This window comes from Streptomyces sp. CB02923, from assembly GCF_001905005.1.
In the GTDB taxonomy this organism is placed as follows: Bacteria; Actinomycetota; Actinomycetes; order Streptomycetales; family Streptomycetaceae; genus Streptomyces.
On sequence record NZ_LWKZ01000026.1, the window covers coordinates 701,734 to 758,449 of the forward strand.

Annotated in this window: 51 protein-coding genes (2 of these 51 running past the window's edge); 28 read left to right on the forward strand and 23 right to left on the reverse strand. The window is 72.5% G+C overall.

All coding sequences use genetic code 11. From position 1 onward, the window contains the following. Together A6A06_RS34560 and A6A06_RS34565 are read right to left on the reverse strand one after the other, a co-directional pair. Window positions 1-1,370: the 5' portion of a restriction endonuclease gene (locus tag A6A06_RS34560; RefSeq protein ID WP_073766999.1), read on the reverse strand. 763 nt of this gene lie to the left of the window's left edge; 1,370 of the gene's 2,133 nt are visible here — the first part of the coding sequence; the start codon lies at window positions 1,368-1,370; its stop codon lies beyond the left edge, outside the window. A gap of 140 nt (window positions 1,371-1,510) precedes the next feature. Then, on the reverse strand, window positions 1,511-1,939 hold the full coding sequence (locus A6A06_RS34565) for a MarR family winged helix-turn-helix transcriptional regulator (RefSeq protein WP_073767001.1): 429 nt from the start codon (window positions 1,937-1,939) through the stop codon (window positions 1,511-1,513). Between the two features lie 136 nt (window positions 1,940-2,075). On the opposite strand from A6A06_RS34565, the gene A6A06_RS34570 reads away from it, so the two are divergent. The 4 genes from A6A06_RS34570 (at window position 2,076) to A6A06_RS34585 (ending at window position 5,886) form a co-directional block, all read left to right on the forward strand. Next, window positions 2,076-3,395 (forward strand): aldehyde dehydrogenase family protein, encoded by a 1,320-nt coding sequence (locus A6A06_RS34570; RefSeq protein WP_073767003.1) that lies wholly within the window; start codon window positions 2,076-2,078, stop codon window positions 3,393-3,395. 115 nt (window positions 3,396-3,510) lie between these two features. Next, window positions 3,511-4,350, forward strand: coding sequence for a triose-phosphate isomerase family protein (locus A6A06_RS34575; protein WP_242441101.1), 840 nt, complete (start codon window positions 3,511-3,513; stop codon window positions 4,348-4,350). A 10-nt stretch (window positions 4,351-4,360) separates the two neighbouring features. After that, entirely contained in the window at window positions 4,361-4,837 is a 477-nt protein-coding gene (locus tag A6A06_RS34580) for an RpiB/LacA/LacB family sugar-phosphate isomerase (RefSeq protein ID WP_073767005.1), read from the forward strand. 47 nt (window positions 4,838-4,884) lie between these two features. Beyond that, entirely contained in the window at window positions 4,885-5,886 is a 1,002-nt protein-coding gene (locus tag A6A06_RS34585) for a zinc-dependent alcohol dehydrogenase family protein (RefSeq protein WP_073767007.1), read from the forward strand. Between the two features lie 60 nt (window positions 5,887-5,946). Here A6A06_RS34585 and A6A06_RS34590 read toward each other — a convergent pair whose 3' ends face one another. Continuing rightward, window positions 5,947-6,873, reverse strand: coding sequence for an SDR family oxidoreductase (locus A6A06_RS34590; protein WP_073767009.1), 927 nt, complete (start codon window positions 6,871-6,873; stop codon window positions 5,947-5,949). Window positions 6,874-7,075: 202 nt separating this feature from the next. Between A6A06_RS34590 and A6A06_RS34595 the strand changes: the two genes are divergently transcribed. Next, window positions 7,076-7,984, forward strand: a complete 909-nt coding sequence (locus A6A06_RS34595; protein WP_073767011.1) for a LysR family transcriptional regulator — start codon at window positions 7,076-7,078, stop codon at window positions 7,982-7,984. 69 nt (window positions 7,985-8,053) lie between these two features. On the opposite strand, the gene A6A06_RS34600 is transcribed toward A6A06_RS34595, so the two are convergent. Both A6A06_RS34600 and A6A06_RS34605 read right to left on the reverse strand, forming a co-directional pair. Continuing rightward, window positions 8,054-9,961 carry a protein-arginine deiminase domain-containing protein gene (locus tag A6A06_RS34600; RefSeq protein ID WP_073767013.1) on the reverse strand — a complete coding sequence of 636 codons (1,908 nt, stop codon included), beginning with the start codon at window positions 9,959-9,961 and terminating at the stop codon, window positions 8,054-8,056. Window positions 9,962-10,053: 92 nt separating this feature from the next. Then, a complete protein-coding gene (locus A6A06_RS34605; RefSeq protein ID WP_073767015.1) occupies window positions 10,054-11,604 on the reverse strand; it encodes an AMP-binding protein in 1,551 nt (516 codons plus the stop codon). A gap of 242 nt (window positions 11,605-11,846) precedes the next feature. On the opposite strand from A6A06_RS34605, the gene A6A06_RS34610 reads away from it, so the two are divergent. Further along, window positions 11,847-12,467, forward strand: a complete 621-nt coding sequence (locus A6A06_RS34610; RefSeq protein WP_079194558.1) for a TIGR03086 family metal-binding protein — start codon at window positions 11,847-11,849, stop codon at window positions 12,465-12,467. A gap of 78 nt (window positions 12,468-12,545) precedes the next feature. On the opposite strand, the gene A6A06_RS34615 is transcribed toward A6A06_RS34610, so the two are convergent. Both A6A06_RS34615 and A6A06_RS34620 read right to left on the reverse strand, forming a co-directional pair. Beyond that, window positions 12,546-12,716 carry a hypothetical protein gene (locus tag A6A06_RS34615; protein ID WP_199931375.1) on the reverse strand — a complete coding sequence of 57 codons (171 nt, stop codon included), beginning with the start codon at window positions 12,714-12,716 and terminating at the stop codon, window positions 12,546-12,548. Window positions 12,717-13,068: 352 nt separating this feature from the next. Beyond that, entirely contained in the window at window positions 13,069-13,944 is an 876-nt protein-coding gene (locus A6A06_RS34620) for an Fpg/Nei family DNA glycosylase (protein WP_073767021.1), read from the reverse strand. Between the two features lie 96 nt (window positions 13,945-14,040). On the opposite strand from A6A06_RS34620, the gene A6A06_RS34625 reads away from it, so the two are divergent. Beyond that, window positions 14,041-15,468: a lipase maturation factor family protein gene (locus A6A06_RS34625; protein WP_073767023.1), complete on the forward strand. Its 1,428-nt coding sequence runs from the start codon at window positions 14,041-14,043 to the stop codon at window positions 15,466-15,468. Here the strand turns inward: A6A06_RS34625 and A6A06_RS34630 are convergent. Next, on the reverse strand, window positions 15,365-16,450 hold the full coding sequence (locus A6A06_RS34630; RefSeq protein WP_073767250.1) for a tetratricopeptide repeat protein: 1,086 nt from the start codon (window positions 16,448-16,450) through the stop codon (window positions 15,365-15,367). The two genes, A6A06_RS34625 and A6A06_RS34630, sit on opposite strands and share 104 nt — an antisense overlap. A gap of 304 nt (window positions 16,451-16,754) precedes the next feature. Between A6A06_RS34630 and A6A06_RS34635 the strand changes: the two genes are divergently transcribed. After that, window positions 16,755-18,158, forward strand: coding sequence for an amino acid permease (locus A6A06_RS34635; protein ID WP_073767025.1), 1,404 nt, complete (start codon window positions 16,755-16,757; stop codon window positions 18,156-18,158). 189 nt (window positions 18,159-18,347) lie between these two features. Here A6A06_RS34635 and A6A06_RS34640 read toward each other — a convergent pair whose 3' ends face one another. The 4 genes from A6A06_RS34640 to A6A06_RS34655 all read right to left on the reverse strand — a co-directional run bounded on the left by A6A06_RS34640 (window position 18,348) and on the right by A6A06_RS34655 (window position 22,977). Further along, window positions 18,348-19,088, reverse strand: a complete 741-nt coding sequence (locus A6A06_RS34640; RefSeq protein ID WP_073767252.1) for a LysM peptidoglycan-binding domain-containing protein — start codon at window positions 19,086-19,088, stop codon at window positions 18,348-18,350. Between the two features lie 604 nt (window positions 19,089-19,692). Next, entirely contained in the window at window positions 19,693-21,759 is a 2,067-nt protein-coding gene (locus A6A06_RS34645) for an ABC transporter permease (protein ID WP_073767027.1), read from the reverse strand. Further along, window positions 21,756-22,544 carry a molybdate ABC transporter substrate-binding protein gene (gene modA, locus A6A06_RS34650; RefSeq protein WP_073767029.1) on the reverse strand — a complete coding sequence of 263 codons (789 nt, stop codon included), beginning with the start codon at window positions 22,542-22,544 and terminating at the stop codon, window positions 21,756-21,758. The genes A6A06_RS34645 and modA overlap by 4 nt, the downstream gene beginning before the upstream one ends. Window positions 22,545-22,581: 37 nt before the next feature. Then, the gene (locus tag A6A06_RS34655; protein ID WP_073767031.1) at window positions 22,582-22,977 is read right to left on the reverse strand and encodes a TOBE domain-containing protein; all 396 of its coding nucleotides are present in this window, start codon (window positions 22,975-22,977) and stop codon (window positions 22,582-22,584) included. A gap of 256 nt (window positions 22,978-23,233) precedes the next feature. Here A6A06_RS34655 and A6A06_RS34660 point away from each other — a divergent pair, with 256 nt between their 5' ends. After that, window positions 23,234-24,154: a triphosphoribosyl-dephospho-CoA synthase gene (locus tag A6A06_RS34660; RefSeq protein WP_079194559.1), complete on the forward strand. Its 921-nt coding sequence runs from the start codon at window positions 23,234-23,236 to the stop codon at window positions 24,152-24,154. Window positions 24,155-24,234: 80 nt separating this feature from the next. Here the strand turns inward: A6A06_RS34660 and A6A06_RS34665 are convergent, their stop codons facing one another. Continuing rightward, window positions 24,235-25,005 carry a PaaX family transcriptional regulator C-terminal domain-containing protein gene (locus tag A6A06_RS34665; RefSeq protein ID WP_073767035.1) on the reverse strand — a complete coding sequence of 257 codons (771 nt, stop codon included), beginning with the start codon at window positions 25,003-25,005 and terminating at the stop codon, window positions 24,235-24,237. 11 nt (window positions 25,006-25,016) lie between these two features. Beyond that, window positions 25,017-25,631 (reverse strand): signal peptidase II, encoded by a 615-nt coding sequence (gene lspA, locus A6A06_RS34670; protein ID WP_073767037.1) that lies wholly within the window; start codon window positions 25,629-25,631, stop codon window positions 25,017-25,019. 146 nt (window positions 25,632-25,777) lie between these two features. Here lspA and A6A06_RS34675 point away from each other — a divergent pair, with 146 nt between their 5' ends. From A6A06_RS34675 to A6A06_RS34700, 6 genes are all read left to right on the forward strand, one after another. Further along, entirely contained in the window at window positions 25,778-27,436 is a 1,659-nt protein-coding gene (locus A6A06_RS34675; RefSeq protein WP_073767039.1) for an acyl-CoA dehydrogenase family protein, read from the forward strand. Next, a complete protein-coding gene (locus A6A06_RS34680) occupies window positions 27,433-28,227 on the forward strand; it encodes a crotonase/enoyl-CoA hydratase family protein (protein WP_073767041.1) in 795 nt (264 codons plus the stop codon). The genes A6A06_RS34675 and A6A06_RS34680 overlap by 4 nt, the downstream gene beginning before the upstream one ends. Before the next feature lie 177 nt (window positions 28,228-28,404). Next, window positions 28,405-29,319, forward strand: a complete 915-nt coding sequence (locus A6A06_RS34685) for a YndJ family protein (protein WP_079194561.1) — start codon at window positions 28,405-28,407, stop codon at window positions 29,317-29,319. Then, window positions 29,316-29,843 carry a DUF1990 family protein gene (locus tag A6A06_RS34690; RefSeq protein WP_073767043.1) on the forward strand — a complete coding sequence of 176 codons (528 nt, stop codon included), beginning with the start codon at window positions 29,316-29,318 and terminating at the stop codon, window positions 29,841-29,843. Before A6A06_RS34685 ends, A6A06_RS34690 begins: the two co-directional genes overlap by 4 nt. Window positions 29,844-29,941: 98 nt before the next feature. Further along, a complete protein-coding gene (locus A6A06_RS34695; protein ID WP_073767045.1) occupies window positions 29,942-31,222 on the forward strand; it encodes a metallophosphoesterase in 1,281 nt (426 codons plus the stop codon). Window positions 31,223-31,328: 106 nt separating this feature from the next. Further along, window positions 31,329-31,868 carry a hypothetical protein gene (locus tag A6A06_RS34700; RefSeq protein WP_073767047.1) on the forward strand — a complete coding sequence of 180 codons (540 nt, stop codon included), beginning with the start codon at window positions 31,329-31,331 and terminating at the stop codon, window positions 31,866-31,868. Window positions 31,869-31,926: 58 nt separating this feature from the next. Here the strand turns inward: A6A06_RS34700 and A6A06_RS34705 are convergent, their stop codons facing one another. Both A6A06_RS34705 and A6A06_RS34710 read right to left on the reverse strand, forming a co-directional pair. Beyond that, window positions 31,927-33,735: a coagulation factor 5/8 type domain-containing protein gene (locus A6A06_RS34705; RefSeq protein ID WP_242441102.1), complete on the reverse strand. Its 1,809-nt coding sequence runs from the start codon at window positions 33,733-33,735 to the stop codon at window positions 31,927-31,929. A gap of 279 nt (window positions 33,736-34,014) precedes the next feature. Further along, the gene (locus A6A06_RS34710) at window positions 34,015-34,734 is read right to left on the reverse strand and encodes a TetR/AcrR family transcriptional regulator (protein ID WP_073767256.1); all 720 of its coding nucleotides are present in this window, start codon (window positions 34,732-34,734) and stop codon (window positions 34,015-34,017) included. A gap of 58 nt (window positions 34,735-34,792) precedes the next feature. On the opposite strand from A6A06_RS34710, the gene A6A06_RS34715 reads away from it, so the two are divergent. After that, window positions 34,793-35,656, forward strand: coding sequence for an SDR family NAD(P)-dependent oxidoreductase (locus A6A06_RS34715; protein WP_073767049.1), 864 nt, complete (start codon window positions 34,793-34,795; stop codon window positions 35,654-35,656). Window positions 35,657-35,674: 18 nt separating this feature from the next. Here A6A06_RS34715 and A6A06_RS34720 read toward each other — a convergent pair whose 3' ends face one another. Further along, entirely contained in the window at window positions 35,675-36,289 is a 615-nt protein-coding gene (locus A6A06_RS34720) for a TetR/AcrR family transcriptional regulator (protein WP_073767051.1), read from the reverse strand. A 65-nt stretch (window positions 36,290-36,354) separates the two neighbouring features. Further along, on the reverse strand, window positions 36,355-37,227 hold the full coding sequence (locus tag A6A06_RS34725) for a 3-hydroxyacyl-CoA dehydrogenase family protein (protein WP_073767053.1): 873 nt from the start codon (window positions 37,225-37,227) through the stop codon (window positions 36,355-36,357). A 163-nt stretch (window positions 37,228-37,390) separates the two neighbouring features. Here A6A06_RS34725 and A6A06_RS34730 point away from each other — a divergent pair, with 163 nt between their 5' ends. Next, window positions 37,391-38,128, forward strand: coding sequence for an acetoacetate decarboxylase (locus A6A06_RS34730; protein ID WP_073767055.1), 738 nt, complete (start codon window positions 37,391-37,393; stop codon window positions 38,126-38,128). Window positions 38,129-38,218: 90 nt separating this feature from the next. Here A6A06_RS34730 and A6A06_RS34735 read toward each other — a convergent pair whose 3' ends face one another. Further along, entirely contained in the window at window positions 38,219-38,863 is a 645-nt protein-coding gene (locus tag A6A06_RS34735) for a DUF6461 domain-containing protein (protein WP_073767057.1), read from the reverse strand. A 602-nt stretch (window positions 38,864-39,465) separates the two neighbouring features. Here A6A06_RS34735 and A6A06_RS34740 point away from each other — a divergent pair. The 3 genes from A6A06_RS34740 (at window position 39,466) to A6A06_RS34750 (ending at window position 42,991) form a co-directional block, all read left to right on the forward strand. Then, the gene (locus tag A6A06_RS34740; RefSeq protein ID WP_073767059.1) at window positions 39,466-39,807 is read left to right on the forward strand and encodes a hypothetical protein; all 342 of its coding nucleotides are present in this window, start codon (window positions 39,466-39,468) and stop codon (window positions 39,805-39,807) included. A 204-nt stretch (window positions 39,808-40,011) separates the two neighbouring features. After that, window positions 40,012-42,285, forward strand: coding sequence for a hypothetical protein (locus A6A06_RS34745; protein ID WP_199931359.1), 2,274 nt, complete (start codon window positions 40,012-40,014; stop codon window positions 42,283-42,285). A gap of 187 nt (window positions 42,286-42,472) precedes the next feature. Then, window positions 42,473-42,991, forward strand: a complete 519-nt coding sequence (locus A6A06_RS34750; RefSeq protein WP_073767064.1) for a lytic polysaccharide monooxygenase auxiliary activity family 9 protein — start codon at window positions 42,473-42,475, stop codon at window positions 42,989-42,991. Between the two features lie 51 nt (window positions 42,992-43,042). Here A6A06_RS34750 and A6A06_RS34755 read toward each other — a convergent pair whose 3' ends face one another. Next, a complete protein-coding gene (locus A6A06_RS34755; protein WP_073767066.1) occupies window positions 43,043-43,666 on the reverse strand; it encodes a TetR/AcrR family transcriptional regulator in 624 nt (207 codons plus the stop codon). 96 nt (window positions 43,667-43,762) lie between these two features. On the opposite strand from A6A06_RS34755, the gene A6A06_RS34760 reads away from it, so the two are divergent. Continuing rightward, window positions 43,763-45,025: an NADH:flavin oxidoreductase/NADH oxidase family protein gene (locus A6A06_RS34760; RefSeq protein WP_073767068.1), complete on the forward strand. Its 1,263-nt coding sequence runs from the start codon at window positions 43,763-43,765 to the stop codon at window positions 45,023-45,025. Between the two features lie 420 nt (window positions 45,026-45,445). On the opposite strand, the gene A6A06_RS34765 is transcribed toward A6A06_RS34760, so the two are convergent. Further along, window positions 45,446-46,270, reverse strand: coding sequence for a DUF4232 domain-containing protein (locus A6A06_RS34765; protein ID WP_073767070.1), 825 nt, complete (start codon window positions 46,268-46,270; stop codon window positions 45,446-45,448). A gap of 359 nt (window positions 46,271-46,629) precedes the next feature. On the opposite strand from A6A06_RS34765, the gene A6A06_RS34770 reads away from it, so the two are divergent. Further along, window positions 46,630-47,523: an SDR family NAD(P)-dependent oxidoreductase gene (locus tag A6A06_RS34770; protein WP_073767072.1), complete on the forward strand. Its 894-nt coding sequence runs from the start codon at window positions 46,630-46,632 to the stop codon at window positions 47,521-47,523. Between the two features lie 3 nt (window positions 47,524-47,526). Here the strand turns inward: A6A06_RS34770 and A6A06_RS34775 are convergent, their stop codons facing one another. Next, window positions 47,527-48,432, reverse strand: a complete 906-nt coding sequence (locus A6A06_RS34775; RefSeq protein ID WP_073767074.1) for an AurF N-oxygenase family protein — start codon at window positions 48,430-48,432, stop codon at window positions 47,527-47,529. Then, window positions 48,432-50,582, reverse strand: a complete 2,151-nt coding sequence (locus A6A06_RS34780) for an MMPL family transporter (protein WP_073767076.1) — start codon at window positions 50,580-50,582, stop codon at window positions 48,432-48,434. Before A6A06_RS34780 ends, A6A06_RS34775 begins: the two co-directional genes overlap by 1 nt. Window positions 50,583-50,950: 368 nt before the next feature. On the opposite strand from A6A06_RS34780, the gene A6A06_RS34785 reads away from it, so the two are divergent. The 6 genes from A6A06_RS34785 to A6A06_RS34810 form a co-directional block, all read left to right on the forward strand. Next, the gene (locus A6A06_RS34785) at window positions 50,951-51,994 is read left to right on the forward strand and encodes a 3-oxoacyl-ACP synthase III family protein (RefSeq protein WP_073767078.1); all 1,044 of its coding nucleotides are present in this window, start codon (window positions 50,951-50,953) and stop codon (window positions 51,992-51,994) included. 39 nt (window positions 51,995-52,033) lie between these two features. Beyond that, window positions 52,034-52,300 carry an acyl carrier protein gene (locus tag A6A06_RS34790; protein WP_073767080.1) on the forward strand — a complete coding sequence of 89 codons (267 nt, stop codon included), beginning with the start codon at window positions 52,034-52,036 and terminating at the stop codon, window positions 52,298-52,300. Further along, entirely contained in the window at window positions 52,297-53,520 is a 1,224-nt protein-coding gene (locus A6A06_RS34795) for a beta-ketoacyl-[acyl-carrier-protein] synthase family protein (RefSeq protein ID WP_073767082.1), read from the forward strand. Before A6A06_RS34790 ends, A6A06_RS34795 begins: the two co-directional genes overlap by 4 nt. Before the next feature lie 229 nt (window positions 53,521-53,749). Next, window positions 53,750-54,736, forward strand: coding sequence for an AraC family transcriptional regulator (locus A6A06_RS34800; protein ID WP_199931360.1), 987 nt, complete (start codon window positions 53,750-53,752; stop codon window positions 54,734-54,736). Between the two features lie 291 nt (window positions 54,737-55,027). Next, a complete protein-coding gene (locus A6A06_RS34805) occupies window positions 55,028-56,218 on the forward strand; it encodes an AAA family ATPase (RefSeq protein ID WP_073767084.1) in 1,191 nt (396 codons plus the stop codon). Between the two features lie 19 nt (window positions 56,219-56,237). Next, window positions 56,238-56,716, forward strand: partial view of a VWA domain-containing protein gene (locus A6A06_RS34810; RefSeq protein WP_073767086.1) — the start only. Its footprint extends 1,138 nt past the window's final position; 479 of the gene's 1,617 nt are visible here — the first part of the coding sequence; its start codon is at window positions 56,238-56,240; its stop codon lies off the right edge, out of view.

Consider the following 56,716-nt stretch of genomic DNA (forward strand, 5'->3'; position numbering starts at 1 on the left):
GGCACGGTGTTGCGGTAGCGCTTCACCTGCACGATGATCTTGCCGCCCCGGATGGGGTCGGAGTCCAGCGCGTCCACGTCCACACCGCCGTCCCCGGACCGCTGTGTCGTCACGGCCTGCATCCCCATCGCGCGGAACAGCTCGGCGACCAGCCCCTCGAAGGCGATCGGGTCCATGGTGAACAGGTCCGGCTCCTCCGCCCCGCCGTGCGTCACCACACCACCGCCGACGTCGCCCGGCCGGCGCGCCGGCCGGACCGCGGTCCGCTGCTCGGGTCGCGCGGACAGCCGGCCGCCCAGCGCGTCGGTCAGGCAGTCCACGGCGCTGACCTGTGCCAGGTGCAGCTCCTCGAAGGCTTCCCTGGAAGCCGTGACGGTGGCCAGGCACACCTGCGCGGGGCGGCCGGTGGCCGGGTCCACGTCGTCCACGAAACCGTTGACCACCACCGATCCGAGCGTGCGGGACGGGTCCGCCGCGAACAGGTCGTGCACCACCAGCAGGACGGACTGGGCCAGTACGTCGCGGTAGGCGGACCTTCGCTGGGTCACGGGCCGGGCGACGTCCTTGTCCTGGTCGGCCGCGTACATGTACCGCACCGACCTGACCGCGGGCACGATGTCGTAGCCGGGCAGTTCCCAGTCCAGTACGAGCTGGCGGGCCGCCGGGTCGTAGGCGGCGCGGACCCGCCGCGGGAAGCCTTCCGGCCTGCCGGTGGCGGCGTACAGCGCGGCGGAGAAGTACGCGACCACCGCGTCGGGGTCGCCGTCGCGCAGGCCCGTCAGCAGTTCCCCGACCGCGGCGTTGTGGCTTCTGACGTCCGCCAGCTGCCCTGCGGCCCACTGGTCGTACTGCCGCCGGTAGTCCTCCAGTTGGCGCCGGCGCTGCGCCTCCGCGGCCTGCGCGGCGTGCCAGTCGTACTCGTAGCGGGTCCGGGCCTCTTCCTGCGCCTGCGCGCGGCGGGCGCCGCCGAGGCCCCAGCCGGTGGCCTGCGGCTGGTAGGCGGCCGGATCGGGCATCGGTACGGGTACGGCGAGCCGGCCGGGCGCGAACGCCTCGACCTGCTCGGGGCGGCGCAACGCGGCGGCGGTGAAGGCCGGCGCCCGGCAGCCGTCGGCCAGCAGGCCGGACAACTCGGCCATGCGCGCTTCCAGTTCGTCGGTACGGCGGCGGGCGTCGGCCTCGCGCTGCTGCCGGTAGGCGTCCCGGCGTTCGCGCTGCATACGGGCCATGGCCCGCTCGGTGTCGCGCTGTTGCCGCTCCTGGTCACGGCGGGCCTGCCCGTCGGCCCGCCGCTGGGCCTCCTGCCGGCGCTGCTGCTGACGCTGCGCTTCGGCCCAGACGGCCACTAATCCGTTGGAGCGGCGACTCATGTGGATCTACGTCCTCCCCTGGGGCAGCCCACCCCGAACACCCCGCACAGGCCCATCCACCAGCGGGTATTCATCCGACTTTAGCGGGATCCCAACGGGCCGTTCCCCGCCGGGGCCAGGGAGTCCGCCGCGGGCGGGTCTCAGCGCCCCAACAGTGCGCCCAGGCGCTCCAGCAGGGGCAGCAGGGCGGTGCGTTCCTCGGGCGTGAGCGCTTCGAGCGCGCCGCGCACGGCGTGCATGTCGGCGCGCACCCGGAGGGCGAGCGCCCGGCCCTCCTCGGTGGCGGTGACCACCTTGCTCCGGCGGTCCCGGGGTGCGGCTTCCCGCCGTACGAGACCGCGCTCCTGCATGCGGGCGATGAGCCGGGTCGCGTTCGAGGCGTCGCAGACGAGGTGGCCGGCGAGGGCGCTCATCGAGAGCGGCTCCTCCAGGGCGATGAGCGCGCGGGCCTGCGCGGTGCTGAGGCCGTGCCGCAGCGCGGCGGCGGCGAGGTCGTCGTAGTAGCCGCGGACCGTGCGGGCGAACGGCTGGACGAGGTCGTCGGGGGTGGGCCGGAGGGTGTCGGACACGCGGCCAGGATAGCCAGTTACTTGACTTCAGCAATCGTTGGTATTTACATGGAACAAGTGCTTGACCTTGTCAAGCGACCCTCCGGGTGACGGGCCCCGCGCCCGGCTCCCCCGCCCCGCACCCCTCGGAGATCTCATGACCAGCAGCACCCCCGAGCAGCCGGACGCCGTGGTCGCGCGGCTGCGCGCCACCTTCCGCACCGGCCGCACCGCCCCCCTGGAGTGGCGCACCGACCAGTTGCAGCGACTGCGCGCCATGCTCACCGAGCACGGCAAGGACTTCGCCGCGGCGCTGTACGAGGACCTGGGCAAGGGCGAGAAGGAGGCGTACCGCACCGAGATCGACTTCACGCTGCGCGAGATCGACCACACCCTCGACCATCTGGAGGAGTGGCTGCGGCCCGCGCCCGCACCGGTTCCGCCGCACCTCGACGGCGCGGACGCCTGGACGGTGTTCGACCCGCTGGGCGTCGTCCTGGTCATCGCCCCCTGGAACTATCCGCTGCAACTGCTGCTCGCCCCGATGGTCGGCGCCCTGGCGTCCGGCAACTGCGTGGTCGCCAAGCCCAGCGAGATGGCGCCCGCCACGTCCGCGGCCATCGCCCGCCACCTGCCCCGCTTCCTGGACGCGGACGCGGTCGCGGTGGTCGAGGGCGCCGTACCGGAGACGACGGCCCTGCTGGAGCAGCACTTCGACCACATCTTCTACACGGGCAACGGCGCTGTCGGCCGCATCGTGATGACCGCGGCGGCCAAGCATCTGACCCCGGTCACCCTGGAGCTGGGCGGCAAGTCGCCGGCCTTCGTGGACCGCGACACGGACGCCGACGCGGTCGCCGCGCGGTTGGTGGCCGGCAAGTTCCTCAACGCGGGCCAGACCTGCGTGGCACCGGACTACGTCCTGACCGACCCGGAGACGGCGGCCCGCCTGGAGCCCGCCCTCGCCCGCGCGGTCGCCGCCCACTTCGGAGAAGATCCGGCCGCCGCGCCGAACTACAGCCGCATCGTCAACGAACGGCACTTCGACCGGCTGACCGGACTGCTCGACTCGGGGCGCACCGTCGTGGGCGGCACGCACGACCGGGACCGCAGGTACATCGCGCCGACCGTGCTCGCCGGTGTGGCGCCCGACGCCCCGGTGATGCAGGAGGAGATCTTCGGCCCGATCCTGCCCGTCGTCGAGGTCGAGGACCTGGACGCGGCCATCGGCTTCGTCAACGACCGGGACAAGCCGCTGGCGCTGTACGCCTTCACGGAGTCCGCGGAGACCCGGCGGCGGCTGACCGGGGAGACCTCGTCGGGCGGCCTCGGCTTCGGCCTGCCGGTCGCCCACCTGACCGTGTCCGACCTGCCGTTCGGCGGTGTCGGCGAGAGCGGGATGGGCCGCTACCACGGCCGGTACTCGATCGAGACGTTCAGCCACCGCAAGGCCGTCCTCGCCAAGCCGCTGACCTGACGGGCACCTCGCACCGCCCACCGCATCACCCCACGGCAATCTCACAGAACTGGGAAACATAACGTCTTGATCTGAGAACTTCACATGTGCTTTTGTTTGAAGCATCATGAACGACGTGATCCCTGAGAACTCGACGTCGGCGGCGGCCCGGTCCTCCGGGGCCTTCGGGCCCTCCGGAGCGGGCCGCCGCCCGGTCGTCGGCGTATCGCTGAAGCTCTACTTCGGCCTGGCCGCGACCAGGAAGTGGCTCGCGGACGTGGCCGCGCTCCAGGGCGCCCTGGCCGGGCTCCCCCGGCCCGTCGACCTGTTCGTCCTGCCGGCCTTCCCCGCCCTGGCCGACGCCCGGGAACTGCTGGCCGGTACCGGCGTCGCGTACGGCGCCCAGGACGTGCACTGGGCCGAGACCGGCGCATGGACCGGCGAGGTCTCCGCGGGCATGCTCGCCGAGACGGGCGCGCGGTACGTCGAGGTCGGGCACGCGGAGCGCCGCCGCCACTTCGGTGAGACGGACGCGACCGTGGCCGCCAAGACCGGCGCCGCCACCCGGGCCGGTCTGGTGCCCGTCATCTGCGCGGGCGAGCGGCACGACGACGGCCTCGCGCGGGCCGTCGAGGAGACGCTGATCCAGGTACGGGCCGCCCTCGGCGGCGCGGAACCCGGCAGCGAGGTGATCATCGCCTATGAGCCGGTCTGGGCGATCGGCGCCCGCGAACCGGCCCCCGCGCAGCACGTACGGGCGGTGGCCTCGGCCATCGGCACCTGCCTGCGCGACCACGACGTACGCGGCCGGGTCATCTACGGCGGCACCGCCGGACCCGGCACGTTCGCCCGCCTGTCCGGCAGCGTCGACGGACTGTTCCTCGGCCGGCTCGCGCACGACACCGCACAGCTGCGCCAGGTCCTCGACGAAGTCGCCGCGGCCACCACCCCCGCCCCGCTTCCCCTTCGCCCCTAGGGAGTCCACCGTGCAGGACACGTACCGCATCGCCCTCGGCGCCGACGACGCCGCGACCGCCATGAAGGACGCGATGGCCGCGTACCTCACCGAACGCGGGCACCAGGTCACCGACCTGAGCGCCGGGGAGGGCGAGGACTACCCGGACGTCGCGGAGCGGGTGGCGCGCGGCGTCGCGCGCGGCGAGCACGAGCGCGCCGTCCTGGTCTGCGGCACCGGCATCGGCATGGCCATCGCCGCCAACAAGGTGCCCGGCATCCGGGCCGCCCAGATCCCGGACAGCTACAGTGCGGAGCGCGCCCGCAAGTCCAACGACGCGCAGATCGCCTGCTTCGGCAGCCGCACCATGGGCGTCGAGGCCGCCCTGGTGTGCCTGGAGCACTGGCTGGTCTCCGACTTCGCCGGGGGCGGCTCCGCGCCCAAGGTGGAGAAGATCAAGCAGGTCGAGTCGCGCAACCTGATGTCCCCCGGCGTGCCCGCGGCCTGAACCCCGTCCCCCGCTTCCCCCCTCCCCTCCGAAAGGCGGTCACGACCATGCGCGCAGTTGTCATCGAGGAGCCGAACAAGCTGTCCGTCAGCCAGGTGCCGGACCCGGTGCCCGGCCCGGACGACGTGGTCGTCAAGGTCACCGCCGCCGGGCTGTGCGGCACGGATGTGCACATGCTGGCGGGCGAGTTCGGGCCGACCCGGTACCCGGTCATCCCCGGGCACGAGTTCTCCGGCGAGGTCGTGGCGGTGGGCTCCGCGGTGACCGGCTTCGCCGAGGGCGACGCCGTCGCCGCGGACCCGGCCATCTACTGCGGTACGTGCCACTTCTGTGCCATCGGCCACGGCAACCTCTGCGAGAAGTGGGGCACCATCGGCATCACGGTGGACGGCGCCGCCGCCGAGTACGTCAAGGTCCCGGCCGGCAACTGCTACCGCCTCCCGGAGACCGTGGCGCTCCAGCACGCCCCGCTGATCGAGCCGCTGTCCACCATCCTGCGCGGCTTCGACATCGTCGGCCCCAAGCTGGGCGACCACTTCCTGATCTACGGCGCGGGCACCATGGGCCTGCTCTACCTCCAGGTCGCGCAGCGGGCCGGTGCCGCCTCGGTCTCGGTGGTCGACATCAACGAGGACCGGCTGGCAGTCGCCCGCCAGTTGGGCGCCGACGCCGTCGCCACCAGCGCGGACGCCCTGGCCGCCGACCATCCCCTCGGCTGGCAGGTGGTCACCGACTGCACCGGCAACGTACGGGCCATCGAGGACGGTCTGAACCGGCCGATCCGCGGCGGCACGTTCCAGCAGTTCGGCTGCGCGCCCGACCAGGAGATGGCGCGGTTCTCGCCGTTCCGGATCTACAACGACGAGATCCGCGTCGTCGGCAGCATGGCGATCCTGCACACGTACGGCCGCGCGGTCGAGATGCTCGGCAAGGGCGTGATCGACTGCGAAACCATGATCACGCACCGCTTCGGGCTGGACCAGTACGCCGAAGCGCTCAAGACCTTCGAACTGGGCACCGGCCGCAAGCTCCAGATCGTCCCGGACTGACCGGTGGGCCGCAGGCGGCGGGCGGTGGTACCGCCCGGCCCGCCCCGGCCGCCCCGGTCCTCAGAAGATGCTCGTCCGCCCCGTGAAATAGTGCCCCGCTTCGAGGTCCTGGAGAAGCGACGGGCGCGCGGGGTCCCAGCCCAGCAGCTTGCGGGTCAGGGTGCTCGACACGGGGTTGTCGATCGACACCATGCCCGCGAGGACGCCGAAGTGCGCCCCCGCCTCCGCCGCGGGAATACCGGCGGTCGGCACGCCCAGGTGGCGGCCGATGGCCTCGGCGATGTCACGGAACGGTACGGCCTCCTCGGCGACGCCGTGCAGGACCGAGCCGGCCGGGGCGGCTTCCAGCGCCAGCCGGAACAGCCGGGCCGCGTCCAGCCGGTGCACGGCCGGCCAGCGGTTGGAGCCGTCGCCGACGTAGGCCGAGACGCCCTTCGCGCGGGCGGAGTCGATCAGCAGCGGGACGAAGCCCCGGTCGCCGTCGCCGTGCACGGACGGTGCGAGCCGTACGGCCGAGGCGCGCACGCCGCGCCCGGCCAGTGCCATGGCCGCGTTCTCCGACACGAGCCGGGGGCTGTCCGTCCCGGGCTCGGGCTTGATCTCCTCGGTTACGGTGCGGCCCGGCGCCAGCGCGGCGGCCGGCAGGGTTCCCAAGGTGACGACGAGGGGTTTGCCGGTGCCCTCCAGCGCCTTTCCGAGTGTCTCGACGGCACGCAGGTCCAGCCGGGCGGCTTCCGCGAAGGCCGCGCGGTCCGAGAAGTCGTGGCGATAGGCGAGGTGAATGACGCCGTCCGCCGCGGCGGCCCCGTCGTGCAGGCTGCCGGGATCGTCCAGGGAGCCCCGGTGCGCTTCGGCTCCGGCCGCCGTCAGCGTCGCGGCGGCCGTGTCCGAGCGGGCCAGGCCGACGACCGTGTGTCCCGCTTCGAGGAGGTCCTGGACGACCGCGGTCCCGATGAATCCGGTCGCTCCGGTGACGAATACGCGCATGGGTGAGTTCCTTTGGTGAAAAGGTGTGCGAGCCCGGCCGGTGAATGGGCGACGGAGCGCCCGGCCGGTGCTCTCATCGTCCGGGTACAGGCCGTACCGAGTCCAAGGCCCGTTACGCATGCCGACATGCGTTTCAGGCATGGCTCCTGTTCAGGACGGGTTCGCAGGACGGAATGCGGCCCGGACGGAATACGCTTGAGGTATGCCCGATACAGCTCCCGCACCGGACCTCGATCTGCGGCTCGTACGCTATTTCACGGTCGTCGCCGAGCACCGGCACTTCGGCCGCGCCGCCGAGGCCCTCCGCGTCACCCAGCCGTCCCTGAGCCGTCAGGTCCGCCGCCTCGAACAGCAGCTGGGCGCCCGTCTCCTGGACCGCACTCCGCAGGGCAGTCGCCTCACCGAGGCCGGAGAGGTCTTCCTGCCCCGCGCCAAGGCCCTGCTGCGCTCCGCCGCGCAGGCCGCGGCCCGTACCCGTGCCGCCGCCGACCCGGCCCGTATCACCATCGGGTACACCACCGGCATCATCGTCACCCCTGCGGTGCGCGACCTGCGCCGACGGCATCCGGACGCCGAGGTGCACAGCCAGTACGTGGACTGCACCACGGCGCACACGGCGCTGCTCGACCACCAGGTGGACGCGCTGGTGACCCGGCTGCCGTTCCCCACCGGCGGGTTGCGTGTGACGGTCCTGTACGACGAGCCCCGGGTGCTGCTGGTACCGCTCGACCACCGTCTCGCGGGCAAGGAGTCCGTCACCCTCGACGACATCGCCGACGAACCCCTCCCCCGCCTGCGGCAGGCCGACCCGGCCTGGAACGCCTACTGGCGCGTCGACCCCCGGCCCGACGGGCGTCCGGCGCCCGATGGCCCCTCCATCGAGGCGCTGGAGGACAAGTTCGAAGTCATCGCCGCCGGTCAGGCCGTCGCCATCGCGGCCGGCCCGCGCGCCGTCAGCCAGCGCCCCGACATCATCGGGATCCCCCTGCACGGCGTCGAGCCGAGCCATGTCGTCCTGGCGACCCGCGCCGACGACCGCGGCCTGCTGGTGACGGCGTTCCGCCGGTCGGCACACGCCCGCCTCACCGGCCCCGGCGCCGTACCGGCCTGACGCTGTGACAGCGCACGCGGCGGCGGACCCCGGCCCGAGAGCCGAACGCCGGGGCCCGCCACCGCCTTCTCAGGTGCCCGGCGGCGTCCACCAGGGGCGGGAGGTGTCGCGCAACGTGTTGGTCCCGCAGTGCACTTCACCGGCGCCGATGTGGTACGTGTGGTAATCGTCGATGTAGGAGATCCGCAGTCCGGCCCGCCGGTAGGCGCTGGTCACCGCTTCGGCGAAGACGTCCCGGCCGTTGATGACCGGTCCCCACTGCCGGGGCGCCAGGTAGCGGTCCGGGCCGAGCAGGACGCCGTTGACGGCGCCGGGGACGTACGCGCCGGTCTCGACGGTGTTCCGTACCGCGGACGAAAGGCCCTTGCGCTGGCCGTGTTCGGCAGCCGCCGGCGGCGCGTCCCGCCCGCCCATCCGCTGGAGCCGCGGAACCCGCACACCGTCCTGACCGGTCGCGCTGCCGCGGGTGTACAGGGCCGGGACGCGGACCACTTCCGCGTCGGTCACCCCGGTGGCGCGCCGGAGCACCTCCAGGTTGGCTTTGATGCGCCGCGCGGCCAGGGCGTTGTCGGCGCGCAGTGCCGGGGACGCGAGCGCCTGCGCGATGGTTTCCTTCGGCGCGGGTGACTGCGGCGCGTCGGGGACGGAGAACACCTTCTTCGCGCCGTGGCCCGCGGCTGCCGCGTCGCGCAGGATCTTCATGCCCGCCTCGGGGTCGGCGATGCCGATCTTCCAGCCGCGCCCGGTGGCGGCGGGCAGGAACTGGACGAACTCGTCGACGTGGCCCACGGCCAGCCACGAGGTGTCCAGCAGCAGCGGGCTCTGGGCGCCCTGCGCCTCCAGCAGCTTGCGCACCGCCGCGGCCGGCTTGGCCCCGCTGTCCTTGCGCTCGCCCATGATGACGCGCCCGGCGGGGAAGGACCGGCCCTGGTGTGTGTAGGGAGGGATGGTTTCCAGGTTGCCCATGGAGTCCAGCGAGGGGTCTTCGGACGGCTTGGCGCCCCACAGCTGCACGACGCCCACGCCGGGACCGCGCAGCTTCTCGAACAGTTGCCGGCCCGATGTACGGAGGTCCTGGGCCGAGCGCAGCATGATGCGCAGGGACCGCGGCTTCCCGCCGGGGCCCGGCATACTCGCGTACGCGGGCTCGACGAAGTCCTGGGCCCAGACGTCACGGTGCTGCGTGAACTTCACCGACGGCTCGGTGATGCCCGCCCGTTCGGCCTCCGCGTCCAGTTGCCGGACGAACTTGCGCTGCGCGGTCGCGTAGGCGTCGCTGCCCGGCAGCTGTGTCACCAGCAGCTGTTCGGCCCGCTGTAGGTGATGGTGCGTCAGCAGTGGTGCGACGCGCAGCACCACCCGGTCACTGCTGCTCGTGCCTCCGGACGTGAGGGTGAAGTCGATGTGCGCGGTGCCGTCCCACCGGGCCCGGTCCCGTACGACGTCCTTGCCTTCCAGGCCCAGTTCGACGCCTTTGCGGAGCTCCGCCGCGGACAGCCGGGTGGCGGAGGTGACCGGTTCCCAGCCTGCCGGGCGCTTGAGGAACAGGCGTACGTGGCTCGCTCCGGAAGCGATACGGAGCGTGCCCGTCGCCCCGTCGGCGGCGCGCGGCACGGGGACCGTGCGCAGCCGGGCGAGGTCCTTCTCGTCCTCCTGGCCGTTGACCTGCTCGTCGGAGGCGTCGTTGCAGCGGTCGAGCCGCGCGTCGGGCAGCGGCTTTCCGTCCGGCCCGGTGGTGCGGCACCGGGCGGCGTCGTCGTCGATGTTGGGCAGGAAGACCGCGCCGCGGTCCGGTGTCCACCGGTCCTCGCCTGCTTCGTCGGAGCGCCCGGTGACGTCCACCACGCCGTCGCGGTCGACGTCGGCCCGTACGTCCGCCCCGGTTGGCGGTGGTTGTGCCACGACGGGGGCTGCGGGCAGGAGCACCGCGGCCGTCAGTGCCGTGGCCAGGACAGTGCGTCTCGTTCTCGTACTCACCTTGCGTCCCTTCTCGGTCCGATCCGGTTGCCCGAGAAGAGGGGGCAGATGATCCGCGGGTTGCCTGTGCCGTGCCCCTGACGGTGGGCGGCTCAGATCGCGCGGTCGCGTCCGGCCCAGTACGGGTCGCGCAACCGCCGTTTGAACAGCTTGCCGGACTCGTCGCGGGGCAGGCCCTCCTCGAAGACCACGACCTTGGGCACCTTGTACGAGGCGAGCCGGTCGGCGACATGGGCCCGGACGTCCTCGGTGGTGAGTCCGGCGCCCGGTTCCGGCTCGACGTGCGCGGCGAGTGCTTCGCCGAACTCCTCGTCGGGGACGCCGAAGACGGCCACGTCGCGCAGTCCGTCGAGGGCGAGCAGGCAGCCCTCGATCTCGGCCGGGTAGATGTTGACGCCGCCGGAGATGACCATGTCGTTGCGGCGGTCGCTGAGGTGGAGGTAGCCGTCGGCGTCGAGGTGGCCGATGTCGCCGATCGTGACGTAGCCGGGCAGCCGCCCGGCCTCCATCGCCGCGCGCTTGGCGGCGTCACCGAGATAGGTGAACTGCGGCCAGGTGTCGGACGGCCTGATGTAGACCTCACCGGTCCGGCCGGTGGGCAGTTCCGCCCCGTCGGGTCCCAGCACCACCACCGAGCAGGTCCCCTCGGCCCGGCCGACGGTGCCGGGGTGGGCCAGCCACTCCTGAGTGTCGCACCAGGTCACGGCACCGGTTTCGCTGCCGCCGTAGTACTCGCGCAGCACCGGCCCCAGCCAGTCGATCATGGCGTACTTGACGTGCGGCGGGCAGGGCGCGGCGGCGTGCACGACCGAGGTGAGCGAGGACAGGTCGTAGCGCTCGCGGACCTCCTTGGGCAGCCGCAGCAGCCGTACGAACATGGTCGGCACCACCTGCACCTGCTGGATGCGGTGGTGTTCGACCAGCCGCAGGAACTCCTCCGCGTCGAAGCGCGGCATCAGGGTGATGTCCAGGCCGCCGGCCAACGCGAGGACGGCGTGCTGGCTGGGCGAGGCGTGGTAGAGCGGCGCGGGGATCAGAGTGCGGCCGCCGGGTTCCACCGCGAAGTACTCGAAGAACTTCTGCACCGCTTCGACGAGTTGCTCCTCGCCGACCGGGTCGCGCAGCACGCCTTTGGGGCGGCCGGTGGTGCCCGAGCTGTAGATGACGGTGGACGGCCGGCGGGCGGCTTCCTCAGCGAGCGGCGGGTGGCCGGACAGCCAGACGTCCAGGAGGGGGTGGTCGCCGGTGGCGGGCGGGGGCGGGAAGCCGCAGGCGGCGGCGGTGCCGGCGGGCACCGGGACCTCGATGAGGCGGGCTCGGTCCGGGAGCGCGGCGGCAACCCCCGGCAGCAGGTCGGTGTGGGCGAAGACGACCTTGCTGTTGCTGTCGCTGAGCACATACCGCAGCTCGTCGTGCCGGAAGTGCCAGTTGACGGGTACGGCCGAGGCGCCGAGCCGGGCCGCGCCCGCGGTGATCTCCAGGTGGGCGGGCTCGTTGCGCATCACGATCGCGATCCGCTCCCCCGGTTCGACGCCCAGCGCGCGCAGCCCGGACGCGATGCGGGCGGCCCGTTCATGGAACGCGGGGTAGGTGCGCTCGACCCCGGCGCAGCGGATGGCAGGGGGCGTGGCGGCGACGTCCATGCAGTCTCCAGACAGTTGCGGCTCGCGCCCATTGAACAGGCGCTTCCGCTCTCCCGCCAGGGTGCTGACACGTCGTCAGTACAGAATCGGGACACTGCGGGGGCGGCGGGGCCCGGGGCGGTACGGAAGGGGCGCCGGTGCCTGAGGAGGCGGATCGCCGCCGGACGGCCGCCCGCTGCCGGAGGACGCCACCGTGCGTCGCGCCGCGATGGCCGCCGTACTCGCTCCTATCCTCGGTGAACATGAGCCAACACGAAGAGGGCAAGAACGGTTCTGATACGGACATGGGCGACCATACCGAGATTCTGCGCCGGCACGGGGAGGCCATCGCGCTGTTCGGCAGCCGGGTCCACCGGGTGCGCGACGACCAGTGGGACGACCCGACGCCGTGCGCCGAGTGGTCGGTGCGCGACCTGGTCGGCCATCTGACCGTGGAGCAGCTGTGGGTGCCCCGGCTGGTGCGGGACGGTGCCACGGTCGAGGAGGTCGGGGACGACTACGACGGTGACCAGCTCGGTGACGATCCGGCCGGCGCCTGGGACCGGGCCGCGGTGGCCGCGGTGGCGGCGTTCTCCGGGCCCGGCGTGCTGGACCGTACGGTCCACCTGTCGTCCGGTCCCGGCACGGCCGCCGCCTACTGCTCGCAGATGACGATGGACGCGGTGGTCCACTCCTGGGACCTGTCACGGGCCATCCGCGACGACGAGCACCTGCCGCAGGACCTGGCGGCCGCCGCGCTGCGCGAGGTCGAGCCGTACGCGGACGAACTCGCCGGTACGCCGATGTTCGCCGATCCCGTGCCGCCGCCGGCCGGGGCCGACGACCTCACCCGGCTGCTGTGTCTGCTGGGCCGCCGGCCGTGACGCCGGCCCGCGCCGGCCGGCCGGAGCCCGCGGGCCGCGTGCGGCCTGCGGACCGGTCGGCCGGTACGGCGGGCCCGGTCAGTCGATGCCGCGGAAGATGTGGGGCTCGGTCGGGTCGTCGTCGCAGCCCGCGACTCTGACCGGGACGCAGCGGCCCCAGACCTCCAGATTGCGGACTTCCTTGATCCGACCCGGCCGCTCGCCCGGCTTGGGCCGCGGCTGCTTGCGTTGCGCGTTTTCCAATGCCACCACGCACTCCTTCATCGAGGGAACACTTCCGACGCGGTGGCGCCTTTGCACAAACCGGGATGTCAGCCAGGGTTTGCGGCACTTCCCGCGACGGGCCAAGGGTGTTGGCATCTCCCAGACAGGTCGTCCGTCGTTCCCCAGATTAGCGACCGCGACCGAGGCCCGCTCGACATTTACCGGATATGAAGTCAAGTAGGGGAGAATACCTAGATTCCGCCTCGGCCCGCGTATCCGGTACCGCGCCGTGCCCGGCGGGCTCCGCGGCGCCGCCCCGCCCGCGGTCCCGCGTCTTCCGGTTGTCTCCCGCCGTTCGCCCGATTGCCGTACACGGAGCCGTCCGCCCGGCCCGCCGCTACTTCAGGAGCCGGGACATCCGCCGGTCGGCCAGCAGCTTGCCGCCGGTCTGGCACGTGGGGCAGTACTGGAGCGAGGAGTCGCTGAAGGACACCTCGCGGATGGTGTCGCCGCAGACCGGACACGGCTCGCCGGTACGGCCGTGCACCCGCAGCCCGCTCTTCTTCTCCTTCTTGAGCTGCCCGGCGGCCACGCCCCTGGACCGTTCCACCGCCTCCCGGAGCGTGTCCCGCAGCACGGCGTAGAGGTGGGCCGTGTCCCCGGCGCCGAGGCGCGCGGCGGCCTTGAAGGGGGACATGCGGGCCGCGTGCAGGATCTCGTCCGAGTAGGCGTTTCCGATACCGGCCAGCACGCTCTGGTCCCGCAGTACGCCCTTGATCTGCCGCCGCTCCCCCTTGAGCAGGGCCGCCAGGGACTCCTCCGTGAAGTCCGCCGCGAGCGGGTCGGGGCCCAGCCGGGCGACGCCCGGGACCTGCGCGGGGTCGGTCACGCAGTAGACGGCCAGCCGCTTCTGCGTACCGGCCTCCGTGAGGTCGAAGCCGGGCGCCGGACCGGCCTCTTCGGTGCCGAGCCGGACGCGCAGCGCCAGCGGGCCTTTGCCGGGGCGCGGCGGGGCGTCGGGCAGGGCGTCCTGCCAGCGCAGCCAGCCGGCGCGGGCCAGGTGGACCACCAGGTGCAGACCGCCGACGGTGAGGTCCAGGAACTTCCCGTGCCGTGTCACCGCCGTGATCGTGCCGCCTTCGAGAGCGGTCAGCGGCGGATCGTAGGTCTTGAGCACGTTGACGGCGGTCGGCTGGGCGCGCTCCAGGACACGGCCGACGGCGCGGCCGTCCAGGAATTCCCGCAGGGCTTCGACTTCCGGCAGCTCGGGCATGGTCCCAGCCTGCACGGTGCGGCGGTCCGGTACATCTCGTGCGCGCCGCGTGCCGGACCGGTGGCCGGGTACTCCCGGAGTGCTAGGGATGGTCCCGTGGACTGGTTCGCGGAGAGCGGCGGATGGCTGGGGCGGCTGGTGTTCCAGCGGATGCTGGCCGTGCTGTACCTGGTGGCGTTCGTGGCGGCGGCGCGCCAGTTCCGGGCCCTGATGGGCGCGCGGGGGATGACACCGGTGCCGGACTTCCTGCGGCGGGCACCGTTCCGCAAGGCCCCCTCGGTCTTCCACTGGCGCTACTCGGACCGGTTCTTCGCCCTGTGGTCCTGGGCGGGCGCCCTGCTGGCCGCGGCGGTGGCCGCCGGGGCGGCGGACGCCGTGCCGCTGGGCGCGGCGATGGCGATGTGGGCGGTGCTGTGGGCGATGTACCTCTCGATCGTCAATGTCGGGCAGACGTGGTACGGCTTCGGCTGGGAGTCGCTGCTGCTGGAGACCGGCTTCCTGGCCGTCTTCCTCGGCAACGACGACACGGCGCCGCCGGTCCTCGTGATGTGGCTGCTGCGCTGGCTGCTGTTCCGGGTGGAATTCGGGGCCGGTCTGATCAAGATGCGGGGCGACCGCTGCTGGCGCGATCTGACCTGCCTCGACTACCACCACGAGACCCAGCCGATGCCGGGGCCGCTGAGCTGGTTCTTCCACCGGCTGCCCAAGCCGCTGCACCGCGTCGAGACCGCCGCCAACCACGTCGCGCAGCTGGCGCTGCCGGTGCTGCTCTGCACGCCGCAGCCGGTGGCCACCTGGGCGGCGCTGGGCATCGCCGGGACGCAGCTGTGGCTCGTGCTGTCCGGCAACTTCGCCTGGCTGAACTGGCTGACCATCGCCCTGGCCCTGTCCGCCGTGGACGCCTCCCGGATCGCCGGAGCGCCCGCGTACACGTCCGCCGCTCTCCCGGTCTGGTTCGCGGTGCTGACCGTGGCCGTCACCGCGTTCGTCGCCTACCGCAGCTACCGTCCGGTACGCAATCTGCTGTCCCGGCAGCAGCTGATGAACACCTCGTTCGACCCGCTGCACCTGGTCAACTCCTACGGGGCCTTCGGCAGCGTCACCCGCGTACGGCGGGAGATCGTGATCGAGGGCACGGACTCGGCGGTGGCCGCACCCGACGCGGTCTGGCGGGAGTACGGATTCCGGGGCAAGCCGGGCGGGGTGCGGCGGCTGCCGCGCCAGTTCGCGCCGTACCACCTGCGCCTCGACTGGCTGATGTGGTTCGCGGCGCTCTCCCCCGCCTACGCGCGCAGCTGGTTCGGGCCGTTCGTGGAGCGCCTGCTGGAGAACGACCCGGACACGCTGCGGCTGCTGCGCCACAATCCGTTCCCGGACGCGCCGCCGGCGCTGGTGCGGGCCCGGCTGTTCCAGTACCGCTTCACGACGTGGCGGGAACTGCGGGAGACCGGAGCGTGGTGGCACCGTACGGAGCTGCGGGACTTCCTGCCGCCGACGAAAGCAGTTCCGCGCGAAACGCGATGACCATGTCCCGGGCGTGCCGCAGCCCGATCCTCCCGAAGTCGCGCTCCAGCTCGTCCAGTTCGGTGAGCGTCCGGTCCTTCGAACCACCCATCCGGGAGCGGGACTTGACCAGCCCGAGGCGGGAGAGGGCACTGCCGCGCGGTTCGTGCATGTCGTCGAACTCGCGCAGCGCCCCGGCGTAGACCGCGGCCGCCTCGGCGTAACGCCCCGCCCGGAACAGGACGTTGCCGCGCATCTTGTGGTTGTAGGCGAGGGCGCTCGCGAGGTCCATGGTGCGGCAGATGGTCTCGGCCTCGCCGAGCAGGGCGAGGGCGCGCTCCGTCTCGCCCTGTACGGACAGTACGTCGGCCACGCCGCGCAGGGACCAGGCGCGGCCCCGTGCGTCGTCACCGTCGGCGGCTATCCGGGCGGACTCCTCGAACAGCTCCAGGGCCTTGGCGTACCCGCCGGTGTTGCGGTGCATCTGGGCGATGCCGGACATCGCCCACACCATGTGGCGGGCCTCGCCGTGGGCCCGTGCCTGTTCGAGCAGCTGCTCGTGCAGGTCGGCGACGGCGGCGTAGTCACCCTGTATGCGGCCGGTCTCGGCGAGTCCGGCGAGGGAGTAGCCGTGCGCCTGGCGGTCGCCGCCCTCGTCGGCGAGGGTGACGGCCAGCGCCAGCAGCCTGCGGGCGAGCGCGAGGGCGCCGCACTGCCGGGCGAGGGTGCCGCCGCTCCACAGGGCCCAGGACATCGCGCTCCGGTCACCGGCTTCGCGGGCGCTGCGGTAGCTGTCGCGCCAGGCCGTGCGCGCGTCGTCCACGCGCCCGAGGCGCCGGTTGGCTTCGGCGGCGGCGAGCGAGGCACGTGCCCGCTCCAGGTCCGTGCGGGCGGTGCGGCGCGCGCGGCCTGCCGTGGCGAGCACGTCCTCGTAGGAGGAGTTCACGTTCAGGGCCGCGCCGACCGCGCCTTGGTACTCCGGGGCGAATGCCTTGCCGTACATGTGTTCCGTGGCCTCCTGATCGCGCAAGTGCTTGATCACGAAGCTACGAGCAGACGGGGGTACGGCGAATCCCTCCACGGATTGGTCGTGCCGTATGCCTCCGGTCCTACGCGAGGGGGACCCGGTCATCATCGGGGTGTACGGGACACCCCGCCCTCGGGCCGACCCGCCCGGCCCGGCTCCCCCACGTCGCGGGCGCACCGGCAGCACCCCGCGGGCGCACCGGCAGCACCTCGCGGGCGCACCGGCAGCCGAAACACTGCGGCAACAGTCCCGCAGGATTGCGCCGATAGCGTCGGCCCGCATGAGTACGGGAACATCACGGGAGACGGCGCCGGCCACCGCACCGGACGGCGGGCAGACCGGCGGGGAACTGCGCAAGGACCTCCAGCGGCGCCACATGAGCCTGATCGCGCTGGGCGGTGTCATCGGCGCGGGCCTCTTCGTGGGCAGCGGCGTGGTCATCCGGGCCACCGGCCCGGCCGCCGTGCTGTCGTTCCTCGCGGCCGGTCTCCTCACCGTCCTGATCATGCGGATGCTGGCGGAGATGACGGTGGCCCGGCCGGCCCTCGGCTCGTTCTACGCCCATGTGCGCGAGACCCTGGGGCACCGCGCCGGGTTCACGGTCGGCTGGCTGTACTGGTACTTCTTCGTGATCGTGGTGGCCGTCGAGGCGGTGGCGGGCGGCCGGATCGTACGGCTGTGGCTGCCCGGCGTGCCGCTGTGGGCCGTCAGCCTGGCGCTGATGGCGCTGCTGACCGCGACCAACATGGTCTCGGCCCGCTCCTTCGGCGAGTTCGAGTACTGGTTCTCGTCGGTCAAGGTCATCGCGATCGTCGTGTTCCTCTTCCTCGGCGCGCTGTACCTGACCGGGCTGTGGCCGCACGCCCACGGCGGCCTGGAGCAGCTCACCGCCTCCGGCGGCTTCGCGCCCGAAGGCGTCGGCGCGGTCCTGGCGGCAGTCGTGCCCTGCGTCGGCTTCTTCACCGGCGCGGAGATCGTGACCATCGCGGCGGCCGAGTCGGTGGAGCCGGAGCGCGCCGTGGCGGCGGCGATCCGCTCGATCGTGCTGCGCGTGGTGGGCTTCTACGTGCTGTCGGTCCTCGTCGTCGTGGCGGTCGTGCCGTGGACGTCCCGGGCCGTCGAGGTCAGTCCGTACGCGGCGGTGCTGGACCGGCTGGACGTGCCCGCCGCCGCCACCGTCATGAACGCCGTCGTCCTGATCGCGGTGCTCTCCTGCCTCAACTCCGCGCTGTACACCTCGTCGCGGATGCTGTTCGCCCTGACCCGCAACGGGGACGCGCCGCGCGGCTTCACCCGGCTCAGCCGGGGCGGGGTGCCGCGCCGGGCGCTGCTCGCCGGGACGTCCGCCGGCTATCTGTCGGTGATCGCGGCGTGGGCGTCCCCCGACGTCGTCTTCCGGTTCCTGATCAACTCCTACGGTGCCATCGCCCTGTTCGTCTACCTGGCCATCGCGGTCGCCCAGATCCGCCTGCGCCGCAAGCTGGAACGCGAGGAACCGCAGCGGCTGACGCTGCGGATGTGGCTGTTCCCCTGGCTCAGCCGGGCCACCGTCGCGCTGATGGCCACGGTGATCGTGGCGATGGCCGTTCTGCCGGACAGCCGGGCGCAGTTCTGGCTGAGCCTGCTCACGGTGGGCGTGGTCCTGGCCGCCTACGAGGTGCGGCGGCGGCGCTCCGCCGGGTGACCGCCCGCCGGAGCCGGTACGCGCAGGCCGTCCGCGGCGCCACGGACGGCCTGCCGGTGCCCACCGCTTCCCGCGGCGGTCCGCCCGCCCCCAGCCGGACCGCCGTTCCATGGGAATCCGTTCACGGAGAATTCCCGGGAGGGTGGGAAGGAAATGCGTACCGCCGGCCCTTACGGTCAGCCCGTACGGTCAGCCGGTGCGGGAATTACGGACGGCGAGCCGCGTGCCCGGGTAGATGATATTCGGATTCGCGCCGATCACCTGGCGGTTCAGCCGGTAGAACTCCTGCCAGCCCCAGCCGTAGGCGTACGCGATTCCGCTCACCGTCTCCCCGCGATTGACCACGTGCCCGCCGGATTTCCGCTGGGGCCTGGCCTTGTACTGCTGGTGCCGGCCATAGTCGCTGCCGTACCGCTGCTCCCGGTGCCGGGGGCTGCGCAGCCGTTCGCGGTACCGGCCGGAGTTGTTCGTGCGGGCCTGCGTGCCGGCGCGCGGCGCCGACCGGCGCGCTTCGGAGTGCGGCGCGCTCTGCCGTGCGCCGGACGAGCGCAGGCCCAGCCGGGCCGAGCAGGCCGGCCACGCGCCCCAGCCCTGGCGCGCCAGGACCCGTTCCGCGACCCTGATCTGCTGGGCCCGGGAGGCCCGCGACGCCCGGGAGGCGTACTTGCCGCCTCCGAAGGAACGCCAGGTGGAGTGGGCGAACTGCAGCCCGCCCGAGAAGCCGTTCCCCGTGTCGGCCCGCCAGTTGCCGCCGCTCTCGCACCCGGCCAGACGGTTCCACGTGGCACCGCTGCGGGCCTCGGCCGGTCCGTCGGCCGCCACGTTCAACGCGCCGGCCGCCAGCAGGACCGCTGCCGCCGTCGCCCCCCGGGCCCCGCGCCCCCGGACCTCACCGCGTCCGCTCGTTTCCGTTCCCTGAGGAAATTCCATCGACGTGCTCCCGTCGCTCACCGCCGGTTTCCCGGCGGCCATGGGGATGCATGACGACCCGCGAACACACGCCATTTCCCGGCTTTTCCGCGGAGTCTCCCCCGCGTTTTCACCGAAAGCCTGCGCCGCGTTTCCCGGCCCGTCATGAATTCGACGAGTAAGAGACAACCACGGCCACGGACGGCACCGGCAGAGCGCGCGGTAGCGCCGCGGCGGTACGGCCTGCCCCCGCACCGCCGGAGTGGGGGCCGACGACTCCGCATGGCGCCCCCCTCTGCCGGGTAGGGGCGCACCTCCGGAGGCGGAGCGCATGGCCTGCACGGGCGTATCGAGCGCTTGTCCGAGCTGGGGGTCCCGGTGGAGCGCATCCGGGGGCTCGGGGCACGCGCCGCGGGGGTCCGCACGCACCGCGCACGGGCCCCAGGGGCGGCGCAACGCCGCCATCCGTACGGAGGGTTTGGGTCCGGTGCGCAGGCCGCCGGCCGGTACGGGCGGCACCGGCCGACGCGGAGGGCCCCGGCCGGTGCGGAGGGCCCCGGCCTGCGCCGCCGCATCACATCGGTACGAGTATCACATCAGCACGCGCGTCACATCAGCACGCGCGTCACATCGGTACGAGCGTCACCTCGGTCGCCTTCACGCTCACCCAGACCTCGGTGTCCTCCGCCAGGCCGAGTTCCGCCGCGGCCTGCGGGGTGATCTCACCGACCAGGTCGGGCACCTCCGGCGACCCGACCAGGACCCGCAGCCTGCTGCCGAGCGCGGTGATCTCCCGTACCCGTCCCGGCCAGACGTTGCGCGGGCTGCCGGAGGGGCGTGCCCGGTGCACGGAGACCGCTTCGGGGCCGATGACCGCCAGCGCGCCGGTGCCCGCGGGCAGCGGGTCGGCGGCCACCAGCCGCCCGGCGCCCGCGAGCCGCAGCCCGTCGCCGGTGGCCGTGCCCGGCCAGGCGTTGCGGCCGAGCATCCGTGCCACCCACGGCGAGCGCGGGTGCCGGGTCACCTCGGCGGGGGTGGCGTCCTGGAGGGCCTGCCCGTCCTCCAGGACCAGGACGCGGTCGGCGAGCGAGACGGCTTCGACCGGGTCGTGGGTGACCATCAGGCAGACACCGCCGAAGCCGGCCAGGTGCTTGCGCAGGGTGTGCCGGACGTGCGCGCGGGTGCTCTGGTCGAGGGCGGCCAGGGGTTCGTCGAGCAGCAGCAGGCGCGGGCGGGCGGCCAGCGCGCGGGCCAGCGCGACCCGTCCGGCCTGGCCGCCGGAGAGCTGGGCGGGGCGGCGGTGCGCGAGGTGGCCGACGCCGAGCCGGTCCAGCCACTGCTGGGCCTCGCGGCGGGCCTCGGCGCGGCCGGTGCCATGGGCGCGCAGTCCGTACGCGGTGTTGCCGAGGGCTGTCATGTGGGGGAAGAGCGCTCCGTCCTGCGGGACCCAGGCGACGCCGCGGCGGTGCGGCGGCAGGGCGGTGACGTCCCGCGCGCCGAGTGTCAGTACGGCGTGCGCCCGGGGGGTGAGGCCGAGCAGGGCGCGCAACAGCGTGGTCTTCCCCGCGCCGTTGGGGCCCACGACGGCGATGGTGGTGCCTGGGGCCGCGTCGACGGTGAGCTGGTTGAAGCCGGTGACGTCCGCGTGCAGCGGCCACCGCCCGGTGCGGGAGCCGTCGCCGGGGCCGCCGGGAGCGGTGGGGCCCTCGGCGGCGGCTTCGGCGTGCGCGGGGGTGGCGGCGGGCGGGCCCGGGGAGGCGGTCGTGCCGGACGCTGCGGATGCGCCGGTCATGTGGTCGTGCCACGTGCCGGCGGCATCCGGCGCTCCGCCGCCCTTCGCGTCCGTACGCGTCACCGCGCCGCTCGTGCGCCCCCGGACCGTGCCGCCCCCGCCCGCCCACCGGCCGCGCAGCGCGACGAGGACGGCCGTCGCGATGACGAGCAGCAGGAGGGAGACGGAGGTGGCGGCCTCGGGGCTGTCCTGGAGGAGCAGGTAGACCTGGAGGGGCAGGGTCTGGGTGACGCCCGGCAGGTTGCCCGCGAAGGTGATCGTCGCGCCGAACTCGCCGAGGGCGCGCGCCCAGGTCAGTGCCGCACCGGCGGCGAGCCCGGGGGCGATCATGGGGAGGGTGACCGTGCAGAAGACGCGCAGCGGCCCGGCGCCGAGCGAGGCGGCCGTCTCCTCGTAGCGCGCGTGCAGCCCGGCCAGTGCGCCTTCGAGGCTGATGACCAGGAAGGGCATCGACACGAAGGTCGCGGCGACGACCGCGCCCGCGGTGTGGAACGGCAGCTGGATACCGAACCAGCTCTCCAGCCAGCCGCCGAGCAGGCCCCGCCGCCCGAAGCCGAGGAGCAGCGCCACACCGCCGACGGTCGGCGGCAGCACCATGGGCAGCAGCACCAGGGAGCGCACCACGGACTTGCCGGGGAAGTCGACGCGCGCCAGCAGCCAGGCGAGCGGCACGCCGAGCAGCAGGGACAGGCCGAGCGCCCAGAAGGACACGACCAGGGAGATCCGCAGGGCTTCGGTGACGTCGGGGGAGGTCAGGTGGGTGCCGAGGTCACCCCAGGACGTCCGGGTGAGGATGCCCGCCATGGGCATCAGGAGGAACGCCACCGCCAGGACGGCGGGCAACGCGAGGGCCAGGGGCGCCCGCAGGCCCGGGGCGGCGTTCCGCCGCGGCGCGGTCACGGCTTCTGGAAGCCCGCGTCGCGCAGGATCTTCTGTGCCTGCGCGCCGCCGAGCCACTTCACGAACGCGTCGGCCTCCTTGGCGTGCTGCGAGACCTTGAGCGTGGCCGCCGGGTACTCGGCGATGGCGTTCTGCTCGTCCGGCACCTGGACGGCGTCCACCTTGTCGGGCGCGGTCATCGCGTCGGTGGCGTAGACGATGCCCGCGTCCGCCTCGCCCAGCTCGACCTTGCTCAGCACGCCGCGCACGTCCTGTTCCTGGGAGAGCGGCTGCACCTTGATGTGCTGCCGGTCGAGCACCTTCTTGCTGTAGCGGCCGACGGGCACGGCGGGCGCGGCGAGCACGACCTTGAGCTTGTTGGTGGAGGCCAGGTCCTTCAGGCCGGTGATGTGCTTGGGGTTGCCGTCGGCGGTGGCGATGACCAGGCGGTTCTTGGCGATGGTCTGCGGTTCGCCGGTCTTGCCGTGCAGCCCGTCCATGGTCCTGGTGTCCGCCGTGACCAGCGCGTCGGCCGGGAAGTCCTGGTTGACCTGGGCCGCGAGCTGCTGGGAGCCGGCGAAGGAGAACTTGACCGTGACGTCGGGGTGTTCCTTGTGGTACGCGTCGGCGGCCTTGGCGAAGACGTCGGTCAGGGACGCGGCGGCGAGCACCTTGACCGTGGTCTTGCCGGCCGCGGCGGACGAGTCGTCGTCGCTGCCGCAGGCGGCGGCGAGCGGGGCGAGGACGGCGACGGTCAGGGCCGCGGCGGTGGCGCGGCGCCGGGTGACACCGAAGGTGCGGGACATCGGGATCGGCTCCTTGGGGCGCGGGGTGCGACGCGCGTCAGGCGCGGTCGACATGGACATTGGTCGACTTCACGCGGGCGGTGGCCTGCACGCCGACCTCCAGCCCGAGTTCCTCCACCGCTTCCCGTGTGAGGAGGGAGACCAGCCGGTGCGGACCGGCCTGGATCTCCACCTGCGCCGCCACGTCTCCCAGCTTGATCGCCGTGACGATGCCGGGAAAGGCGTTGCGGACCGAGGTGTGGGAGGTGTCGTCCTCCGTGGTGCCGTTCTTGGCGAGTTCGGTGGAGAACGCGGCCAGGTCGCGGCCGTCGATCAGCCGGCGGCCGGATTCGTCCCGGTGGGTGGGGACCTTGCCGGCGTCGGCCCAGCGGCGGGCCGTGTCGGGGCTGACGCCGAGCAGGCGTGCGGCCTGGCCGATCGTGTAGGACTGCATATGCGGCACCGTATGGCAGATGTGCTCTCATCTGCAATTAAGCCGTGGGAAAGCACCTGGCATGTGCGAGCCCTCTTGGAGGATGCGCCAAGACCGGCCGTGGTGTGGATGACCGGTGCCGCGGCACGCCGGGAGCGTGGCGCGGGGGCGCAGACCGGACATACCCGGGGGCGGAGCGTCGGACGTGTGGGCGAAGCCGTACTCTTTTGGGAGGGTTTTGGGAGGGCGTGGCGTCATACGGAGGGAGCGCGAACCGATGGGTACTCCTACATCTTCAGCCCGTTCCGCGGTCCGCGGCCGGTCGATCATGAAGAGGCTGCGGCCGGAGGCGGCGCGCGGCGACGTGCCGCCGGTGCACGAGCGCCCCGTCCTGCACACGGTCCCGCACTCCTCCCCGGACCGCCCCCTCCCCCTGCGGCTCGCCGACCTCGCCGTCGCCGCCTGTACGGCGCAGACGGTCCTGGTCCCGAAGCCGGACCCGCTCGCGCTGCACGCCGCCGAGCTGCTGCACGCCCCCTTCGCCTCCATGGCCGAGGCCGCCATGGGCCGGCCGCTGGACCGGCGGCTGCGCGAACAGCTCGGGCGCCTGGGCCGGGCCGGTGAGCAGCGCGCCCTCACGGCGGGTGCGGGGGCGCCCGGCAAGCGGGGCGCACTGTGGTCCGTGGGGCTGCTGGTGGCCGGCGCCGCCGCCACGAACTGCCGCTCGGACGTGGCGATCTGCGAGGCGGCGGCCAACCTGGCCCGCCTGCCGGACGGCGGCGCCCCCGCCGCCAGCCGGTCGCCCGGCGGCCGTGCCCGGCAGTACTACGGCGTACCCGGCGCCGTCGGCCAGGCCCGCTCCGGCTTCCCGAACGTGCTGGGCGTGGCCCTGCCCGCGCTGCGCCAGTCCCGCGCGGCCGGCGCCTCCGAGGTGACGGCCCGTATGGACGCGCTGCTCGCACTGCTGTCCACGGTCGACGACACGACGCTGCTGCAGCGCGGCGGTTCACAGGGCCTGCTGTCGGTGCAGATGGACGCGCGCGACGTGCTGTCGTCGGGCGGTTTCGGCACCCCGCGGGGACGCCGGGCGTTCGTCCGGCTCGACGCGCGGACGACCCGTAACGGGCTCACGGCGGGCGGCAGCGCCGCGCTGCTGTCGGCGACCCTCTTCCTGGACTTCCTCTTCGAGGGCCGCTGACGTTTTTCAGGGCGTCACGCACTTCGAGGGCCGCTGACGGTTCTCAGGGCGTCACGTACTCCGAGAGCCGCTGACGGTTCTCAGGGCGTCACGTACTGCCGCAGCAGCTCGCGCAGCTCGGCCTCGAAGACGTCGTAGCGGCGGCGCAGTTCGGCGCCCGGCCAGTCGGCGGGCAGCAGGGCGTCCGGCAGCAGCGGGTCCGCGAGGAGGTGCCGCAGTACGGCGGCCGAGACCGTGAAGCGCCCGGCCGGTGACGCGGCGCCGGACAGCGCGGCCAGCAGCGCGCGGGCCCGCGCCGCCCAGCCGTCCAGGTCCCACAGGCCGCGCGCCAGTGCCGCCGGGTCGCCGTCCGGGGCGCCGGTGAGCAGGGTGCACTGCCGGGCGACCACGGCCGGGCGGGGGCGTTCGAGGTTGCCGGGGCGCAGCCAGGTGCCTTCGCGCAGTTCGGCGAGGCGCAGTTCCGCCATGGCCTGGCGCAGCGCGGTCCGTTCGGCGGCCGGGCGCGCTTCGGCGGTGACCACGGCGATCTCCCAGCCGCCGTCCCAGCGCCGGGTCCGCGGCGTACGGCTCTCGTCCTGCCGCGCCTGGCGTTCCAGCAGCCGCGCGGTGAGCCCGTACGTGCCGTCGTCCTGCTGGAGGTCGCCCGCGGCGACCATCCGGGACAGCGCGACACGGACGGTGCCCTCGGCGATGCCGAAGAGTTCGCCGACGCGCACCAGGGCGCGGGCCGGGAGCCGGGGCGGGTGGTGGCCGAGGAGGGTGCTGAGGACGATGGAGCGGGCGGTGAGCGGCCGCAGGCCGAGGCGCTCCGTGTCGTCGCGTACGGAGCGTACGGAAGTGTCGTGGTCCATCGGCCGGAATCCTAAGAGGCGGTGCCCGGCGGGGCGGTGGCGGCCGCATCTGCCGTCCGGTCCCCGGCCTTCTTCTCCAGCTTCTCCAGCTTGTCCTTGTTGTCCATCTCCCACCCGAGGAAGGAGAACAGCACGATCAGGATGCCGCCGCAGACGATCGCGCAGTCGGCGATGTTCATGACGCTGAAGCCGCGTACGTGGATGAAGTCGACCACCGCGCCCTGGAAGTCGCCGGGGGTGCGGAAGAGGCGGTCGGTCAGATTGCCGAGTCCACCGCCGAGCAGCAGGCCCAGCGCGAGGGCCCAGGGGACGCTGTAGAGCTTGCGGGCCAGTCGGACGATCACCACGGCGACGGCCACCGCGATGACCGTGAACAGGAGGGTCGTCGCCTCGCCGATGCCGAACGCCGCACCGGAGTTGCGCATCACCCGCAGCTCCAGCCAGTCGCCGAGCACCTTGACGGGGGCGCGGTTCTCCAGCTCCGCGACCACGGCCAGCTTGCTGCCCAGGTCCAGCAGGTAGGCGGCGCCGGCCACCGCCAGGAGCAGCGGCACCCGCCGTCTGCCGCCGGCGCCCTCCGCGCGGTCCGCACCGCGCTCCCCCGTGGTCCGGCCCGGTTTCGCCACGTTCAGTCCCCTCGAAGTCCATCGGTCGGCCTCCACCTTAAGCGGGCCGGGCGCCGGGGCCGACCCCGGTGATCGCGGTCCGCCATCCCGTTACACGCGCCATTACACCCTTCCCGCGCCTGTACGAATTCTGTAACGTCCCCGGTATGACCGTCACCCATGAAGTCGAGAATCAGGCGCCGCCGCTGACCGGGTTCAGTACGGCGGACGACCCGGCCCTGCTGGAGGCGCTGCGCCGCGCGGACGCCGGGTGGGGCGAGCCGGAGGTGCTGGAGCTGGGCGCGCTCGCCGGGACGGAAGCGGTGCAGGAGCAGGCCCGCGCGGCCGAGGAGCACCCGCCCCGGCTGCGCACCCACGACCGCTTCGGCCACCGGATCGACGAGGTGGAGTTCCACCCCGCCTGGCATCAGCTGATGACCGTGGCGGTGGAGCGCGGGCTGCACGCCGCGCCGTGGGCCGAGGCCCGGCCCGGCGCCCATCTCGTGCGCGCGGCCAAGTTCTACGTCTGGTCGCAGGCCGAGCCGGGGCACGGCTGCCCCATTTCCATGACGTACGCCGCCGTCCCCGCCCTGCGCTCCGAACCGGCGCTGGCCCAGCAGTACGAACCGCTGCTGGCGGCCCGCTCCTACGATTACGGCCTGCGGCCCCCGCTGTCCAAGGCGGGCCTGATCGCGGGCATGTCGATGACGGAGAAGCAGGGCGGCTCCGACGTCCGGGCCAATACGACCCGGGCGGTGCCCGCCGGCGACGGTACGTACCGCGTCACCGGCCACAAGTGGTTCACCTCCGCTCCGATGAGCGACGTGTTCCTCGCGCTCGCGCAGACGGCGGAGGGGCTGAGCTGCTTCCTGCTGCCGCGCGTGCTGCCCGACGGCACCCGCAACGGGATGCGGCTGATGCGCCTGAAGGACAAGCTGGGCAACCGCTCCAACGCGTCCTCCGAGATCGAGTACGACGAAGCGGTGGCCTGGCCGGTCGGCGAGCCGGGGCGCGGCGTGCGGACCATCGTCGAGATGGTGAACATGACGCGGCTGGACTGCGTGACCGGCACGGCCGCCGGGATGCGCGCCGGGCTGCGGCAGGCGCTGCACCACACCACGCACCGCCGCGCGTTCGGCCGCGCGCTGGCCGAACAGCCGCTCATGCAGGCGGTGCTGGCGGACCTGGCGATCGAGTCCGAGGCGGCGACGACGCTGGCGATGCGGCTCGCGGCCGCCGTCGACCGGGCGCAGGCCGGGGACGCGCACGAGGCCGCGCTGCGCCGGCTGGGGCTGGCCGTCGGCAAGTACTGGGTGTGCAAACGGGGCAGCGCGCACGCGGCGGAGGCCCTGGAGTGCCTGGGCGGCAACGGGTACGTGGAGGAGTCGGGTATGCCGCGGCTCTACCGGGAAGCGCCGCTGCTGTCGATCTGGGAGGGTTCGGGCAACGTCGCCGCGCTGGACGTACTGCGGGCCCTCGCCAAGGAACCGGCCGCGCTGGACGCGTACTTCGCCGAGGTGGACGCGGCGGCGGGCGCCGACCGCAGACTGGACGCCGCCGTCGCGGGCATCCGCAAGACGCTCGGCACACTCGACGATCCGGAGCGGGCGCAGCGCGCCGCCCGGTCGCTGGCGGAGCGGATGGCGCTGGCACTGCAAGGCGCGCTGCTCGTACAGCACAGCCACCCGGCGGTGGCCGACGCGTTCTGCGCCTCGCGCCTCGACGGGGAGTGGGGGAACGCCTTCGGGACCCTGCCCGCCACGGCCGACCTGGCGGCGATCCTGGACCGGGCGCGGCCCGTGCCTCCCGCGGGGGCCGCCGGATGACCGGCGAAGGCCCGGAGGGCGGGCCGGAGCGCACGGTACGCGTCGAGCGTGCCGGTCCGGTGACGACGGTCATCCTCTCCCGGCCCGCGGCGCGCAACGCCGTGGACGGCCCGACGGCGCGCCAACTGGCCGACGCCTTCCGCGCCTTCGCGGCGGACGACGACGCGTATGCCGCGGTCCTGTGGGGTGAGGGCGGCACGTTCTGCGCGGGTGCCGACCTCAAGGCGGTCGGCACCGAGCACGGCAACCGGGTCGCGGCGGACGGCGACGGGCCGATGGGGCCCACCCGGATGCGCCTGGACAAGCCGGTGATCGCCGCGGTGAGCGGCCACGCGGTCGCCGGCGGGCTGGAGCTGGCCCTCTGGTGCGACCTGCGGATCGCCGAGGAGGACGCGGTCTTCGGGGTGTTCTGCCGCCGCTGGGGAGTTCCGCTGATCGACGGCGGTACGGTACGGCTCCCCCGGATCGTCGGCACCGGCCGGGCCCTGGACATGGTGCTGACCGGGCGGCCGGTCGGCGCGGCCGAGGCGCTGGGCATGGGCCTGGCCAACCGGGTCGTACCGGCAGGCCGGGCCCGCGCCGAGGCCGAGGAACTGGCGGCCGGACTCGCCCGCTTCCCGCAGGCATGCCTGCGCAGCGACCGCGCTTCCCTCCTGGCCCAGGAGGGCCTCCCGGAGCACGCCGCCATGGCCGCGGAACTCCGGTACGGGGGCAGCGTGCTGGCGGACGCGATGCGGGGCGCGGCGCGATTCGCTTCGGGGGCGGGCAGGCACGGGGCGATGGACGCGTAGGGACGGAGAGGGGCGGGCCGCCACGGGAAGCGGTGACGGTCGGCCGAAGCGCGAGCGCCCGGGAACCACCTCGCCGCCACCCAGAGGCAATGTTGAACACGTTCAACCCGTCACGTACTGTCTGGCGTGACGGGTTGAACGTGTTCAAATCGGCGCCGCGCCGGGTCTGGGGGCATCATGACCACACTGGTCGATCTCATCGTCGTGCTCGGCATGTTCGTCGTGGTTCCGACCGGGCTCGCCCTGATCGACGAACCGGGCCTGCGGCGGCTGCGGCGCCACTGGTTCGTGGCCGCCACGGCGGGCGCGGTGGCACTCTGGCTGCCCCGCGGGGCCGCCGCCACGGCACTGGCTTCCGCCTACGCACTGGCCACCCTTGCCCTCGCGCTGCACGCGCCACGCAGGCTGGCCCGCACCCGCAGCCTCGCGCCGGGAGAGATCGCGGTGCTGACGGCCCTGGTCACCCCGGCCGTCGCGGGCACCGCCCTGGTCGCCGAACGCTCGGGCCACCAGCTCTTCGGCTTCGACCTCCAGATCCTGTCCCTGACCGTGCCGCACTTCCACTTCGCCGGATTCGCCGCCGCCCTGGTGGCGGGGCTGGTCTGCCGCGCCGCTCGCCCCGGGAGAGCCGGGCCGCTCGCCGCGCTCAGCGTGCCGGTGGGGGCCCTGCTCGTCCTGGCGGGCTACTTCGTCGACGACTGGGCCGAACTGGCCGGCGCGGTGGTCCTCACCGCCGGCATGTGGCTGGTCGCCCTGGTCACCTGGCGCGACCTCCGTACGACCACACCGGACCGGACCACCCGGACCCTGCTCGGCGTCTCGGCCGCCGTCCTCGTCGCGACCATGCTGCTGGCCCTGAGCTGGGCGCTCGGCGAGGCAACCGGCCTCCCGCACCCCACACTGGCATGGATGGCGGCCACCCACGGCCTGGGCAACGCGCTGGGCTTCGCCCTGTGCGCGCTGCTCGCCTGGCGCCGCCTCAGGGACGAGGCCGCCACCCACAGCCCCGCACCCTCTGTCCCCGCCCCCGGCCCCACCGCAACCGCAACCGCAACCGCAACCGCAACAAAGGAAGCAGGAACCCCGGCATGACATCCGGCACCCCCACTCCCTTCAACTACTCCGAGGAAGGCGCCACCCGGCGCCACCCGCTGCCCGGCGGATACCGCCACCTGCACGAGGCGACCCACCTTGGCCACGGCCGCGCGGTTCTCGAAGCGGCGGGCCACGCGGTCACCACCTTCCGGATGCACCGCGCGGCGGGCGTACGGGTCCGGGCCTCGGCCCAGGAGGCCGCACCGGGCGTCCTGGTGAAGTGCGCCCTCGGCCTCGGGCCCGCACGGCTGTGGGCGCCGTGCCGCGTGGTGTGGAGCGAGTACGACAGCGAGCGCATCGGCTTCGCGTACGGCACGCTGGCCGGCCATCCGCAGCGCGGCGAGGAGTCGTTCGTGGTCGAGATGCGGCCCGACGGCGCGGTGTGGTTCACCATGACGGCCTTCAGCCGGCCCGGTCGCTGGTACACGCGGCTCGCCGGGCCGGTGGTCCCGGTGTTCCAGCGGCTGTACGCCCGCCACTGCGGCCGCACGCTGCGCCGGCTCGCCACCGCCGGCCGCTGACGGCGCCCTCGGCCCCGACACACCGCCCTCCCCATACGTCCACATGGCCTTCATCGCTCCGTCACCAGTTGCCCCTTTCTCCATGAGAAAACCCAGCCATGTGCGACGACGAGCTGATCCCGCCGCAGGCGGACCTGACCGAGGACCAGTGGGTGCGGACGGCCGGGCCCGGCCTCGCCGACACCGCCGTACCGGACGACACCCCGGACAGCACACCGGACGGCACCCAGGACGGGCCGCCCCCGGCGCGCGGTGTGCACCGGCGGACACTGCTGGGCGGGGCGGTGGCGGGCGCGGCACTGGCCGCGCTGCCCTTCGGCACGCGGCAGGCCGCGGTCGCCGTGCCGCGTGCGGACGCCCCCGGGCGGTTCCCGTTCCCGTCCGCGCCGGGCCCGTCCGGCGAGTACGCGGTCCTGATCACCGGTGACGCGGGGACGGGCAAGGAGGAGCAGTACGCGGTCGCGGCGGCGGCCAGGGAGATCTGCCGCGCCGAGCACGTCGGGCTGGCAGTCGGCCTCGGGGACAACATCTACGAGAACGGCCCGGAGTCCGGCCACGACACGGAGTTCCAGGAGAAGTTCGAACAGCCCAACACCGGTATCGACGTGCCCTGGCTGATGGTGCTGGGCAACCACGACTGCTCGGGGCTGATTCCCGGCAGCGGCGGAGACCCGTCCCGCGGCGACCACGAAGTCGCGTACGCCGCCACGTCCCGCCGCTGGTACATGCCGGACCGCTACTACAGCGCCGCCCTTCCGGAAGGCGGCACCCAGGGGGAACCGCTCGTCGAGTTCTTCGCGCTCGACACCAACCCGCTCGCCTCCACCGTCACGCAGACCGACCCGCACTACAGATGGAACGGCCCGTACATACGCGAGCAGCGCCGCTGGCTCGACACCGCGCTGAGCGCCTCCCGCGCGCGCTGGAAGGTGGTCCTGGCCCACCACCCGTACCTCAACAACGGCAAGCACGGCAGCGCCGGCGCGTACGACGGCTTCGTGATCGGGCACTACACCAGCGGCATCCACCTCAAGGAGCTGTACGAGGAGGTGGTGTGCGGCCGCGCCGACCTGATCATGTCGGGCCACGACCACACCCTGCAGGTCCTGGAGCCCACCGACCGCACGCGCGGCACCCGGCAGATCGTGTGCGGCGCCGCCGCCAAGACGAGCGACGGCAGGGCGCACTTCACCCACCCCGCCGCCTGGCAGGACTTCGCCCGGCACGGATTCATGGTGCTGAAGGTGTCGGCCGGAGCGATGACGCTGGACGCGTACACGGTCGACACCGCGACGAAGAAGGCCCGGCTCGCCCACCGGACACGGACCACCAGGCCGGTCGCGGCGGGGGCAGGGGTGCCTGTGGGGACGAGCCGCTAGGCGTCGTATTCCCTGTCGTCACATTCGGCCTGCCGCGGGGCCCCGTCGGCTCGTGAGGCTGTTGCCCAAGGTGATGTGCCCAGGGTGACGTGCCTAGGGTGAGGGCGTGGACGACATCGACACACCGGAATGGGCGGACAACCCTCGCCTGAAGCGCTGGCTGGACTCCCGGCGCTCCGCCTTCCCCCAGTGGGCCCTTGAGCAGGGAGGCCGTTGGGACTTCTCCGTGGCCTCCCTCGGCCGGCTCGAAGAACTGGTCAAGCGCCGGTACCCGTCGTACGAGGCGGCCGAGTCCGGCAGCCGCAGCGCCTTCTCCTCGGTGGCCGCCTGGTACCTGGGGGAAGTCCTGGTCCACAGCCATGGCCTGGTGTGGCGGTGCGTGCCCGAGGAGCCGCCCGCCCCGCCGGTGGCGGGCGGCCGGCCGCTGGTGTACGCCGACCGGTCGACGATTCCCGCTGCGGCGCTGGAACTCCTGGACGAGGACGCGGAAGCCGGCGGGGAAGACGACGCGATTCCCTGGCAGCCGGTCATCGACCCGGCGGCCACGCTCCAGGGCGTCTGTGCGCAGGAGGCGGACTGGAGTCTCGCCTACTGGGCACAGGCCTGCGCGGAATTCCGCCGGTGGGGCGAGACCGCGAGCCGGTGACCCGAGTCGGGGAGGGAACCGGCCGCCCGCCCTCAAGGAGGGCCGGTTCCTCTCGGCCTCACCTGGGGTAGTTCACCACGTTGGCCACGTTGCTCTGGGCGTTCGACGGCCCGCCGGTCCCGTTGATCACGTGATGGATCGTGCCCGTACCGCCGAGCGAGACGGTCACCATGTCGTGGAACCGCACCCCCGGCGAGTCGGGCACCTCGAAGGCGCGCTCGGCGGCCACCGACCGGTTGACGTTGAAGTAGCAGTAGCTGCCCAGCCCCCACGCCTCGTGCTGCTTCACGCCGTCGCCGACCTTGTACGCGGCGTACCCCTTGGTGCCGCCGTTCATCCAGGAGGCCTGGTCCGGCGGGTCGTAGGGCATTTCGTTCTGGTAGAAGTACGTCCGGCCGCGCTCGCCGTTCCAGACGGTCTGGTGCTTCTGGTAGTGCTCGACGAACAGGCCGTACATGGTGACGTCGGAACCGTTGACGGTCAGGCCGTTGGCGGCGGTGTTGGTGCGCCAGCCGACGCCGTCACCGTGGTCGGCGCGCCAGATCCACAGGTGGTCCCCGATCACGTCGGAGCTGTTGACCACCAGGCTCTTGGCCGCCTTGCCCGCACCGGCGCCGCCCACGCGGAAGAAGACGTCGTGCAGCGAGGTGGGGTTCGCGGTGTGCCGCGCGCCGGAGCCCTGCGGGCCGACCTCCATCAGCGAGGGCGAGTTGCCGGTGCCCGCGTCGATGAGCAGCCCCGCCAGCTTGACGCCGTCCACGTCCGCGACCGACAGCGCCGTGACGCCGTTGTCGGGTACGAAGGTGGCGAGCCCGAGGCCGAGCACGACGGTGTCCGGGCGGGTCACCTTCAGGGTCCGGTCGAGGTGGTAGACGCCCGGGGTGACCAGCAGGTGCTTGCCTGCCGCGAGCGCGCTGTTCATCTGCTGGGCGGTCGCGCCGGGCTTCACGATGAAGAAGTCGCCGATCGGCAAGGACGTGCCCTTGGGCGCGCCGGCCGACCAGCTCGTACCTTGGGAGTTTTTGCGCAGCGCGGGCACGAACACCTTGTAGGCGCCGGCGCCGTCCACGTACAGGAACGGCTTCTCGCGGGAGACCGGGGTGCGGTCCACGCGGGTGTAGGGCGGGTGGGGGAAGTTCCCGGCAGGTGCGTTCTTCGCGCCGACGAAGACCATGTTCCAGTTGGAGCCCTGCCAGCTGCCCCATTCGGTGTTGCGGGACAGCCATTGCTGCTGCGAGCCGGAACGGACCTGCCCGTCGACCTTGGTGTCCGCCAGCAGGCCGCCACTGGACCAGCCGCCGTCGTCGAGTTGCAGGTCGCCCCGTACGTGCATGCGGCGGTACGGGGCAGCCTGCGAGACGGCCCAGCGGTCGGCGCCGCCGGTGGGTTTGACGGACAGGTTCTCGGCCGACCGCCAGAAGTTCTGCGTGGCGTTGCCCTGGAACCAGTCGGCCTCCGCGTGCACGGCGCCGTTGATCCGGGTGTCGTCCGGGCCCAGGCCGAGGCCCGCGACCTGCGTATAGAAGCCGACGTTGGCGTCCGCGTCGTACGTTCCCGGCTTGAAGAGGAGCGCGTGCCGGGCGCCGCCGAACTGGTTCTTCTCCTGCTGCTTGAAGACCTCGTCGAGCGCGCCCTGGATCTGCGACTTGGGCATCGAGGGGTCAAATATCCGCACGTTCGGCCCGAAGTCGGGCTCGGCGGCAGCAGCGTCGGCGCTCTGCGCGGTCAGCGCGGTGGCGCCCGCGCCGAGCAGCACGGCGAAGGCGGTCGCCAGCCGTCCGAACCGCGTCCGCGTACGTGTCCCCGTACGTATCGGCGTCCGTGCCCGTGCCCGTGCCCGTGTCCGTGCCCGCGTGTGTATCCGCATCCGTGTCCTCCTGCCGGTCGTCATCGTCCCGCTCCCCCGGCCCACCCGAAGGTGGCCGGGGCCCCGGCGGGCCGGTGCGGTCACGGCCGGAGTCGGACGCGGCTGTTCACGGGCCATATGGTTCGGGAGTTGAACGTGCCACGTCAAGAGGTCTGCACCAATGAGCAGGCAGCCACGCGACCCGTCGGCGAAGGTTGACCGGAAAACACCCCGAATTCGCCCCGCACGTTCGACAATTGAACGAACGACAGCCGCCCCGCATGCCTGACCTGACCTCACCTACCCGACTTCACCACCGGCGCCGTACCCCCGAAGCAGTGCGCTCAGGATGCCGGTCAGCCGGGGGGCGACGTCGACGAGGGCGTGGGCGAGGTCCGGGTCCGATGCGTAGAGGCGACGCAGTTCGGTTCCCGGGGCTGCCATCTGCCACAGCGCTCCGGCCATCGACGTGGCCGTGGCGACGACGTCACCGGCCTGTGCCGGACTCAGCGCGGCGGTACGGCACAGCGCCTCGCCCACGGCCGCGACCTCGGCGAGGGCGGTCAGTTTGAAGGAGCGGACGCTCTCCAGCGAGACGTTGCGCTCCAGGTTCATCGGCGTGTGGGCGAGCAGGTCGCAGAACAGGGGCCGCGCGACCAGCGACTCGGCCAGCAGCCCGGCGACCGCGCGCAGGTGAGACCCCCGGTCCATGCCGTCGTCGGCATCCGTGGCGTCCTCGCGATCCGTGCCGGGCGCCGCGCCGCCGAGTTGTTCGCGCACCGCCTGCGACCACTCCGTCCACCCGGCGGCCGCCAGGCGCAGGAAGATCTCTTCCCGGGTCTCGAAGTAGCGGAGCATCGCCGACTTGTGCATGCCGACCTCCGCCGCGATGTCGGTCAAGGTCACCGACCGGATGCCGTCGGCCGTGGCCAGCCGGGTCGCCGCGTCGAGGATCGTGGCCTCGCGGGCGCGCTTGGCCTCGGGGCTGCGGGCTCTTGAGGACTGACTGCGGCCGACCATGCCCACACTCTAACGCAACCAGGTTGCACTATTAACGAAACCGTGTTTCGCTACGGCCATGACACCCCAGACGTGGTTCATCACCGGTTCGTCACGCGGCTTCGGCCGCTCCCTCGCCATCGCCGCCCTGGAGGCGGGCGACCAGGTCGTGGCCACCGCCCGCAGGCCGGAACAGCTCACCGACCTGGTCGAGCGGTACGGCGACAAGGTCCTGACGGTCGCGCTGGACGTGACCGACGCCGCCGCGGCGTCGGCCGCGTTCGACGCCGCCCGTGACCGCTTCGGACGCGTGGACGTGGTCGTCAACAACGCCGGTTACGCGAACGTCGCCCCGGTCGAGACGGCTCCGCAGGACGACTTCCGCCGCCAGTTCGAGACGAACTTCTGGGGCGTGTACCACGTCTCCAAGGCGGCCCTGCCCCTGCTCAAGGCGCAGGGCGGCGGTACCGTCGTCCAGTTCTCCTCCATCGGCGGCCGGGTGGGCGGCAGCCCCGGCCTGGGCTCCTACCAGGCGGCCAAGTTCGCCATCGACGGCCTCACCCGGGTGCTCGCCGCCGAGACCGCGCCGTTCGGCATCCGCTACCTGGTCGTCGAACCCAGCGGCTTCGCCACGGACTGGGCCGGTGCCTCCATGGAGATCCAGGACGTGCCGCCGGAGTACCGGGCGACCGTCGGCGCCTTCACCGACCGGGCCCGCGGCAGCCGCACCGCCGGCGACCCGGACCGCGCCGCCGGCATCCTGGTACGCGCCGTCAAGCGCGACCGCCTCCCCGGCCACCTGCCCCTGGGGGCCGACGCGGCCCGGATGGCGCTCGACCACGCACGGCAGCAGATCACCGAGGCCGAGGCCTGGCAGGCCGTCTCCGTCTCCGCGGACTTCGGCTCGGCGTACCCCGTCGAGCTCCCCGCATACGCCGAGTAGACAGACCGCCGGTCGCCGTCAGTCCCGCGGTATCCCGAGGGCGCGGACGAGGTGGGGCAGGGCGCGGCGGGCCAGGGGGGTGGGGTCGGCGTCGGTGGTGGTGTGGGTGACGCGCATGGCGGTGAGGCCCTCGTACAGAGCCACGACGAGGCGGGCGAGGGCGGTGGGGGAAACGTCGGGCGTGTGCCCCGAGGACTCCAGGCAGCGGCCCAGGATTTCGGCCAGGCCGGTGTTGAGGCGCTCCTCGTGCCCGGCCAGGGCGCGCGCGACGTCCGGGTGGCGCGCCGCGTGCAGGGTGAACTCCATCGAAACCAGGAACCAGGAGCGCTCCTGCGCGTCGTGCGTGGCCAGGAGGTCGAAGACGCGCGCCACCGGGTCGGCGTCGTCCGTGAAGGACTCGGTCTGGTGCCGCAGTCCGGACAGGAGCCGGTCGGTGTGCGCGTCGTACAGGGCGAGGAACAGCTCTTCCTTGTCCCGGAAGTTGGAGTAGAAGGCGCCGCGGGTCAGCCCGGCCCGCTGGACGATGTCACTGATCGACGTGGCGTGGAAGCCGCGCTCGGCGAAGAGGGCGAGCGCGCTGTCGGTGAGCGCGGCGACCGTGGCCGGCCGGCGCTTGGTGGGTGACTTGGGCACGTACCGCTCCCTGCAGGTGATGGTTCCTCCCGAAGGGTACGTGCCCGCCCGTTCCGGGCCTGCCGTCAGCCCTGCCGCTGGTAGTCGTCGTAGAAGCCGGCGCCCGTCTTGACGCCGAGACGGTTCGCGCCCACGTACGTCCGCAGCAGTTCACGGGGCCCTTCGGGCAGCCCGGGGCGTTCGGCGGCGTAGTGGTTCTCGATGTCCAGGACGACGTCCAGGCCGATGGCGTCCATCAGGCGGAACGGTCCGGCCGAAGCACCCGTGTTGACCTGCCACATGCGGTCGATCTCCGCCGGAGTCGAGACGCCGTCGGCGACCACGGCGAGGCTTTCCCGCTTCATGGCGGCCCAGACGCGGTTGAAGATGAAGCCGGTGCTCTCCCGGCGGGCCTCGAACGGGTGGATGCCGTAGTCGGGCAGCACCTTCAGCAGCAGTTCGACGGCGCCGGGGTCGGTGTGACCGCAGGACATCACGTCGGCGGCGTTCTGCCGGGGCGGCATGTAGAAGTGCAGGTTCAGCAGGCGCGCGGGGGTGCGCACACTGTCGACGAGGTTGCTCGTCGCGTAGGACGAGGAGTTGCTGGCCAGGATGGCGTCCGGCTCGGCGAGCGCGTCCAGGTCCGCGAAGAGTCGCTTCTTCAGGTCCAGACGCTCCGGTACGGCCTCGATGACCAGCCAGGCGTCCGCGAGGGCAGGTGTCAGATCGGTCACGGCCTCGACGGTGCCCGGACGGCCGCCGTCGATCGTCTTCAGTACGTCGGGCAGCTCGCGGTCCACATAGGCGCGGGCCGCTTCGCCCGCTTCGGCGGCGGGGTCGTAGATGCGGACCAGGCCGCCCCGGGTGGCGAACATCAAGGCGATACGGCGGCCGAGCGTGCCCGCGCCGATGACGGCGACCGGCCGGTCCCGGTGGCTGGAGGGAAGGGTGAAGCTCATGGCTGGCTCCTGTCTAGTGGCCCCGCCGCGGGTGCGGGTGCGGGCCGGAACGCGGGTGGATGTAACACCCAACTTCTCGATACAGTGTGTATCCGATACACCTTGTATGCAAACGAAGGGGCGTCCGCCGCCCTCCGCCCGCCACCCTCCCGAGGAGCACCCCATGCGCGCCGACCAGGTAACCGCCGCAGTCACCACCCCCCTGACCGTCCCGCTCTACCCCCCGCGGCCCACCCGCTTCACCGACCGCGAGTACGTCAACGTCGTCTACCGGACCGATCCGGACGCCCTGCGTGCCGTGGTCCCGGAGCCGCTGGAGATCACCGAGCCCCTCGTACGCTTCGAGGTCATGCGCATGGGCGAGGTGGACGGCTACGGCCCGTACACGGAGTGCGGCCAGGTCATCCCGGTACGTCACGGCGCCGAGCACGGCGAATACCTGCACGCCATGTACCTGGACTCCTTTGGAGCCACCGCCGCCGGACGCGAGCTGAGCGCCTACCCGAAGGTCGCGGGCGAGCCCGCGCTGCGCCACGAGCGCGGCGCCCTCATCGGCACCCTCGACTACGGCAGCGAACGCGTCGCCACCGCCACCATGGCCTACAAGTGGCAGCCGCTCGACCCGGAAGAGGCCCGCGCCCAGATCACCGTGCCCGCCTTCGCCGTCAAGACGGTCCCCGGCTACGACTTCCGGCCCCGCGTCTGCGACCTGGTCCGTATGCAGATCACCGACATCACCGTGAAGGAAGCCTGGCGCGGCCCGGCCCGCCTCCAGCTCTTCGAGCACGTCATGGCCCCCCTGGCCGACCTCCCCGTACACGAGGTCGTCAGCGCCAGCCACATCCTGACCGACCTCACCCTCGCCCCCGCCGAGCCGGTGCACGACTATCTCGCGGCCTGAGTCCCACCGTTCCAGCGCGGGCCCACGCTCACGGTGAGGTGGGTGACTGGACCGCACCGGGCCCATCCCTCCGGACAGGCCCGTTCGGGCTTACCAAGACGAGGGGGGCGAGGTGCGGGTGACGACGGAAGGAAGGTGCCCGCTTTCGAGCACCTGCCGCGACAGGGCCAGCCCGAAATGCTCACCAATGGCTTGGAGGGCCCTGCGCTTGGCTTCGTGAGGCGATAGTTCCTCGTCGTCGCCGAGCAGGTCTTCGAGGGAGTCTTCCGGCGCGATGGCCCCGACCGCTTCCAGGGCTGGGCGCAGCAGGTCGGGCTGGGCACCGCTGGGGTAGTAGCCGGCGCCCAGCTCGAAGTGCAGCTGCAGCTCCCCATCGGCAAGGTATCGGAAGAAGGAGGGCGGGTCGTCCGGCCGCGGGTCGAAGACCAGGACCTCGGCACCGTCTCGGGAGACTGCCGGGTCGAGAGCCCACCCTTCGCTGCCTCCGGACTCCACGATGAACGACCAATCGCCGCTCTGGCCGAGACGGCCGACGCAGTAGATCTGTGCAAGGTCGACCAGGGCGGATGCTTCCCGGCCGGTGAGGACCGTACCGATCTCGACCGGTTCATGGTCGGATATGCGTTCGGCGAGCTGCTGGGGACTGAGGCCGCGGGCGCAGGTGATGTAGAGGTCGCCGGCGTTCAGGTGGGTGCCGCGCCAGGCGTCGGCGATCCAGGCAAGATCTTCGGGCACTGCTGGTTCCCTCTGTTCGTGACGTAGAGGTGGTGGGGCACAGCGTAGAACTCGTGCTGTGCCCCACCGGTTGTCAGTAATCGGTGAGCAATGTCCTTATGCCGTCTGTCAAGCCGTGAGGGTGACGGCGACGAACAGCGGCCCCTCTACCGGCAGATGCCCGCCGTGCCCGCGCTGCGGCTCGATCTCTCAAGTGCGACATCTCAAGTGCGAGCTGCCCGCTGTCCGGCACTGCTCGCGCGGCTCGCGCAGCGCGCCCAGCCCATCACCGCAATCACGGGAATCACCGCAATCGCGACAGCAACAAGGTGCCCGCAGGACGTTCCCGCCCCTGAGACAAGCCCGCGCCACTTTGTCTACCAGCATCAACAGGGGCTGCGAGAAAACCCATTGTCCACTGAAATCCCTGGTGCACGGACGGAACCACCGCTCACGACGAGCGGCGTTGCCGGTGCCCGCACCCGGAACCCGGGAGGAGGGCGCAGGCAGCGCGACACCAAGGGGAACGGGCCGCGAAGAGGCCGTCCGTGCGTTTCACCGCGGCCCCTCCCCTGCCTGACGCGGCGGTATTTGACGCTGCCTCGATGAAAGGAAACAGCACCATGCAGAAGACAGGCATGAGGCGGGCCGCGGCCGCGCTCGTGGCGGTGGCCGCCATCGCCGGAGCATCGCCCGCCTTCGCCCTCAGGGCAGCGACCGACGGCGCGAGGGCCGAGACCTTTTCCCACAACAAGAAGATCAGGGTCCTGGACACCAAGAGGGACGGCAAAAAGGTCAAGGCGGAGTACTACCGGGCGGCCTCGCCGGGCACCAAGCGCACCTTGTGGAACGACAAGGGCAAGGGCCACTGGACGAAGAGCGGTTCCGGATCCCGGATCTTCCGGATCCACGTGTGCAAGGAGATAAACCACGCCCCGGACAAGTGCAGCGCCTGGCGGCCCTGACCAGGTGACCGGGCAGCGCCCTGCGACGGCGGCCCGGTGACCGGCCGGGGCCCTGCGACGGCGGCCAGGTGACCGGGCAGCGCCCTGCGACGGCGACCCGGTGACCGGCCGGGGCCCGCGGGAAACCCTCGCGGGCCCCGGCCCCTGAGCCCCGCGAAGAGCTGACGTCCCCGACGCCCCCACGTACGTACTCGGAGTGAGTTCATGAGCGCTGCGCCCTCACCGGTGGCTCCGCACGGACCGGCGCCGGAAACCGGGCGGCCGACACGCCCGGCGGACCGGCACGGCAGGTACCGAGCGGTCCGGCGGATCCATCAGGGGGTCCTGGCGGCGGCCACCTGCCTGCTGGCCCTGAGCCTGTCCGCGATAGGGGTGACACACGCCGCTCACCAGGGGCAGGAGAGGCGCAGCGCGGACCGGACGCCGCAGCAGGTGACGGCGGGGGCGGGGCACGGTACGAAGCCGGTGGCCCTGTGGCGGGCCGCCGTCGACACCGTGGGGGACTTTCCCCACGACGTCGTCTCCGTGATCCCTCTCGTCAAGGGAGCAGCGCCTCCGCCCGGTCTGCCGCGCTGGCCCGAGCCGGGCGAGGCGTTCCTCTCCCCGGGCCTGATGGAAGCCGGAAAGAACGAAGGAATGAACGAAGGCGTGGCCTCGCGATACGGCAGGTTCGCCGGGGTCGTGGCGAAGGAAGGGCTTGAATCCCCCGGCGAGCGCTTCGCCTATGTACGTCCCCTGGCCAAGCCTGCCGACAAGGAAAGCATGTGGGAAATCTCCGGGTTCGGCCGGCAGGAAGCCGGGTTCCCCCTGGGCAGGCACATGTACGTCTACGGGGTGGACCGCCTCTATTGGGGGCTGCTCGGCCTGGCGGTGCTGCCTTCCTTGCTGCTCGCAGCCGTCGCCGCCCGAGGCATCAACACCGCGCGGGAACGCAAGCGGGGGCATGCACACGGCGGACAACGGCCGCCTGAGCGCGGCCCCTGCGTATGGCTACCCATCGCACTGGGAATGGTGGCGAGCTGTGCCGTGAGCCTCGGTGCCCAGTTCACCGACCTGCCGATTCCCGGCGTGGACTTCGTGCTGGACCGCGGCGACGTACGCTCCGCCGTGCCGCTGACGGGCGCGGCTCACCTCGTCGCGCTCGTAACGGTGTCGGCTCTGCTCGCCGGACTCCGGCGGCGTCGGCCGGGCAGCCCGAAGGCTCCGAAGTCCCGCCGCAGCCGGTACGCGCCCCACCCGGTCCGCGTACGGCGAGGATGCTGCCGGCTCTTCTTCCTCGCACTGCTGGTCGTGGCCCGCGGCACCGATCTGGCTCCCGAGAGCGCGCGTCTCACGGTGTATCTGACGGCCCTGGCCCTCACCCTGGTGTGTGCTCCGGCAGTCGTCGCGACGGCACTGACGTCCGGCGGCGGCCTGCTGGCCCGGACCGGTCGCAGGAGGGGCATCACCACGCTGCACGCCACGGGTGTGACCCTGAAGAGGTACCCGCTGCCGCTGGCCGCTCTGCTGTCCGCTGTCGTGGTGTCCTTCATCCTGGCAAGCCAGGTCCTGTTGTGGAACGGCATGCCAGGAGATCTGGCAAGCGAGGCCCGAGGCACCCGTGAACGCGTCGGTACCAGCATCGTAGAGATGAACGGCGAAGCCTCGGCCGGCGAGCTGAAGGCGTTCGAGGCCGCTCTGCCCGACAAGGCGCGGCTGCTCGCCGCACGCGACAGAGAAGACGACGCGCAGGGAAATCCCCGCGTCGAACTCGTAGGCGCCTGCGAGGCATTGCACGCATTCACATCCCCCTGCTCATCCGAACCGAGGGAAGTCACCGCCGACGGTGATGCCCGGCTTCGGGAATTCATGCGCTGGCACGGCCTGGTACCGGCCCGAGGAGCCCTCACCGCTACGCACGGGTCGCCGGCCCGCGATGCGAACGGGACGGCGCAACCGGTCCAGCTGATCGTCCTCGGTGACGGCGGGGCCGCCCTGTCCGTCCCGGCGCTGAAGAGGGCGGCCCATCAGCATCTGTCCGTATCCCATTCCGTCGACACACCTGGTGCCACGTGGATCGTGGGCACGGGCCCGTCCTTGGAAGCGGCCCGGTGGGCGCTCCTTCTCTCTTGCGTCATGGTCTTCTGCGTTGTTGCTGCCGCGGTTGCCGGCGTCACCACTGCCGCTTCCGCCATGACGCCGGCCGCAAGTTCACGGCAGGCGGCTCCCCTTGCGCTCCGGACGCGCCTCGTCGCCCTCGTCGTTCTCGTCGCCCTCCCCTTGGCCACCGCGGGACTGAGCGCGGTCCTGGGGACTTGGCTGGCTTCGCCGATGGACACCCCGGCATGGCCCGCTGTGACGATCGCCGCGTCGGCACCACTCATGTACGCGGTCGCGGCGGCTGCCGTTCCGGTCACGGTCGTGTTCCTCCTCCTCGGCGCGAGGCCTTCGGTACGGGCCCCGCGTACCGGCCGGACACCCCGGCACCACTCCCTTTGACCGCGTACAGCCATTCGCTATGGTCTGGACAAATGCCGGACGGGAACGAGGGCCACCCACCACCCGCGGCCACCCACCACCCGCGACCGCCCGGCGTCGCGATACGGCCAAGGCCGCCGACGGCACCCGGCGCCCCACGGACACCGGCGCTACCCCACGCGGCGGCCCATACCCGGGAGGAGTTGGCATGCACGCGAAGAGGAAATTGACCACGGTCATCGCCCTGGGCGTCGCCCCGCTCATCGCTGTGAGCCTGCCGGCCGGCACGGCCCACGCACACGGCTGGGTCACCTCACCCGCCAGCCGCCAGGACCAGTGCTTCGCTGGAAGTGTGGAGTGCGGCCCCATCAAGTGGGAGCCGGACGCCGTGGAAGGCCCCAAGGGCCTGAAGAGTTGCAGCGGCGGCAACGCGCAGTTCTCCGACCTCGATGACGACAGCAAAGGCTGGAAGGTGCACGACGTCGGCACATCGAAGACGTTCACCTGGCAGCTGACCGCGCAGCACAGCACGTCCACCTGGCAGTACTTCGCGGGCAACCAGAAGGTGGCCGAATTCGACGACGGCGGCGCGCAGCCACCCCAGTTCGTCAGACACCACGTGGACTTCGGCACCCTCCGAGGCAGACAGAGAGTGCTGGCGGTCTGGAACATCGCCGACACCGACAACGCGTTCTACGCCTGCATCGACGTGAACATACGGGGCTGAAGCGGCCGTCCGTCCCACTCCCTCACCGATTGCGCCGACGGCGCGGCCCGCTCAGGTCCTGGTCCGCTCGGCCGGTGGCGCCGACTGCGGGATCGCCGGTGACGCGGCGATCAGCGCATGGACGGCGGCGCGGACCTGACCCGCGACCGCCTCGGGGGTGGAGGTGTCGAGTTTGGCGTCGAGGTGCAGGAACGCCAGGCCGTGAACCAGGGCCCACACCGCGGTCGACAAGGCGGCCGGGTCGGCGCCGGGAAAGGTGCCGCGCACGATGTCGCGGACGTATTCCCAGATGGCGGCGGTCGCGGCGGCCCGCTCCTCGTTGCCCGGATCGCAGGGCTCCGCGAACATCACCCGGAACATCGCCGGGTGGTCGAGCGCGAAGCACACGTAGGCGACGGCGACCGTCGCGAGGTCGTCGGCCGTCGCGGGGGACGGGTGAGCCGCGGCCAAACGTCCGGCGAGTTCGCGGTAGCCCTCCGCCGCGACCGCGGAGACGAGCGCGTCACGGTCCGCGTAGTGGCGGTAGGGGGCCGTCGCCGACACGCCGGCTCGCCGCGCCACCGCCCGTAGGGACAGCCCGGCACTGCCACTGCCGTCCTCCTCCAGCAGTTCCCGCGCGGCACGCAAGCAGGCGGCGCGCAGGTCGCCATGGTGATACGCACCCTCATGCGGCACAGGTCACAACCTCTCATGTTTACGATGCTCACATCGTCGCCTAATGTAAACGGTGCATACATCGTAAACGCTTGAGACGAAAGAAGGGGAACGCGGATGACCAGCGAGCTGTTCTCGCCACTGCCCTTGCGCTCCGGAGCGGCGCTGGGCAACCGGATCGCGAAGGCGGCGATGGAGGAAAACATGGCCGGCGACGGCCAACTCCCCGACCGGCAGCTGCTGGCGCTGTACCGGCGCTGGGCCGCGGGCGGCGCCGGACTGCTGATCACCGGAAACGTCATGGTCCACGCCGAGGCCCTGACCGGTCCGGCGGGCGTCGTGCTCGACGACGCCGCACCGCTGGAACCGTTCACCGAGTGGGCCACGGCCGCCAAGTCCGGCGGCGGGGCCGTGTGGATGCAGATCAACCACCCCGGCCGCCAGATCCAGGCGGACATGCCCGGCGTGGTGTGGGGCCCGTCCGCCGTGGGCGTCGACCTGGGAAAGCACAGCAGCCGATTCGGGCGGCCCGTCGCCATGACTCCCGAGCAGATCGAGGCCACCGTGGCCCGGTTCGCGGTCACGGCCGCGCGGGCCGAAGCGGCGGGGTTCGACGGCGTGGAGATCCACGCCGCGCACGGCTACCTGCTGTCGCAGTTCCTGTCCCCCCTGGTCAACCAGCGCACCGACGCGTGGGGCGGATCGCTCGAGAACCGGGCCCGAATGCTGCTGGACGTCATCCGTGCCGTCCGCACCGCCGTCTCCCCGTCCTTCGCTGTCGCGGTGAAGCTCAACTCCGCCGACTTCCAGCGCGGCGGATTCGACGCCAACGACGCCCGGCAGGTGATCGCGATGCTCGCGCCGCTCGGCGTCGACCTGGTCGAACTGTCCGGCGGCAGCTACGAGAGCCCGGCGATGTCCGGCCGCCCCGCCGATGCCCGCACCCAGGCCCGCGAGGCCTACTTCCTGGACCTGGCCGAGGACCTCGCCGCGACCAGCCCGCTGCCGCTGATGCTCACCGGCGGCATCACCCGCCGCGACACCGCCGAAAAGGTCCTCGCCGGCGGCGTGGCGCTCATCGGGATGGGCACCGCCCTCGCCGTCACCCCGGACCTGCCCCGCCGCTGGCGGGACGGCCGCGAGGCCGACCGGCAGCTACGGCCGGTGAACTGGTCCGACAAGGCACTCGCCTCCGCCGCCGGCATGGCGCAGGTCCGCCACCAGATGCGCCGCATCGCCCGCGGAAACCGCCCCACACCCGGCACCCACCCCGCGTACGCCCTGATCACCGAGCAGCTCCAACAGCGACGAGCACTACGCCGCTACCGCACCTGGCTGCCCACAGCACGAGACACCGCCACCGCGGACCGCCCCGCGTAAGCAAGTCGCGGCCGCCGCCGGGCACCGGCCACGACCACCCCGCACCACCTCCGATGCGATCATCACGATGCCGGATGCCGGATGCCGGATGCCGGATGGTGGTACGGCTGTACGGCGGTACTGCCCTTCGTCACCCCTGGCGACTGAGCGACCCTCTCGGGACGGCCTGCCGTCTCAGCCCCTCGAACGGGTCGCGAACTTGCGGCAGTTCCTTGCGGATCATGGCGGCCGGGGTAGCCGCCGCATGATCGTGTGCCGTGTCGGGCAGGCGTCTGATCACTGCGAAGGCCAGGCAATGCGTGACCTCGTATCCGAGCCTCGGCGGGAGGCGTACGCCCTGGTGCGCCGCCTTCGGGGCGCCTCCTTCACGGCGGCGTAGCGCGCCAGCAGTTTCGGCCCGTCGTTCAGGCGCGGGGATGGTCAGCCGATGGGGTTGACGAAGGTGGCGGGGTGGGTGGCGCCGTCCTGGTGGACGAGGGGGCCCCAGGGCCACTTCAGGGTCAGGGAGGTGGTCTCGTTGGGCGGGGTGACCGCTACCGTGGCGGGCTTCCAGGAGCCCTCCTCGTTCTCCTTGGCCAGGGCGAGGCTGATCGTGAAATCGGTGCTGTCCCCGGGCGCGAGGGTGATCGAGCCGTGCTTGGCCGAGGAGCGGGCCAGCGACCAGCCGGGGCCGCCCGCGTCCGGCTTGAGATCCACGCCCGCGAAGCCGCCGATCTTGCACGAGCGGCTGCCCTTGTTGGTCAGCACGATGCTGGTGGTCGTCGCCCCCTGCGCGTCCGGGTCCGGCACCGCGTCCTCACCGGTGGCGAAGACCGCCTTGAGGCCGGAGGTGTGGCAACGCTCGACACCCGAACCCGCCTTGCCGCCCCGGGAGCCCTGCGCGCCGCCCGCCTGCCTGCCCGCAGACCCCGCCTTGGCGTCGGCCTCGGTACCGGCCTTAGCCCCGGCCTTCGAGTCACCCTTCGAGTCACCCTTCGAGTCACCCTTGGCGCCGGAGTTCCCCTGGGCCTCGGAGCCCTGCTCCTTCACGGGCGAGCCCGCGGCTTCGGGGTCCTCGGCGGCCACAGGCGAATCCATCCGGCCCGCGGCCTTGGTGCCGGAGGCGGCGTCCGAGCCGGAGCAGGCAGTCAGGGTCAGACCGGCGGCCGCGGTCAGGGCCGCGGCGGCGACGCGCAGAGTACGGCGACGGGCAGTGCGCGCGGTGCGGGCAGTGCGCGCGGTGCGGGCGGTGGCGTTGGAGTTCATTTATGGTCCCCCCAGGACATTCGGTGTCGTTGTCTCCTCGGTACGACACCGATCCTGTCCGGGCCCCTTAGCGCGGGGCTGCCGCTCCGCTAACACCCGGCTAACGCCCGCGCGCCTGCACGCTCCCCGCTCCCCCGCTGCCCGCTCCCCGCTGTTCGCCCGATGCCCCGACACCTCCTCCCCCCGATCGAGCAAGCCACCACGCTGCCCGGGGTGAACGGCTGAACTCGGTGGGCGGTTGTGCGACACACCGTGGTGGCTTTCAGGCCGGGAGGGGGCGGGTGCGCATGGTGTGCGTGTGTTCACGCGGGTTCGTGTGTCGCTTCAGCGGGTTCGTGTCGCTTCAGCGGAGGTGTGTGGTGCGTCGAAGTGTTCTGGTCACGGGTGCGACGAGTGGTGTGGGTCTGGGGGTGGCGCTGCGTCTGGCCGGGGCCGGATTCGACGTTTTCGCCACGGCGCGTGACGAGCCGAAGGCCGAGAAGCTCCGGGCCACGGCGGCCGAGCGCGGGGTGAGGCTGCGGACGGTGCTGCTGGACGTGGCGAATGCCGGTTCCTGCCGCAGAGCGTGTGCGGAGGTCGTGGAGGCCACCGGAGGCGGGCCGTGGGCCCTGGTGAACAACGCCGGTATTCCGCTGGTGGGGGCGGTGGAGGACCTTGAGGACGCGGCGGTGCGGGAGCTGCTGGAAGTCAATGTGGTGGGAGCGGCGCGCATGGCCCGGCTGGTGCTGCCGGGGATGCGTGAGCGCGGGGCGGGACGCATCGTCAACGTCTCCTCCCTCGCGGGCCGTATCGCGGCTCCGGGCATGGGCTGGTACTGCGCGGGCAAGGCGGCGCTGGGGGCCTTGAACGACGTGCTGAGGATGGAGGCCGGGCCGGGCGGAGTACGGGTCGTCGTCGTCGAAGCAGGCGCGTACGCGAGTGCCATCCAGGGCCGGGCCGCCGACGATCTGGCGGCGCTGGCCAACCGGCAGACGCTGTTCGGCGGCATGTACCGGGCGGCGGAGGCGGCGCTGCGCGAGTCCGGTACACGGCTGCCGAGCGCGGAGCCGCTCGTGTCGGCTGTCTGCCGGGCGCTCGTCGCCCATCGGCCGCTGCACCGGTATGTGGTCGGCAGGCAGGCGAAGGCGGGGCTGCTCGCCGACGCGCTGGTGCCGGTACGCGTCAAGGACCACTTCAAGCGGGTGGCGATGGGGGCGTCGGGTGGCCATCCGCTGGTCGAGTACGCGGCGCGGCGCTGGTGCACGCCGTGGTGACGGTCAGGCCATCAGGCCGGAACGGCGCCACAGGTGGTGCTGGGGGCGTCTGATCAGGTCCGCTTCGGTGAGAAAGGCGATCAGCTTCTCTCCGCACCAGAGCATGGTGGCGCGGTGGTGGGGGTTGCGGCGTGCCTGGTGCCGGGCTTCGCCGGGGGCGAGCCCGATGTCGCCGTACCGGTCGGGGCGCAGGAGCGGCGGGACGGTGTGGGAGGCGACCAGGGCGGTCAGGGCACGGTGGAAGGCCAGGCGGCCCCGGTGGGCGTGTGCGGCGGCTTCGCGGAGTTCGGCGCGGGCGAAGCTGACGTGGCGTGCCTCTTCGGCCACGTGCAGGCGGCACACCGACCGCACCAGGGGCTGGACGCGTTCGTCCTGGGCGGCTTCGCGTTGGAGCCGGTCGAGGACTTCTTCGATGATCAGGGCGCTGGTGAAGGTGGTGATGTCCTGGAAAGCGGCAGCGGCCGGCGGGAAGGCGAGCCGGACGCGGGCCGGGACGCGGTGGGGCGGGCAGCCGAGGGTGGTCAGCAGCCGTCCGAACATGGTGATGTGCCGGGTTTCGTCGCCCATCTCCGTCAGCGCGTAGAAGGCGCGCGCGTCCAGGACGTCACGGTTCATCAGGTAGCGGGCGAACATGCGGATGATGGCCAGCTCGAACCAGTGCCCCATCTGCGCCATGTGCGCCGCTTCGTGGCGGGAGAGTACGAGGCGCTGCCTCGGGCTCATGCGCTCCCACAGGGGAGTGCCGTAGAGCGCGAGCCGTTCGGGCGGCCAGAACCAGGCGTCGTCCAGCAGGGGGGTGTCCCAGTCGATGTCCGTCGCGGGGTCGTACGAGCGGACGGCCGAGGCGTTCAGCAGGCGCTGGGCGACGGTGTGGGGGCTTCGGGAGAACCGCAGGGCCTGGTCGGTCATCAGGGATCACTCCTGGGCTGTTGCGCACCTGCCGTCCCCGCGAGGGGCTGTCGCTGCGGCAGGGGCTGCGGGGCGGGGGCCGTCGGGCGGGGCCATGGGCTCCACCACGTGGCGCGTCCGGCCAGGGCCAGGACGGCGGGGGCGAGCAGCCCGCGGACGACGGTGGCGTCGAGCAGGACCGCGAGGGCGAGGCCGACACCGATGATCTTCAGCATCACCAGGTCCGACGTGGCCAGTGCGGCCATGACGGCGGCCAGCGTGAGCGCGGCCCAGGTGAACAGGCGCGCGGTGTGGTCCAGGCCGCGGACCACTGCGGTGGCGGCGTCGGGGGCCCGTTCGTACTCCTCGCAGACGCGGGCGAGAAGGAGGATCTCGTAGTCCATGGACAGGCCGAAGGCGATGCCGAAGATGAGCGCGGGCATGAGCACGTCCGTGGTGCCGGTGACGGGGAAGCCGCCCAGCAGGCCGGCGAAGTGGCCTTCCTGGAAGACGAAGACCAGGGCACCGAAGCTGGCTGCCAGGCTGAGTGCGTTGAGCAGCAGTGCCGTGAGGGCCATGACCGGTCGCCGGGTCAGGGCGAAGGTCAGGGCCAGGAGCGTGGTCCCGGCCAGGGACAGGCACCACGGCAGGCGGGAGACGAGCGCCTGCTGGACGTCGTCGAGGACGGCGCCGGGGCCGCCGACGAGTACGGGGGCGGGCGCGGGCAGCCGGCGCAGGGTCCGGGCGAGGTCGCGGTTGGCGGTGGAGTAGGGCTCGCCGGGGGTGGTGACCGCCAGCCAGACGCCGCGGGGCGAGGCGAAGGGGGATGCCGCGGCGCGCGCCGCCGGGGTGCGGGTGCCGTGGGTGTAGGAGCCGGTGGCCGTTTCCACCTGTTCCGCGCCCTTCTGGAGGGAGATGCGCCGGGCGTAGGCGTCGAGTTCGGCGGCTCGCTGCCGGAGGTCGAAATGTGGCAGGACCACGGTGGTCGGGGTGATCACGGCGCCGGGCCGGTAGTCGTGGCGCAGCACCGCACCGGCTTTGGCGACGGTGGAGGAGGCGGGCTGGACGCGGTCGTCGAAGAGGCCGGTCCGTACGTGTGTGAAGGGGGTCGCGAGGACCAGCAGCACCGCGGTGACGGTGACGGCCACGAGGCCCGGCCGCCGCTGGGCGGCCAGGGCCATGCGCCCCCAGCGCCCCAGCCCGTCGGCCCGGCTCCCGGGGTGCGGGCCGGAACGGATACGGCGGCGGAGTCGGCGTCGGAGTCGGCGTGCGAGGACGCCCGGCCGGTGGACGCGGGGCCCCAGGACCGTCAGGAGGGCGGGGAGTACGACGAGGGCGGCCAGGGCCGCGAAAGCGGTGACCGCGATACCGCTGTACGCGATGGAGCGCAGGATGGTGTGCGGGAAGACCAGCAGCGAGGCCAGGGACAGAATGACCGTGCCCGCGGAGAACAGCACTGCCCGGCCCGCGGTCCGCAGTGCCGTGCGCAGGGCGGTTTCGGGATCGGCGCCGGCCGCGGTCTCCTCCCGGCAGCGGGCCAGCAGGAAGAGGCTGTAGTCGATGGCGAGGGCGAAGCCGAGTGCGGAGGAGATGTTGGCCGCGCTCACCGCCACCTCGGTGCAGAAGGTGAGCAGCCGCAGGACGGCCTGGGCGCCGAGTACGGCCAGCACGCCGACGGCAACGGGCAGGAGGGTGGCCACCGCCGAGCCGAACACCACGAGCAACAGCACCGCGGTCAGCGGCAGAGCCAGCACTTCCGCGCGGATCCGGTCCTGCTCGGTCAGCCGCAGCGCCTCGCCGCGCGAAGCGGCCTCGCCGGTGACCTCGACCTGCAGCGGGCCGTGGCGCCCGGCCGTCCGCGGTACCAGCCGTCCGGCCGCCCTTGTCGCCTCCTGCTCGCGTCCTCGCAGGCGTACCAGTACCAGGGCGCTGCGCCGGTCCGCCGATCGCAGCGACGGCGATCGGGTCTGCCAGTAGGAAACCACCTGGGACACCGACCGGTCGGCGCTCAGCTGCCGCTCCAGCCGCTCCCCCTGGGCCGCCGCGGCGCGGCCGTCGACCGACTTGGCGGCGCCGGTCACACGGGTGACGAGTACGAGGTGGGGCGGGCCGGAGGCGAACCGTTCCTGTAGCACTCGGTCGGCACGGGCCGCCTCGGTCGCCGCCGGCACGATCCCTCCTGGCGACAACTGCCCGTCCACCGATGCCCCGAACCAGGCACAGGCTGCCGCCAGCGCGGCGGCCGACGCCAGAACGACCCACCGGCCACGGCTCCGGGGACTGCGCATCGTCGTGACTCACCTCTGTCGTCGTGACTCACCCCTGTCCTCGTGACTCACCCCTTCGCCGGGCGGGCTTCCTCACCTTCTGCCGCCTCTCTGCCGCCTCTCTGTCGCCTCCATGTGTAGACAGGGGGCGGGCCGCGCAACACATCGCCACCTCTTCAGGCGAATGCCCCGTAGCGCCAAACGCGGGCACTTAAACACATCAACGGCGTGGGACGGCGTGGCGTCCACGGGCGCCGCCCTAGCGTGAGGCCATGAGCGACCTTCGGGCCTGCCTGGCAGGGGCCACCACGTACCTGCCCGAGCACTGGGTCACCATGAGCGAGCGGGAAGCCCAGATCGCGGCCGCCAGCGACGGCTTCACCCCGCCTCCCGGGCTGATCACCCAGCTGACCGGGGTGACGGGCGTCCATCTGATCGACGACGACCAGCAGGCATCCGATCTTGCGGTGGGTGCCGCCCGCAAGCTCATGGCCGACCACGGGATCCGGTCCGCCGACATCGACCTGATGATCTTCGCGGCGGCCAGCCAGGACATGATCGAACCGGCGACGTCCCACGTCGTGGCCGCCAAACTGGGGCTGACCTGCCCGGTCTTCGACGTGAAGAACGCCTGCAACAGCGTGCTCAACGCCCTGGAGATCACCCAGGCTCTGATCGCGTCCGGGCGGTACCGCACCGTGCTGATCACCTGCGGTGAGGCCCCCTCAGTCGCCGCCCGGCTGCGGGTCCCCGACGCGGCGGCGTTCGCCCGCGCCCTGCCCGCCTACGGTTTCTCCGACGCCGGTGCCGCACTCTTGTGGACGGCGCAGGAGACGCCCCGCGGCCTGCCGCCCCGGGGCATCCTCGGCTGTCATTTCGCCGCCGACTCCGCGGCCTGGCCCTCGGCGACCGTCCTGCACGGCGGCATCGCCTCCCTGCGCCGCCGCGCGGGCCCGGAAGCAACCGCGTGCTTCCGCATGGACAGCGTCCGCTTGCGCGACAGCCTGCGGACTCTCGGCCGCACCCACCTGCACCGCGCACTGCGCGAACTCGGCCTGGTCTTCGACGACTTCAGCTTCATCGGCGTCCACCAGGTCGCCCTGGCCGACCTCGACGACATGTGCGGGCCGGACATCGGCATCCCCCGCGACAAACTGATCATCACCCTCCCCGAACACGGCAACGTCGCCTCCGCCTCCCTCCCCCTCCAGCTCACCCGCGCCCTCGAAACCGGCCGGGCCGACCCCGGCGACCTGATCGCCCTCATCGGCCTGGCCGCCGGCAGCAGCGCCGGCCTGCTGGCGCTGCGCCTGTGAAGACCCGCCACTCCCGCCCCGACGACCGAGGAATGTTCGATGCCGCCTGTCTACGAAGCAGTCACCTCCGTGATGACCAGCCACTTCAACATCCCCGAGGACACCATCCGGCCCGAAGCCACCCTGGAGGATCTCGGCCTGGACTCCCTCGCCGTCGTCGAACTGCTCTGCGTTCTCCAGGACGAACTTGGCCTGCGCGTCCCCACAGGTGACGACGCGCTCAAGTCCCTCCAGATCACCCTCGCCCAGGCGGCCGCCGCCGTCGACCAGGCCCAGCCCGCCGGGGCGTCGGAGACGCTCGCATGAAGGGCGACGACATCGCCGTCACCGGCATCGGCCTGGTCACCCCCGCCGGGGTCGGCACCGACGCCACCTGGAGCACGGTCTGCTCCGGGACCCCCACCGCCGCTCTCGACCCGGCCCTGGGCGACGTACCGGTGCCGATCAGCTGCCGGGTTCCGCCGTTCGACGCGCAAGCCGTGCTCGGACCGCAGGTATGGCGCATGGACCGCTTCACCCACCTGGCCCTGGCCGCCGCCCGGCAGGCCGTCGACGACGCCGGTCTGGACCCGGCCACCTGGGACGGCGCCCGGGTCGCCGTGGTCGTCGGCGTCGGCTACGACAGCAAGGACCTCGTCATCCCCGCGGTCCGCAAACTCATCGACGGCGCCTACGAGAGCCTCTCCCCCCTCCTGATCCCCCGCACCACCGCCAACGCCGCGGCTGCGGAGATCTGCATCGACCTCGGCGCCCACGGCCCCAGCATGGCCGTCACCACCGCCTGCGCCTCCGGCGCGACCGCCCTCGGCACCGCGCGCGACCTGCTCCTGGCCAACCGCTGCGACATCGCCCTCGCCGGCGGCGCCGAAGCCCCCTGCCACCCCCTGCCCTCCGCGTGCTTCGCCCAGATGGGAGCCCTGTCCACCCGCCTGCACGACCCCGGGAGCGCCAGCCGCCCCTTCGACGTGGACCGCGACGGCTTCGTCCTCGCCGAAGGCGCCGGTCTGATGGTCCTGGAGCGCGCGGCCGACGCGCGGGCCCGCGGCGTCCGCCCCCGCGCCCACTTCAGCGGATACGGCACCGCCACCGACGGCTACCACTACGCGGCCCCCCATCCCGACGGCGTGGGCATCGAACACGCCTTCACGGCCGCCCTCGGCGACGCCGGCCTAACCACCTCCGACATCGGACACGTCAACGCCCACGGCACCGGAACGCCCCTGAACGACCGCATCGAAGGAGCCGCCCTCAACCGCGTCTTCAACGGCCACCCGCCCCCCGTCACCTCCACCAAAGGAGTCACCGGCCACCCCCTCGGCGCGGCAGGCGCCATCGAGGCGGCCCTGGCCGTCCTGGCTCTCGACCGCCAGACCATCCCGCCCACGGCCAACCTCCAGCACCTCGACCCCGACATCGCCCTCGACGTCGTCGCCAAAGCCCCGCGCCCGCACCGCATGGACGCCGTCGCCAGCAACTCCTGCGGCTTCGGAGGCCACAACGCCGTACTGATCCTGCAGCGCGTCTGAACTCCCGCAGGCACACGGCTCGGTCCCGGATACCGGTCATTCCGCGCCTGCGGGATTCGGACGCCCTCACCCGAAGCGGCGCCCGCGCACCAAAGCGGCTGCGGGGTGAACGAACGGCCCTCTACGGTGTGCCACCGGAGGCGGCGCCGAGCCGGGTGCGCTGCCTCGCCGCCTCGCTTCCTCATCCGTCGTGCTCCCCGCACCCTTCGCACCGGCCAGAGGAATCATCGTGGTCAGCCCCGCAAGCCCATCCGTGTCCCGCACGGTCGAGTTCTCCAGCACCGATCCGGAAGCGTGCCGGTCCTTCTTCCTCGGCGCTTACGGAAGTCGCCTACGGATCAACGTGCTCGGCCCGGACGGCGCGGTCAGCCATCAGCGGTGTGCCGCGGGCGCGTTCGCCGTGGACGACGTGCACCTGTCGGCCGACATCGGCTACTGCGCCGGCCCGCAGAAGTCCCTGATGATCACGGAGGTGAAGGGCACCGGTGGCGTCCTGGAGCACACCGTGGGCACGGAGAGCGGACGCTTCGGCCCCGGCGACCTGCTGCTGACCTGCCGGCCCGGTGAACCCTACGCCGGGCACCTCCGCGACATCCGGCTGCGGGCCGTACCGATCGCACCCGAGCTGCTGACCACGACCGCCGTACCGGCACCCGGTTCAGCCGTACGCCCCCTGCATTTCACCAGCATCCGCCCGGCGAACGCGGCCCTGGCCGCCCAGTGGAAGCACACGGTGGCCTTCATCGCCGACGACCTGCTGGCCCGCCCCGACGCCGCCTCCCAGCCACTGATCGTGGCCAGCGCGGCCCGGCTCCTGGCCGCGGCCACGCTCGCGGCCTTCCCCAACACGCTGACCTACGGCCACGACCTGCCCGAACCCGCCGCGCCACCGGCCGCGGTACGTCGCGCAGTGGCCTTCATCGAAGCGCAGCCGGACGCCGACATCGGCCTGACGCACATCGCCGCGGCCGCGGGCGTCCGCCCGCGTGCGCTCCAGCACGCCTTCCGCCGGCACTTGGACACCACGCCCACCGGCTACCTGCGCCGAGTCCGCCTCGCCCACGCGCACGAGGACCTGGTGAAAGCCGATCCCTCCACGGGAGCCACGGTCGCCGCAATCGCCTACCGCTGGGGATTCGCACACTCCGGACGCTTCACCGCCCGTTACCGCGGCACCTACGGATGCTCACCGCAGCAGACGCTGCGCACCACGTAACCGGCCATCGGTCCCGCCGTCCCGCTGTCTCGCCGTCCCGCCATCCCGCCATCCCGCCATCCCGCCATCCCGCCATCCCGCCATCCCGCCGGTGAGCGTGTGCAGGCGAGCGGGAAGCGGAAGGCCGTCAGCGGGCACTCGTTCCGGGGCAGAGCCGTTACTACCGTTGCTGAGAAGATCTCACAGCAAACGCCATCGCTCTCACCTTCTTGTCACTTCTCACTGCGTCGTGACTCCGGGGGCATCTCGTCAGCCCGACAGGGCGTCACAGGCAAGGAGAAGGAGCCGACCATGGACGCGCAGGACACCGCCAAGAGGCTGCGGGCGATCAGCGGCGAGTTGTCGGACCGTTTCTACGAGCGGGACGACGTGGTGCGGACGCTGGTGGCGACACTGCTGGCCGGGCAGCACTCGTTGGTGCTCGGCCCGCCCGGAACCGCCAAGTCCGAGCTGGCCCGGGAGCTCACGGGCAGAGTCGAGGGCGCGTCCTACTGGGAGATCCTCCTGTCGAAGTTCACCGCGCCGACGCGGATGTTCGGCCCCATCGACGTCGCCGCACTGGCCCGCGGCGAGTACCGCCAGGTCTACGACGGCCGCGCCACGACCGCGCACATCGCGTTCATCGACGAGATCTTCAAGTGCTCCACGGCGGCGCTGAACGAGACGCTGGGCTACCTCAACGAGCGGATCTACCACCCCGAGAGCGGCGGCGAACCGATCCGCTGCCCCCTGATCGGGGCCATCACCGCGAGCAACGAGCTTCCCGGCGGGGAGGACACAGTCGCGATCTACGACCGGCTGCTGGTACGGATCGAGGTCGGCTACCTGGAGGACCCCTCGAACTTCGCCGCGCTGATCCGCTCCGCCGTCAGCCGCCCGGAGGCGCCGATACGGACCACGGTCGAGCTGGCCGCGTTGCAGTACGCCGTGGCCGAAGCCGTCCCGGCCGTGGAGGTCCCCGACGGAATCGTGGACGCGGTGTGCACCCTGCGGGCCGCCCTGCGCCGCAAGGAACTCGTCGCCTCCGACCGCCGCTGGCGGCAGGCGGTGGGCCTGCTCCAGGCGTCCGCGTACCTGGACGGCCGTCCGGCGGTCGCCGAGACCGACCTGTCGGTGCTGACCCATGTGCTGTGGGACTCCCCCGCCCAGCGCCCGGCCGTCGAGCGCGAGGTACTGCACCTGGTGAACCCGGACGCCAAGGAGGCGCTCGACCTGGCCGACACCATCGACGAGTTGGAGGCCCAGCTCGACGCCATGGCCGGGCAGTCCCGTGAGGCGCTGAGCGAGTGGGTCATCAAGAAGGCCCACAACAAGCTCGCCACGGCGGGCAAGCGGCTGGAGAAGCTGCGCGAGGAGGCGGCCGTCGCCGGCCGCTCCACCGCCACCGTCGACCGGGTCACCGGCCGCCAGCGGGCCGTCCGCGCTCGCGTCCTCACCGAGGCCCTCGGCATGGACGCGAGCACGGTGCAGGCCCAGCTCTGAACGCCGGAGGACCTGGACCATGGGCGTGACACCGAACAGCGGCGACGAGCCGTCGAGCCGGGCGGGGACGTGGCCGGACCGGTCCGCCGCCGCTCCCCGGCGGCACACCACGGCCGTGATCGCGGACCATGTCGACCGGCTCACCTGGCGCGACACCTACGAGCAGTCGGCCGGACTGCGCGAACTGGCCGAGGAGCTGCACGAGCACCACGACCACACCGCCGACCTTCTGACCGACGCGTTCCTGGCCGCCTACAAAGGCAACCCGCGGTTGCGCGAACGCGCGGAGATGGCCCCCTCCCGGCTGGTCAACCACCAGATCATCACCGCGCTGGTCGACTCACCGGAGTCCGCCGCCCTGCGCCGGGAGACGGCCGGCGACCCCTACGCCGCTGCCATGGCCGTACTCGCCCAGGCCACCGTGCTCCGCCGGATCCTTGAGCGCTTCCGGGATACCCAGGAACAGGCCGAACAGGCAGAGAAAGCCGGGCAGGCCGA

Bases quoted from the DNA above. Each gene is read 5' to 3' on its own strand.
- A6A06_RS34610 (WP_079194558.1), top strand. From the start codon at position 11,847: ATGAGCCAACACGAAGAGGGCAAGAACGGTTCTGATACGGACATGGGC.
- A6A06_RS34655 (WP_073767031.1), bottom strand. From the start codon at position 22,977: ATGCAGTCCTACACGATCGGCCAGGCCGCACGCCTGCTCGGCGTCAGC.
- A6A06_RS34585 (WP_073767007.1), top strand. From the start codon at position 4,885: ATGCGCGCAGTTGTCATCGAGGAGCCGAACAAGCTGTCCGTCAGCCAG.
- A6A06_RS34695 (WP_073767045.1), top strand. From the start codon at position 29,942: ATGTGCGACGACGAGCTGATCCCGCCGCAGGCGGACCTGACCGAGGAC.
- A6A06_RS34680 (WP_073767041.1), top strand. From the start codon at position 27,433: ATGACCGGCGAAGGCCCGGAGGGCGGGCCGGAGCGCACGGTACGCGTC.
- A6A06_RS34570 (WP_073767003.1), top strand. From the start codon at position 2,076: ATGACCAGCAGCACCCCCGAGCAGCCGGACGCCGTGGTCGCGCGGCTG.
- A6A06_RS34595 (WP_073767011.1), top strand. From the start codon at position 7,076: ATGCCCGATACAGCTCCCGCACCGGACCTCGATCTGCGGCTCGTACGC.
- A6A06_RS34805 (WP_073767084.1), top strand. From the start codon at position 55,028: ATGGACGCGCAGGACACCGCCAAGAGGCTGCGGGCGATCAGCGGCGAG.
- A6A06_RS34760 (WP_073767068.1), top strand. From the start codon at position 43,763: ATGACCAGCGAGCTGTTCTCGCCACTGCCCTTGCGCTCCGGAGCGGCG.
- A6A06_RS34690 (WP_073767043.1), top strand. From the start codon at position 29,316: ATGACATCCGGCACCCCCACTCCCTTCAACTACTCCGAGGAAGGCGCC.
- A6A06_RS34765 (WP_073767070.1), bottom strand. From the start codon at position 46,270: ATGAACTCCAACGCCACCGCCCGCACCGCGCGCACTGCCCGCACCGCG.
- A6A06_RS34740 (WP_073767059.1), top strand. From the start codon at position 39,466: ATGCAGAAGACAGGCATGAGGCGGGCCGCGGCCGCGCTCGTGGCGGTG.
- A6A06_RS34745 (WP_199931359.1), top strand. From the start codon at position 40,012: ATGAGCGCTGCGCCCTCACCGGTGGCTCCGCACGGACCGGCGCCGGAA.
- A6A06_RS34710 (WP_073767256.1), bottom strand. From the start codon at position 34,734: ATGGTCGGCCGCAGTCAGTCCTCAAGAGCCCGCAGCCCCGAGGCCAAG.
- A6A06_RS34620 (WP_073767021.1), bottom strand. From the start codon at position 13,944: ATGCCCGAGCTGCCGGAAGTCGAAGCCCTGCGGGAATTCCTGGACGGC.
- A6A06_RS34795 (WP_073767082.1), top strand. From the start codon at position 52,297: ATGAAGGGCGACGACATCGCCGTCACCGGCATCGGCCTGGTCACCCCC.
- A6A06_RS34635 (WP_073767025.1), top strand. From the start codon at position 16,755: ATGAGTACGGGAACATCACGGGAGACGGCGCCGGCCACCGCACCGGAC.
- A6A06_RS34790 (WP_073767080.1), top strand. From the start codon at position 52,034: ATGCCGCCTGTCTACGAAGCAGTCACCTCCGTGATGACCAGCCACTTC.
- modA (WP_073767029.1), bottom strand. From the start codon at position 22,544: ATGTCCCGCACCTTCGGTGTCACCCGGCGCCGCGCCACCGCCGCGGCC.
- A6A06_RS34640 (WP_073767252.1), bottom strand. From the start codon at position 19,088: ATGGAATTTCCTCAGGGAACGGAAACGAGCGGACGCGGTGAGGTCCGG.
- A6A06_RS34605 (WP_073767015.1), bottom strand. From the start codon at position 11,604: ATGGACGTCGCCGCCACGCCCCCTGCCATCCGCTGCGCCGGGGTCGAG.
- A6A06_RS34750 (WP_073767064.1), top strand. From the start codon at position 42,473: ATGCACGCGAAGAGGAAATTGACCACGGTCATCGCCCTGGGCGTCGCC.
- A6A06_RS34675 (WP_073767039.1), top strand. From the start codon at position 25,778: ATGACCGTCACCCATGAAGTCGAGAATCAGGCGCCGCCGCTGACCGGG.
- A6A06_RS34725 (WP_073767053.1), bottom strand. From the start codon at position 37,227: ATGAGCTTCACCCTTCCCTCCAGCCACCGGGACCGGCCGGTCGCCGTC.
- A6A06_RS34660 (WP_079194559.1), top strand. From the start codon at position 23,234: ATGGGTACTCCTACATCTTCAGCCCGTTCCGCGGTCCGCGGCCGGTCG.
- A6A06_RS34685 (WP_079194561.1), top strand. From the start codon at position 28,405: ATGACCACACTGGTCGATCTCATCGTCGTGCTCGGCATGTTCGTCGTG.
- A6A06_RS34630 (WP_073767250.1), bottom strand. From the start codon at position 16,450: ATGTACGGCAAGGCATTCGCCCCGGAGTACCAAGGCGCGGTCGGCGCG.
- A6A06_RS34775 (WP_073767074.1), bottom strand. From the start codon at position 48,432: ATGACCGACCAGGCCCTGCGGTTCTCCCGAAGCCCCCACACCGTCGCC.
- A6A06_RS34705 (WP_242441102.1), bottom strand. From the start codon at position 33,735: ATGCGGATACACACGCGGGCACGGACACGGGCACGGGCACGGGCACGG.
- A6A06_RS34590 (WP_073767009.1), bottom strand. From the start codon at position 6,873: ATGCGCGTATTCGTCACCGGAGCGACCGGATTCATCGGGACCGCGGTC.
- A6A06_RS34665 (WP_073767035.1), bottom strand. From the start codon at position 25,005: ATGGACCACGACACTTCCGTACGCTCCGTACGCGACGACACGGAGCGC.
- A6A06_RS34730 (WP_073767055.1), top strand. From the start codon at position 37,391: ATGCGCGCCGACCAGGTAACCGCCGCAGTCACCACCCCCCTGACCGTC.
- A6A06_RS34715 (WP_073767049.1), top strand. From the start codon at position 34,793: ATGACACCCCAGACGTGGTTCATCACCGGTTCGTCACGCGGCTTCGGC.
- A6A06_RS34785 (WP_073767078.1), top strand. From the start codon at position 50,951: ATGAGCGACCTTCGGGCCTGCCTGGCAGGGGCCACCACGTACCTGCCC.